Origin of the sequence: Azospirillum sp. Sh1 (genome assembly GCF_008365135.1) — a bacterium.
GTDB lineage: Bacteria > Pseudomonadota > Alphaproteobacteria > Azospirillales > Azospirillaceae > Azospirillum > Azospirillum oryzae.
Genome location: NZ_VTTK01000004.1, coordinates 222,664 through 264,022, shown reverse-complemented (window position 1 = coordinate 264,022; position 41,359 = coordinate 222,664). Strand labels below are relative to the sequence as shown.

General features: G+C 68.3%; 40 protein-coding genes. 24 read left to right on the top strand and 16 right to left on the bottom strand.

The genetic code is table 11. The features are described 5' to 3' along the window. Positions 1 to 230: 230 nt before the first annotated feature. Complete coding sequence (locus FZ029_RS07195; protein ID WP_211104107.1) at positions 231 to 1,115, bottom strand: MurR/RpiR family transcriptional regulator; 885 nt, start codon at positions 1,113 to 1,115, stop codon at positions 231 to 233. 121 nt (positions 1,116 to 1,236) lie between these two features. On the opposite strand from FZ029_RS07195, the gene FZ029_RS07190 reads away from it, so the two are divergent. The 5 genes from FZ029_RS07190 to FZ029_RS07170 are packed head-to-tail and all read left to right on the top strand — an operon-like array spanning position 1,237 to position 5,398. Next, on the top strand, positions 1,237 to 2,016 hold the full coding sequence (locus FZ029_RS07190) for a transporter substrate-binding domain-containing protein (RefSeq protein ID WP_149268610.1): 780 nt from the start codon (positions 1,237 to 1,239) through the stop codon (positions 2,014 to 2,016). Positions 2,017 to 2,046: 30 nt separating this feature from the next. After that, the gene (locus tag FZ029_RS07185) at positions 2,047 to 2,733 is read left to right on the top strand and encodes an ABC transporter permease (RefSeq protein ID WP_149268609.1); all 687 of its coding nucleotides are present in this window, start codon (positions 2,047 to 2,049) and stop codon (positions 2,731 to 2,733) included. A 31-nt stretch (positions 2,734 to 2,764) separates the two neighbouring features. Next, positions 2,765 to 3,472, top strand: coding sequence for an ABC transporter permease (locus tag FZ029_RS07180; RefSeq protein WP_149268608.1), 708 nt, complete (start codon positions 2,765 to 2,767; stop codon positions 3,470 to 3,472). Between the two features lies 1 nt (position 3,473). Then, the gene (locus FZ029_RS07175; RefSeq protein WP_149268607.1) at positions 3,474 to 4,589 is read left to right on the top strand and encodes a succinylglutamate desuccinylase/aspartoacylase family protein; all 1,116 of its coding nucleotides are present in this window, start codon (positions 3,474 to 3,476) and stop codon (positions 4,587 to 4,589) included. Positions 4,590 to 4,621: 32 nt separating this feature from the next. Further along, the gene (locus FZ029_RS07170) at positions 4,622 to 5,398 is read left to right on the top strand and encodes an ATP-binding cassette domain-containing protein (protein WP_149268606.1); all 777 of its coding nucleotides are present in this window, start codon (positions 4,622 to 4,624) and stop codon (positions 5,396 to 5,398) included. A 36-nt stretch (positions 5,399 to 5,434) separates the two neighbouring features. Here FZ029_RS07170 and FZ029_RS07165 read toward each other — a convergent pair whose 3' ends face one another. From FZ029_RS07165 to FZ029_RS07120, 10 genes are all read right to left on the bottom strand, one after another. Continuing rightward, positions 5,435 to 7,123 (bottom strand): AMP-binding protein, encoded by a 1,689-nt coding sequence (locus FZ029_RS07165; protein ID WP_247892186.1) that lies wholly within the window; start codon positions 7,121 to 7,123, stop codon positions 5,435 to 5,437. Positions 7,124 to 7,246: 123 nt separating this feature from the next. Continuing rightward, positions 7,247 to 7,843 (bottom strand): gamma carbonic anhydrase family protein, encoded by a 597-nt coding sequence (locus tag FZ029_RS07160; protein ID WP_149268604.1) that lies wholly within the window; start codon positions 7,841 to 7,843, stop codon positions 7,247 to 7,249. Positions 7,844 to 7,884: 41 nt separating this feature from the next. Beyond that, a complete protein-coding gene (locus FZ029_RS07155; RefSeq protein WP_149268603.1) occupies positions 7,885 to 9,111 on the bottom strand; it encodes a CaiB/BaiF CoA-transferase family protein in 1,227 nt (408 codons plus the stop codon). Continuing rightward, entirely contained in the window at positions 9,104 to 10,063 is a 960-nt protein-coding gene (locus tag FZ029_RS07150; protein ID WP_149268602.1) for a hydroxymethylglutaryl-CoA lyase, read from the bottom strand. The genes FZ029_RS07155 and FZ029_RS07150 overlap by 8 nt, the downstream gene beginning before the upstream one ends. A 100-nt stretch (positions 10,064 to 10,163) precedes the next feature. Beyond that, positions 10,164 to 11,447 carry a TRAP transporter large permease subunit gene (locus FZ029_RS07145; protein WP_149268601.1) on the bottom strand — a complete coding sequence of 428 codons (1,284 nt, stop codon included), beginning with the start codon at positions 11,445 to 11,447 and terminating at the stop codon, positions 10,164 to 10,166. Beyond that, positions 11,447 to 12,022, bottom strand: a complete 576-nt coding sequence (locus FZ029_RS07140; protein ID WP_149268600.1) for a TRAP transporter small permease — start codon at positions 12,020 to 12,022, stop codon at positions 11,447 to 11,449. The genes FZ029_RS07145 and FZ029_RS07140 overlap by 1 nt, the downstream gene beginning before the upstream one ends. A gap of 14 nt (positions 12,023 to 12,036) precedes the next feature. After that, positions 12,037 to 13,062: a TRAP transporter substrate-binding protein DctP gene (gene dctP / locus FZ029_RS07135; protein ID WP_149268599.1), complete on the bottom strand. Its 1,026-nt coding sequence runs from the start codon at positions 13,060 to 13,062 to the stop codon at positions 12,037 to 12,039. 147 nt (positions 13,063 to 13,209) lie between these two features. Then, on the bottom strand, positions 13,210 to 14,163 hold the full coding sequence (locus tag FZ029_RS07130; RefSeq protein WP_149268598.1) for a LysR substrate-binding domain-containing protein: 954 nt from the start codon (positions 14,161 to 14,163) through the stop codon (positions 13,210 to 13,212). Positions 14,164 to 14,240: 77 nt separating this feature from the next. Further along, positions 14,241 to 14,453, bottom strand: a complete 213-nt coding sequence (locus FZ029_RS07125; protein WP_149268597.1) for a hypothetical protein — start codon at positions 14,451 to 14,453, stop codon at positions 14,241 to 14,243. A gap of 137 nt (positions 14,454 to 14,590) precedes the next feature. Then, the gene (locus tag FZ029_RS07120) at positions 14,591 to 15,439 is read right to left on the bottom strand and encodes a LysR family transcriptional regulator (RefSeq protein ID WP_282184128.1); all 849 of its coding nucleotides are present in this window, start codon (positions 15,437 to 15,439) and stop codon (positions 14,591 to 14,593) included. Positions 15,440 to 15,767: 328 nt separating this feature from the next. Between FZ029_RS07120 and FZ029_RS07115 the strand changes: the two genes are divergently transcribed. After that, on the top strand, positions 15,768 to 16,145 hold the full coding sequence (locus FZ029_RS07115; protein ID WP_149268640.1) for a cytochrome c family protein: 378 nt from the start codon (positions 15,768 to 15,770) through the stop codon (positions 16,143 to 16,145). A gap of 105 nt (positions 16,146 to 16,250) precedes the next feature. Here FZ029_RS07115 and FZ029_RS07110 read toward each other — a convergent pair whose 3' ends face one another. Beyond that, complete coding sequence (locus tag FZ029_RS07110; RefSeq protein WP_188051838.1) at positions 16,251 to 17,036, bottom strand: alpha/beta hydrolase; 786 nt, start codon at positions 17,034 to 17,036, stop codon at positions 16,251 to 16,253. A 102-nt stretch (positions 17,037 to 17,138) separates the two neighbouring features. Here FZ029_RS07110 and FZ029_RS07105 point away from each other — a divergent pair, with 102 nt between their 5' ends. Continuing rightward, positions 17,139 to 18,038: a LysR family transcriptional regulator gene (locus tag FZ029_RS07105; protein WP_149268594.1), complete on the top strand. Its 900-nt coding sequence runs from the start codon at positions 17,139 to 17,141 to the stop codon at positions 18,036 to 18,038. Positions 18,039 to 18,065: 27 nt separating this feature from the next. On the opposite strand, the gene FZ029_RS07100 is transcribed toward FZ029_RS07105, so the two are convergent. Beyond that, a complete protein-coding gene (locus FZ029_RS07100; protein WP_149268593.1) occupies positions 18,066 to 19,010 on the bottom strand; it encodes a LysR family transcriptional regulator in 945 nt (314 codons plus the stop codon). Positions 19,011 to 19,190: 180 nt separating this feature from the next. On the opposite strand from FZ029_RS07100, the gene FZ029_RS07095 reads away from it, so the two are divergent. From FZ029_RS07095 to FZ029_RS07065, 7 genes are all read left to right on the top strand, one after another. Continuing rightward, entirely contained in the window at positions 19,191 to 20,726 is a 1,536-nt protein-coding gene (locus tag FZ029_RS07095) for an ABC transporter substrate-binding protein (RefSeq protein WP_247892181.1), read from the top strand. A 76-nt stretch (positions 20,727 to 20,802) separates the two neighbouring features. Then, positions 20,803 to 21,720, top strand: coding sequence for an ABC transporter permease (locus FZ029_RS07090; protein WP_149268592.1), 918 nt, complete (start codon positions 20,803 to 20,805; stop codon positions 21,718 to 21,720). Then, a complete protein-coding gene (locus tag FZ029_RS07085) occupies positions 21,717 to 22,643 on the top strand; it encodes an ABC transporter permease (RefSeq protein ID WP_149268591.1) in 927 nt (308 codons plus the stop codon). Before FZ029_RS07090 ends, FZ029_RS07085 begins: the two co-directional genes overlap by 4 nt. A 5-nt stretch (positions 22,644 to 22,648) precedes the next feature. After that, entirely contained in the window at positions 22,649 to 23,626 is a 978-nt protein-coding gene (locus FZ029_RS07080; RefSeq protein ID WP_149268590.1) for an ABC transporter ATP-binding protein, read from the top strand. 10 nt (positions 23,627 to 23,636) lie between these two features. Further along, positions 23,637 to 24,593 carry an oligopeptide/dipeptide ABC transporter ATP-binding protein gene (locus FZ029_RS07075; RefSeq protein ID WP_247892180.1) on the top strand — a complete coding sequence of 319 codons (957 nt, stop codon included), beginning with the start codon at positions 23,637 to 23,639 and terminating at the stop codon, positions 24,591 to 24,593. 29 nt (positions 24,594 to 24,622) lie between these two features. Next, positions 24,623 to 26,056 (top strand): M20 family metallopeptidase, encoded by a 1,434-nt coding sequence (locus FZ029_RS07070; RefSeq protein ID WP_149268589.1) that lies wholly within the window; start codon positions 24,623 to 24,625, stop codon positions 26,054 to 26,056. Continuing rightward, complete coding sequence (locus FZ029_RS07065) at positions 26,053 to 27,204, top strand: M20 family metallopeptidase (protein WP_149268588.1); 1,152 nt, start codon at positions 26,053 to 26,055, stop codon at positions 27,202 to 27,204. Before FZ029_RS07070 ends, FZ029_RS07065 begins: the two co-directional genes overlap by 4 nt. Positions 27,205 to 27,331: 127 nt before the next feature. Here the strand turns inward: FZ029_RS07065 and FZ029_RS07060 are convergent, their stop codons facing one another. Further along, positions 27,332 to 28,351 (bottom strand): 1-aminocyclopropane-1-carboxylate deaminase, encoded by a 1,020-nt coding sequence (locus FZ029_RS07060; RefSeq protein WP_149268587.1) that lies wholly within the window; start codon positions 28,349 to 28,351, stop codon positions 27,332 to 27,334. A 139-nt stretch (positions 28,352 to 28,490) separates the two neighbouring features. Here FZ029_RS07060 and FZ029_RS07055 point away from each other — a divergent pair, with 139 nt between their 5' ends. The 10 genes from FZ029_RS07055 to FZ029_RS07010 all read left to right on the top strand — a co-directional run bounded on the left by FZ029_RS07055 (position 28,491) and on the right by FZ029_RS07010 (position 39,785). Continuing rightward, positions 28,491 to 28,970, top strand: a complete 480-nt coding sequence (locus FZ029_RS07055; RefSeq protein WP_149268586.1) for an Lrp/AsnC family transcriptional regulator — start codon at positions 28,491 to 28,493, stop codon at positions 28,968 to 28,970. 100 nt (positions 28,971 to 29,070) lie between these two features. Next, positions 29,071 to 29,409, top strand: coding sequence for a hypothetical protein (locus tag FZ029_RS07050; RefSeq protein WP_149268585.1), 339 nt, complete (start codon positions 29,071 to 29,073; stop codon positions 29,407 to 29,409). Positions 29,410 to 29,597: 188 nt separating this feature from the next. Further along, positions 29,598 to 30,032, top strand: coding sequence for a DUF4399 domain-containing protein (locus FZ029_RS07045; protein WP_149268584.1), 435 nt, complete (start codon positions 29,598 to 29,600; stop codon positions 30,030 to 30,032). Positions 30,033 to 30,070: 38 nt separating this feature from the next. Further along, the gene (locus FZ029_RS07040; RefSeq protein ID WP_247892179.1) at positions 30,071 to 30,664 is read left to right on the top strand and encodes a DUF4399 domain-containing protein; all 594 of its coding nucleotides are present in this window, start codon (positions 30,071 to 30,073) and stop codon (positions 30,662 to 30,664) included. A gap of 83 nt (positions 30,665 to 30,747) precedes the next feature. Beyond that, entirely contained in the window at positions 30,748 to 32,316 is a 1,569-nt protein-coding gene (locus tag FZ029_RS07035; protein WP_149268583.1) for a DUF4384 domain-containing protein, read from the top strand. 115 nt (positions 32,317 to 32,431) lie between these two features. After that, positions 32,432 to 33,226, top strand: coding sequence for an OmpA family protein (locus tag FZ029_RS07030; RefSeq protein WP_149268582.1), 795 nt, complete (start codon positions 32,432 to 32,434; stop codon positions 33,224 to 33,226). A gap of 27 nt (positions 33,227 to 33,253) precedes the next feature. After that, a complete protein-coding gene (locus tag FZ029_RS07025; RefSeq protein WP_149268581.1) occupies positions 33,254 to 33,598 on the top strand; it encodes a hypothetical protein in 345 nt (114 codons plus the stop codon). A 54-nt stretch (positions 33,599 to 33,652) separates the two neighbouring features. Next, positions 33,653 to 34,786 carry a DUF4384 domain-containing protein gene (locus FZ029_RS07020; protein ID WP_149268580.1) on the top strand — a complete coding sequence of 378 codons (1,134 nt, stop codon included), beginning with the start codon at positions 33,653 to 33,655 and terminating at the stop codon, positions 34,784 to 34,786. 7 nt (positions 34,787 to 34,793) lie between these two features. Continuing rightward, positions 34,794 to 36,689, top strand: coding sequence for an adenylate/guanylate cyclase domain-containing protein (locus tag FZ029_RS07015; RefSeq protein WP_149268579.1), 1,896 nt, complete (start codon positions 34,794 to 34,796; stop codon positions 36,687 to 36,689). Between the two features lie 279 nt (positions 36,690 to 36,968). Further along, complete coding sequence (locus FZ029_RS07010) at positions 36,969 to 39,785, top strand: SUMF1/EgtB/PvdO family nonheme iron enzyme (protein ID WP_149268578.1); 2,817 nt, start codon at positions 36,969 to 36,971, stop codon at positions 39,783 to 39,785. 6 nt (positions 39,786 to 39,791) lie between these two features. Here FZ029_RS07010 and FZ029_RS07005 read toward each other — a convergent pair whose 3' ends face one another. Beyond that, the gene (locus FZ029_RS07005) at positions 39,792 to 40,508 is read right to left on the bottom strand and encodes a hypothetical protein (protein WP_149268577.1); all 717 of its coding nucleotides are present in this window, start codon (positions 40,506 to 40,508) and stop codon (positions 39,792 to 39,794) included. Positions 40,509 to 40,624: 116 nt separating this feature from the next. Continuing rightward, positions 40,625 to 41,335, bottom strand: a complete 711-nt coding sequence (locus tag FZ029_RS07000; protein ID WP_188051837.1) for a Crp/Fnr family transcriptional regulator — start codon at positions 41,333 to 41,335, stop codon at positions 40,625 to 40,627. Positions 41,336 to 41,359: the final 24 nt, after the last annotated feature.

Here is a 41,359-nt window from a genome sequence, read left to right as displayed (position 1 = left end):
GGGGGGGGGCGGCCCCCCCCCCCACCCCCCGGCGCGGGCGGGGCGGCTGGGCGGGGGCGGCGCCCCCCCCCCCCCCGCCGGGGGGGGGGGGGGGGGGGGGGGGGGGGGGCGCGCGGCGAGGATCTTCAAGAATCGCGGATTCTTCGCTCTCCACTAATCCACCCTGTGCATCCCCCTCACCCCGACCCTCTCCCCGGGGGGGAGAGGGGGAATTCATGGATGCACCTCGCTTACGCCTCGTACAGATACCTGCTGATCACCTCGGTCAGGCTTTGGGCGTGCTGGACGTTGTCGCGGTTGGACACCATCATCGCGGCGATCAGCGCCTCGGCCACCAGAAGCGGGCCGCACAGGCTGCTGGACAGCACCGGGTGGGTGCATTGGGCGATCAGCTGGGTGTGGGCGCGCTGCGCCAGCGGTGACGCGGGAGAGTCGGTGATCGCCACCACATGGGCGCCGCGGTCGCGCACGAAGTCGGTCAGGTGGATCGCGTCCTTGGCATAGCGTGGGATGGAGATGACGATCAGCACATCCTCCGGCCCGATGTTCATCAGCCGCCCGGCCGCAACCTCCGTCCCGCCGAACTCCACCACGTTGATCAGGGTGGGGCAGTAGGGCTGAAGCCCCAGGGTCAGCACGCCCGCGACATGGGCGCTGAGGCCGAAGCCCATGACATAGGCCGTGCGCGCCTTGCACAGCCGCTGCACCACTTCGGGGATGCCGGGACCGTCGATCTGCTCCGCAGTGCGGCGCAGGTTGGCCAAAGTCGCCTCCAGCCCGCCGGTCAGCGCCGCGTCTTCCGGATGGCGGTGTTCCAGCGTGTGGCGCAGCTTTTCCACCGGGCGCAGCATGGTGCGCAGCGTTTCCGCCATCGCGCTGCGCAGGTCCGGATAGCCTGAAAACCCCATGGTACGGGCGAAGCGACTGAGCGTGGCGTTCGACACGCCGATGTCGCTCGCCAGATCTTCGATGCTCCAGGCGGTGATGCGCACGGGGTTGCGCAGCAGATGCTCCGCGATCAGGCGGTTGGAGGCCGATCCCTCCTCCAGTGCCGCCATCAGGCGCTTTCCCAGGGCGGATTCGGCGAAGGCGACCTCGGTGGCGGCGGGTGCCATGGCGGACTTTTCCTGCGCTGATTTTTTCTGCAAAGATTTTTTCATGGATTGACCATATGAAAATTTCGGTGCACCGTACAGTCCGTATTCACGCTCGTCACCGTCGGGAGGCTAGAGCCGCATGATCCGCACCCTCGTCGTTGCCGCCGCCATCGCGGCCGCCGCCTTCACCGGCGCCAGTGTGACCGCCGCCCAGGCGCAAACCCAGAAGATTCGCGTGGGCGTGGAGGGCAACTATCCGCCCTTCTCGATGATCTCGCCGGACGGCAAGCTTGGCGGGTTCGACATCGACATCGCCAATGCGCTCTGTAAGGAAATGAAGGCGGAGTGCACGATGGTTCAGCAGGAATGGGACGGCATGATCCCGGCGCTGAACGCCAAGAAGTTCGACATGATCGTCGCCTCCATGACCATCACGGAGGAGCGCAAGAAGGCCGTCGACTTCTCCCAGCCCTATTACGACGTACCGTCGCGCTTCGTCGCCAAGGCCGGCGCCTTCAAGGACGCCTCGCCGGAATCGTTGAAGGGCAAGACGATCATCGTCCTGCGCAACTCCCCGCGTGCCGCCTACGTGCAGGAGAACTACAAGGACAGCACCACGCTGCTGACCGCCAAGGAAACCGACGTCTATCTGGAGCTGGCGGCCGGCCGCGGCGACATCGCGCTGGGGTCCTCCGTCGTGTCGGGCGAGGGATTTCTGAAGAAGCCGGAGGGCAAGGGCTACGCCCAGGTCGGCGAATCGCTGCGCATCGGCCAGGGCAGCGGCGTCGGCATCGCCGTTCGCAAGGGCGACGACGCGCTGCGCACGAAGATCGACACGGCGCTGAAGGCGATCAAGGCCGACGGCACCTACAAGACGCTGGCCGCCAAATACTTCGACTTCGACGTTTCCGGTGACTGATCGCGGCCGGCGGAAGGGAGGCATGCCGCCATGCTGTACGGCTATCTTCCGGCTATCCTCGACGGGTTGACTGCGACGCTGGGCGTCGCCTTCACCTCCCTGATGGTCGCCTGTCTGTTCGGCATGGCCGGCGCGGTCGCCAAGCTGTCGGACTCCCGCGTTGCCCGAGGGGTGGCGGGGGTCTACACGACGCTGATCCGCGGCCTGCCCGAACTGGTCCTGATGCTGATGATCTTCTACGGCGGCCAGATCCTGGTGAACCGGGTCGCCGATTATTTCGGGCACGAGTACATCGACGTCGACCCGTTCCTGGCCGGCACCACGACGATGGGCTTCATCTTCGGCGCCTACCTGACGGAGACCTTCCGCGGCGCCATCCTGGCGATCCCCAAGGGACAGATCGAGGCCGGGCACGCCTATGGGCTGAGCAGGGCGCAGGTCATCGGCCGGATCACCCTGCCGCAGATGATCCGCCACGCCCTGCCGGGGTTCGGGAACAGCTGGCTGGTGATGGTGAAGGCGAGTGCGCTGGTTTCCATCATCGGGCTGGACGACATGGTTCACCGCGCCAACCTGGCCTCGGCCGCCACGCGGCAGCCCTTCACCTTCTACGCCACCATCGCGCTGATCTATCTGGCGATCACCACCCTGTCGATCGCGGCGCTGAAAGGGCTGGAGAAGCGCTATTCGCTCGGCGTTCGTCACGCTGAATTCTGAGGCCCGAGGTTTGAGAGGAGAGTTCCGAGCCATGGACTTCGACCTCATCGCCGCCAGCCTGCCGGAGTTCTGGGCCGGGCTGAAGGTAACCCTGGCGCTGCTCGCCATCTCGCTGGTGTCGGGCTTCGTCTTTTCCGTGCCGCTGGCCATCGCGCGGGTGTCCAGCCGCTGGTGGCTGTCGAAGCCGGTGTGGCTGTTCACCTATGTGGTCCGCGGCACGCCGCTGCTGGTGCAGCTGTTCATGATCTATTTCGGGCTGCCGCAGTTCGAGTTCATCCGGGAGAGTGCCGCCTGGGTCTTCTTGAAGTCGCCGTGGTTCTGTGCCTGGCTCGCCTTCATGCTGAACACCACGGCCTATACCACGGAAATCTTCGCCGGCGCGCTACGCGCCACCCCGGTCGGCGATCTGGAGGCGGCGCGCAGCCTGGGGCTGGGCAGTTTCGACATCTACCGCCGCATCCTGCTGCCGGGGGCGCTGCGCCGCGCCCTGCCGCAATATGGCAACGAGGTGGTGATGATGATGCACGCCACCTCCATCGCCAGCACCGTTACGCTGGTGGAATTGACCCGCGTCGCCCGCGACGTCTACGCCAATCACCTGATGCCGGTCGAAGCCTTCGGCACGGTGGCGGTGTTCTATTTCGTCCTTACCTTCACCATCGTCGGCCTCTTCAAGCTTCTGGAACGCCGCTACCTGCGGCACCTGAGCCCGCGGACGGCGACCCAGCAGACGGCCTGACATGCACAGCGAAACCATCGACCTGCCGACCTCGACGCCCGGCACCCGGCGGACCCTGACGGTCCAGCGTTTCGGCACGCGCGGCGCCCGGCCGCTCGCCTATGTCCAGGCGTCGCTGCATGCCGACGAGGTGCCGGCGATGCTGGTCGCCGACAAGCTGCGCCGCATCCTAACCGGGCTGGAGGACGAAGGGCGGCTGGCCGGCGAGGTGATCCTGGTCCCGGTCGCCAACCCCATCGGCCTGTCGCAATCGGTGATGGGCGACCATATCGGCCGCTTCGATCTTGCCGACGGCCGCAACTTCAACCGCGACTATCCCAGCCTGACCGAGGCGGCGGCGGAGCGGTTGGACGGCCGGCTGACCGGCGATGCGGACGCCAACGCCGCGATGCTGCGCACAGCATTGGCCGAGGCGCTGGCCGCCTGCACGCCGACGACGGTGGCGGAGCAGATGAAGCACGCACTGCTGGGGCTGGCGCTGCGGGCCGACTATGTGCTGGACCTGCACTGCGATTCCGAGGCGGTGATGCATCTCTACACGCTGACGCCATCGGCCGAGGTCTTCGCGCCGCTACAGCGGCTGCTGGGTGCCGAGGCGGTGTTCCTGGCCGAGGAGTCCGGCGGCCATCCGTTCGACGAGGCGGTCAGCCGCCCCTGGAACGAGCTGGCGCGACGCTGGCCGGACAAGCCGCTGCCGATGGGCTGCCATTCGGTGACGGTGGAACTGCGCGGCCAGAGCGACGTGGAGCATGGCACGGCCCACGCCGACGCCCGCGCCATCGCCGGCTTCCTCGCACATATCGGGGTGGTGCGCGGCGAGAAGCCGGAGCTTCCGGAACCGCTCTGCCGGCCGACGCCGCTGGAATCGTCGGAGCCGCTGACCGCCCCGGTGGGCGGCGTGCTGGTCTTCCACCGCAAGCCGGGTGACCGGCTGGAGGAAGGCGAGGTCGTCGCCGACGTGGTGGACCCGGTCGACGGCACCGTCACGCCGGTGCGCACCGGCTCCAGCGGCTTGCTCTATGCCCGCATCGCCACCCGCTTCGTCCAGCCCGGCAAGCGCATCGGCAAGGTGGCCGGCACCACCCTGCGCCGCACCGGCCCGCTGCTGAGCCCCTGATCGCCGAGTCCGCAACGGAAGGACCGCAACCGATGACGTCGAAACTGCGCGCCCAGAACATCCGCAAGCGCTACGGCACCGTCGAGGTGCTGAGCGACGTGTCGCTCGACGCCGCCGCCGGGGACGTGATCGCCATGATCGGTTCCTCCGGTTCGGGCAAGAGTACCTTCCTGCGCTGCCTGAACCTGCTGGAAAAGCCGTCCGCCGGCCAGATCGAACTGGCGGGGGAGGAGTTGAAGCTGGTGGCGGACAAGCGGGGCGAACTGGTCGCCGCCGATCCGAAGCAGCTTCAGCGCATGCGGGCGCGGCTGTCGATGGTGTTCCAGCAGTTCAACCTGTGGGCCCATATGACCGCCCTGCAGAACGTCATCGAGGCGCCGATGCGTGTCCACGGCCTGAAGCGGGCGGAAGCGGTGGAGCGGGCGGAGCATTACCTGAACCGCGTCGGCGTCCTGCACCGCAAGGACGCCTTCCCGGCCCACATGTCCGGCGGCGAGCAGCAGCGCGTCGCCATCGCCCGCGCCCTTGCCATGGAGCCGGAGGTGATGCTGTTCGACGAGCCGACCTCGGCGCTCGACCCCGAACTGGTGGGCGAGGTGCTGCGGGTGATGCGTTCGCTGGCGGAGGAGGGGCGGACGATGATCGTGGTGACCCACGAGATGGCCTTCGCCCGCGACGTCGGCAGCCGCATCCTCTTCCTCCACAAGGGCCACATCGAGGAGCAGGGCCATCCGCGCGAGGTCCTCGCCAACCCGCAGAGCGACCGTCTGCGGGCCTTCCTGTCGAACAGCCTACATTCGGCGGCGTGACGGAAGGCGAAGGACCGGGGCGGGTGGGGGCCCCCGCTACGCCGTGCGGTCCTGGCTCAGGTTCAGCTCCTCGATCATGGTCTGGCGCATGACGAATTTCTGGATCTTGCCGGTCACCGTCATCGGGAAGTCTTCGACGAAGCGGATGTATTTCGGGATCTTGTAGTGGGCGATGGCGCCCTGGCAGAAGGCGGTCACCTGCTGTTCGGTCAGCGCCGCCCCCGGCTTCGGCCGGATCCAGGCGCAGAGCTGTTCGCCATACTGCTGGTCGGGCACGCCGAACACCTGCACGTCGGCGATGTCGGGGTGGGTGTAGAGGAATTCCTCCACCTCGCGCGGGTAGATGTTCTCGCCGCCGCGGATCACCATGTCCTTCAGCCGGCCGACGATGTTGCAATAGCCCTCGGCGTCGATGGTGGCGAGGTCGCCGGTGTGCATCCAGCCGGCCTCGTCGATGGCGCGCGCCGTCTGCTCCGCGTCGCCCCAATAGCCGCGCATCACCGAATAGCCGCGGGTCAGCAGCTCGCCCGGCGTGCCCGGCGGGACGATGCGGCCCTCGGCATCGACGATCTTCACCTCCAGATGCGGCTGGATGCGCCCGACGGTGGAGACGCGCCGTTCCAGCGGATCGTCGGTGGAGCTTTGGAAGCTGACCGGGCTGGTCTCGGTCATGCCGTAGGCGATGGTGATTTCGCGCTGGTTCATCTCTGAGACCACGCGCTTCATCACCTCGATCGGGCAGGGCGAGCCGGCCATGATGCCGGTGCGCAGGCTCGACAGGTCGTAATTGGCGAAATCGGGGTGATCGAGCAGGGCGATGAACATGGTCGGCACGCCGTGCAGTCCGGTGCAGCGTTCCTCCTGCACAGCCGACAGCACGGCGACGGGATCGAAGCCATCGCCCGGAATCACCATGCAGGCGCGGTGGGTGACGCAGGCGAGGTTGCCCAGAACCATGCCGAAGCAATGATAGAAGGGCACCGGGATGCAGAGCCGGTCCTCTTCCGTCAGGCGCATCGCCTCGCCGACGAAGAAGCCGTTGTTCAGGATGTTGTGGTGGGTCAGGGTGGCGCCCTTCGGGCTGCCGGTGGTGCCGCTGGTGAACTGGATGTTCACGGGATCGTCGAATTGCAGGATGCCGGCCAGCCGCCCCAGCTCCGCCACGTCGGCCGGCCGGGCCAGCGACGGCAGGTCGTCGAAGTTCAGCATGCCCGGCGTCTTTTCCGCGCCCAAGCGGATCAGATGGCGCAGGGTCGGCAGGCGTTGCAGAGACAGGGGCTTGTCGGAGAGAGCGCCATATAGTTCCGGCGCCAGCTTGGCCACCATGCCGAGATAGTCGCTGGACTTGAAGGACGGCGACAGGATCAGCGCGGCGCAGCCGACCTTGTTGATCGCGTACTCCAGCTCGTGCAGGCGGTAGGCCGGGTTGATGTTGACCAGGATCAGGCCGGCCTTGGCGGTGGCGAACTGGGTCACCACCCATTCGGCGTTGTTCTGCGACCAGATGCCGATGCGCTCGCCCGGCCTCAACCCCAGCCCGACCAGCCCCGCCGCCACCTGATCGACCCGGCGCTTGAACTCCGCATAGGTCCAGCGGACGTTCTGGTGGCGGACGACCAGGGCCGGGCGGTCGGGGGACAGCGATGCCATGCGGTCGAGATGGGCGCCGATGGTCTCGCCCAGCAGCGGGGTGCGGCTCGCGCCGTGAACATAGCTCTGGGTCAGCGGCTGGGTGTCGGTATGCAAGGCTGCGTTCCTCCGGAAATTGTTTTTGGGCGCAACCGTTGGGGTGGCCGCGCATTCCGGTACTGAACCCATACTGACCCGTATTGTCGATACCCTTCTTGGTTAAATTTCCGCGCCGAGATCGAGTTGACCGCGGCTCGATGCCGCGCGTGCGAGGCCGGCATAGTGGCGGACGTCGAAGGCGATGAACTCCACCTCGGCGTCGGTGACGTCCCGCAGATGCTTGGCCGGGCTGCCGGCCCAGAGCTGGCGGGCGGGGATGCGCTTGCGCGGGGTCAGCACCGCGCCGGCGGCCAGCATGGCGCCGCTTTCCACCACCGCCCCATCCAGCACGATGGAGCCGATGCCGATCAGGCAGCCGTCCTCCAGCGTGCAGCCATGCATCCGCACGCCATGGCCGATCACCACGTCGGCGCCGATGATGGTGGGATAGTCGTTCAGCATGACATGGATGATGGTGCCGTCCTGGATGTTGGTGCGCGGCCCCACCGTGATGCTGTGGTCGTCGCCGCGCAGGACGCAGCCGTACCAGACGCTGGCCTCCGCCCCGATGGTGACGTCGCCGACCACCACCGCGCCGGGGGCGATGAAGGCGTCGGCGGCGATGCGCGGCCACACGCCGCGCACGGGCTGGATGATGGCGCCGGGGTGGCGGGCGAGCAGGGACTCCCCCGTTTCGAAATTGCTCTCGGTGGTCATTCTTGTTGTCCTTTTTGGGTCCCGCCGGATCTTCGTGCCGGTCAGGAGGCGAGCCGTTCCGTCTCCTTCTCGGTCTTCGGAACGGCGACCACCCCGGCGGCGAGCAGCCGGTCGATGTCGTCGCGAGTGTAGCCCAGTTCGGCCAGCAGCGTCGCGCTCTGCGCACCCACCGGAGGCAGCGCCATGCGCGGTTCCAGCCGCCGGCCGTCCAGCGTCAGCGGCAGCAGGGGCACGCGGGTCTCGCCGCCGGTTTCGGTGGTGATGGAGGCGAGGCCGCCGCTCTGGTTCAGGTGGGGGTCGTCGAACAGCTCCTCCGGCCGGTTGATCGGGGCGTAGGGCAGGCCGTTGCGCTCGAACAAGTCCGCGATCTCGGCCTTGCTGTAGGCGGCCAGCCGGCGGCGGATCTCCGGCAGCATCCAGTCGCGGGCCTGGCAGCGCTTGGTATTGCCGTCCAGCCTGGGGTCGGCCAGCAGATCGTCGAAGCCGAAGGCGGTGCAGAAGGTCCGCCACTGCACGTCGCTGACCGCGCCAAGGAAGATCTGCTCGCCGTCCTTCACCTCGAAGGTGTCGTAGATGCTGAAGGCGGCGATGCGCTCCGGGAAGGGGGGCGGCGCCTCGCCGGTGACGGCGAACTGCTGCATGTGCTGGGCCGACAGCAGGACGCAGGTCTCATAGAGGCCGGACTGGATATCCTGGCCGCGGCCGGTCGCCTCGCGGGTGCGGAGCGCCGCCATGATGCCGATGACGCCGAACATGCCGCCCATGATGTCGTTGACCGAACTGCCGGCGCGCAACGGCCGGCCGGTCGGGCCGGTCATGTAGGCGAGGCCCGCCATCATCTGCACCACCTCGTCCAGCGCCGTGCGCTTTTCATAGGGGCCGGGCAGGAAGCCCTTCAGCGACAGGTTGATGATGCGCGGGTTGCGGGCGGACAGGCTGGCGTAGTCGAGGCCGTAGCGCGACATCAGGCCGGGGCGGAAATTCTCCAGCACCACGTCGGCGGTGTCGACCAACTTGTGGACGGCGGCCAGCCCGTCGGGGCTGTTCAAGTCGACGGCCAGCGATTTCTTGTTGCGGTTGAATGTGCGGAAGAAGCCGGCGGCGGCCCCCGGCAGGGCGCGCGTCTTGTCGCCCGTCACCGGTTCCACCTTGATGACGTCGGCGCCGAGGTCGCCCAGGATCATGCCGCAGGTCGGTCCCATCACCATGTGGGAGAATTCGACGACGCGGATGCCGGAAAGCGGCAGGACAGGATTGCTGTCAGGCATGGACGGGACTCCGGTTGAAGCGGCTTTGGTCGAAATGCTTGGGCAGGCCGGCGGCGGCGATCTTGCCGTGCAGCGTCTGGCCGGGAAGAAGGGTGGCGAGCAGGCGCTGCGCGTCGATCAGGGCGTCCAGGTCGATGCCGGTGTCGAAGCCCATCGCCTCCAGCATGAAGACCAGATCCTCGGTCGCGACGTTGCCGCTGGCGCCGGGGGCGTGCGGACAGCCGCCCAGCCCGCCGAGCGAGGCGTCGAACTCGCGGATGCCGATGTCCAGAACGGCGAGGCAGTTGGCGAGGCCGAGACCGCGGGTGTCGTGGAAATGGGCGCTCCGCAGCCGGTCGCCGGCGATGTCCTTCACCCGCTTGTAGAGGCGGCGGACCTGCGCCGGGTCGGCATAACCGACGGTGTCGGCCAGCGCCACGCGGTCGGCCCCGGCCGCCAGGCAGGCTTCGGCGAGGCGGACGACCTCATCCTCCGGCACCGCGCCCTGGATGGTGCAGCCGAAGGCGGTGGAGATGCCGGCGTCGATGCGGGTCTTGTGGCCGCCTTCCCGAATGCTCTCGTCGCGGGCGCGGCAGACGCGGGCCAGTTCCTCCACCGACTCCTCGCGGGTCTTGCGGATGTTGGCGCGGCTGTGCGCCTCGCTGGCCGACAGCGGCAGGACGATCACGTCGGAGCCAGCGGCGAGCGCCGCCGTGGCGCCCCTCAGGTTGGGTGCCAGCGTGTGGACGATGATGCCGGGCAGCTTGCGGGCGCCGGCCACCACCTCGGCCGCGTCGGCCATCTGGGGCAGCAGCTTCGGCGGGACGAAGGAGGCGGCCTCGAAGCGGCGGACGCCGGCGCGGTGCTCGGCCTCCAGCCAGCGCAGCTTGTCGGCGGTGGGCATCACGCGGTCGAGGATCTGGAGCCCGTCGCGCAGGCCGACCTCGACGATGGTCACGGTGGCTTTCGTCATGGCAAGAATCCTCCGTTCGGATGCGCCGGGACGGGGCGCATCCGGTGGAAACGGGATGGGAGACGTTTCGAGGGTCTAGGTCAGACGCCGAAGCCGGCGATCACGTTCCGAAGCCGGCGGCTTGCGGCAGCCAGAGCGAAAGGGACGGGAGCAGCCAGATGATGAAGAGGCCGGCCATCATCAGCAGGACATAGGGCAGGGCGCCGCGCGTCACCTCGGACAGGGACGAACTGGTGATGCCCTTGATGACGAACAGGTTCATGCCGACCGGCGGGGTGATCAGCGCCAGTTCCAGGTTCACCATCAGCATCACGCCGTACCAGATCGGGTTGATGCCCAGCGCGGTCATCACCGGCAGGATGATCGGGGTGGTGATAAGGATGATGGCGATGGTTTCCAGGAACATGCCGAGGATGAAGATCGCCAGCATCACCGCCAGGATGAAGCCGCTCTGCGACAGGCCCAGCGTCGCCACCGTCTCCATGATCTGGGCCGGCAGGCGGATGATGGTGATGGCGTGGCCGAACATGCCGGCGGCGGCGATGATCATGAACAGCATGACGCTGGTCCGCATGGTCTGCACGCCGCAGTCCAGCAGGTCGGCGACCGAGACGTTGCGGTAGACCAGCAGGGCCACCGCCAGGGCATAGACCGCGCCGACGGCCGCCGCCTCGCCGGGAGTGAAGACGCCGAGATAGATGCCGCCCAGGATCAGCGGCGGCATCATCACCGCCCAGATCGACTTGCGGAAGGCGGCGATGACGGTGCCGAACCCGGGCCAGGGCTGCGACTGCACGCTGTCCTGTCCCCTTGCCCGCAGCCAGCTGTAGCCGGCGAACAGAACCGCCATCAGCAGACCGGGGATGATGCCGGCGAGGAACAGGGCGCCGATCGAGGCATCGGTGACGATGGCGTAGAGGATCATCGGCCCCGACGGCGGGATCAGGATGCCGAGCGTGCCGCCGGCGGCGATCAGCCCGTAGGTGTCGCGCTGGCGGTAGCCGTAGCGCTTCATCTGCGGGATGGAGATCGAGCCGATGGTCAGCGCCGTCGCCACCGACGAGCCGGAAATGGTCGAGAAGATGGTGCAGGACAGGATGGTGGCGAAGCTGAGCCCGCCCTTGATGTGGCCGACCAGCGTGTTCGACATCTCATAGAGATCGTCGACCACCTTCGCCTTGATCATGATGTGCGCCATGAAGGCGAACATCGGGATGGTGGCGAGCAGCGGGTTGTTCAGGCTGGAGAACACCGCATCGGCCATGCTGTCGACGCTGCCCTCGAACAGGGCCAGCACGCCGAGCGAGGTGAGGGAGAGTGCCGCGAAGATCGGCATGCCGCTGAACAGCAGGAGCAGCAGCAGGCCCAGGATCAGGAACGTCATCAGTGGCCTCCACTCTGTTCTTCCGCCCCGTCACCCGCCATCGCGGCGAGCAGCTTGGCGAAGGCGACGATCCCCAGCAGGGCGGCGCCGACGGGAAGCGTGGCCTGCGGAATCCACAGCGGCAATTCCAGCTGGCCGGAGGAGAAGGCGTCGAAGTCATAGGAAAAGGCGGCGGTGTGCCAGCCGGTGCGGACCAGCAGCACGGCGAAGACCAGCACCGCCAGATTGGCCCAGGCATCCAGCCAGCGCCGGCCGCGCGGACCGACCAGACCCATGATCAGGTCGATGCGGATATGGTGGCCGGTGCGCAGCGCCTCGGCCGCGCCGGCCATCACCATGGCGACGACCATGAAGCCGCAGGCCTCGTCGACTCCTTCCAGCGGCTGGCCCAGGACATAGCGGGCGAAGACCCCTGCGGTGGTCAGGGCCAGCACGACGACGATCAGCAGGACGCTCAGCGCGCCGCCGATGCGCGACAGGACCGATGCGGTGCCGGTCAGCAGGCGGAGCGCGGTGTGGGACGCGCCCTTTTCGCGTGCGGGCGTGACGGTGTCGGGGGTGGACATGCTGCTCATGACCGGTCCCCTCTTCACTGGAGCTTGTTGACGAGTTCCAGCAGCTTGCGGCCGTCCGCGCCGGTCTCGTCGGCGAAGCCCTCGGCGAAGGCGGGCGCCATGGCGGCCTTGAAGGCGGCATTCTCCTCCGGGGTCGCGACGTGGACCTTGACGCCCTTCGATTCCAGTTCCGCCGGGGCGTTGGCCGCGGCCTCCTGCGAGGCTTCGATCGCCCAGATGGCGGCATCCTCGCCGGCCTTCTTCAGCGCGGCCTTGTTCTTGTCGGACAGCTTGTTGTACCAGCCGGGATTGACGTAGCCGTGCAGATAGGCGGCCAGCACCGGCACCACCGTCATGTGGTCCTGCACCTCGTAATATTTGCGCGACCAGGCGGCGGCGACGTCGGTGATGGCGGAGTCGATGACGCCGGTCGCCAGCGCCTGATAGACCTCGCTGCCGGGGATCGCCACCGGGGTGGCGCCCATCGCCTTCAGACCGCGGTCGAAGGCCGGGCCGAGGCCGCGCATCTTCAGGCCCTGGAAATCCTCCGGCTTGAGCAGCGGCTTGCCCTTGGAGGTGAAGACGCTGGTGTTGGTCTGGAACATCCAGACGATGTTCTTCACGCCCTTCTTCAGCAGGCGTTCCTCAAGGAAGGCAGCCGCTTCGGAGGTCGGCCACTTCTTCCACGCCTCGATCGAGGACATGGTGTAGGGGCCGACCGTGACGTTCATCAGCGGCAGGGTCTTCCCCCACTGGAAATTCAGCGAGAAGGCGCATTCGATGTCGCCCTTGGCGACGGCCAGGATGTTCTCGTTGGCCTTGATCAGGCTGTCGGAGCCGAACACCTGGACGTCGAGATCGCCGTCCGACAGCGTCTTCACCTCCGCCGCCCAGCGCTCGACGACCTTCGCGATGTGGTGGGCCGGCGGCAACTGGTGGCTGCAGCGCATCCGCGTCGCTGCCTCGGCACCCGCCGGCAGCGCCAGCAGAGCCGTGGCGGACGCGGTGGCGAGCAGGGCCAGCATGGTCTTGAAACGGGCGGACGTCTTGGTGGGCGTCATGTCCTGCACCTCCCTCTGGTGGTTCGTTGCGGCGGTCCAAAGGGTTGGAACGCCGGGGCCAGTCAACTGCTGGCCTTCGGATTGTTCGTCTGCGAAACAGAACAGCACGGGGAGGGAAGGTCGTAAAATACAAAGAAAAGAAGCGAGCTATCTGGTTTCGAGATGGCTTTCCCGCAGACGGCCCGGCCAGCGGCCGGTTGCATGCGCCTCGCGCACCACGTCGATCATCAGGCGCCGCGCCTCGACCACGGCGCGGGAGGCGGTCTTCATGCGCGAGGACACCAGATAGAGCGTGCGGCCCATCGACGGGTTCACCACCGGCCGCGCCACCAGTTCGCCGCGGGCGATCTCGTCACCGGCCAGCGCGGCCGACTGCACCGTCACGCCCAGTCCCGCGCTGACCGCCCGTTTCAGCGGCACGGCGGATTCGATTTCCAGATAGACCTTGGCGGCGATGGCGTTGCGCACCTGGGGGTCGCTGGCCAGCGCCTGCAACACGGCGGTGCGGCCGGGCATGATCAGCGGCAGGCGCAGCACGTCGTTCAGATCGATGGGACCGCCGTCGCCGATCATGGCGCGGGTGCCGAGGCAGACCAACTCCTCGTCCAGCAGCGGCACACCCTCCAGCCGGTCGTCGTTGGGCGGCACCAGGGTGAGGGCGAGGTCGGCCTGACCGGACAGCATCCATTGGTGCATGATCTCGCTGTGCGCCTCGATCACGCGCAGCTTGACCTCGGTCAGGGTGGAGGCGACGCGGCGGATGAAGGGCAGGCCGATGGCTTCCATCGCCGTATAGTTGAAACCGACCATCACCGGCCCGACCACCGCCCGCGACAGCGACAGCACGTCCAGTTCCGCCTGTTCCAGCGCGTGCAGCACGCCGCGCGCATGGGCGAACAGCCGGTCGCCCGCCTCGGTCCGGCTGACGCCGCGCGGCTGACGCAGCAGGAGCTGGACACCCAAATCCCCCTCCAGCGTCGCCACATGCTGGCTGAGCGCCGATTGCGCGACGTTCAGGAACTCGCTGGCCTTGGAGAAGCTGCCGAGTTCGCAGACGGCGACGAAATAGCGGAGACGGCGGAAGTCCAGCTTGATCGACATGCGGCTTTGTCCCACAGGCCCCGGTGCCGGACAAAGCGGAATATCGACCGTGGTGGGGCCGGCGAAGGACGATCAGGTCACATGCGCATCATGCGGAAGATGGCGATGAACATCACCACCACGCCCACTTCGGCCAGCGTCGCCAGCCAGGCCGGATGGAAGACGATCCCCAGTGGCATGATGAGCAGGAGGATGAGCGCCGGGAACACGATGTAGGGGGAGTCGAGCCGGCGGGAATGCTCCACCTGCGCCTCGGTGTCTTCATCTGCCGGCAGCGCAGGTTGTGCCATTTGCATGGTCATAGGATCGGAACCCTTGTTGATGGTTGGGTGCGCGGGCCGGCAAGAGCCCGGCGGCGCCGATCCTAGGCAGCGGCATACATCGGAAAAAGCGAAATTAACCGATGGTTCATATCGAGTTTTTCAATTCAACCGCGGGCCTCCGCGGGAGCGGCCAGAATGGTCTTCAGCCCGGTGAGCGCCGGGTCGATGATGGCCTCGTCGGCGTCGGTCGGGTAGGCGGCATAGATGGGAAGGCTCAGCGGGCGGGCTTCCGGCAGGATTTCGCCCTTGCCGGCGTCGATCAGCGGCTGGACGAGCTGGCGGGGAAAATGGCCGGTGCCGCCGCACTGCTTGACATAATCGAGCCCCAGCGTGCCGACGCCGATCGATACCGGCGCCGACTGTACGTCCTCTGGCCGGTGCAGGCGCACATTGCGGCGGAAATCGTCGCCCCAGTCGATGTGGACGTACGGCTCCTCCGAGTAGTCGTCGACCGCCGGCATCCGGAAGAGGACCAGTTCCTCCTCGATCAGAAGCCGGATCGACAGGCCGGGCAGGGCGCGCGGGGAATAGAGGACGGCGACGTCCAGCGTCCCGTCCTGAAGCCCCTGCAGCAGCCCGCTGGGCAGGCCGACATCGCAGCGGAGCGCAATCTCGTTGGCGTTTCGCCGCATCCAGGGGATCCAGCGGTAGAGCAGGCGGTTCCACAAGCCGGCCTCGCTGCCGATGCGCAGGAGCGCCTTGTGGCCGGCGGGCAGGGTGGCCTCCTGGCGCGCCTGCTCCCACAGGCGGAGGATGGCGACGGCATGGCGCTGGAAGCGCAGCCCGGCGGTGGTCAGCGTGGCACCGGTCTTGTTGCGCACGAACAGTCGGCAGCCAAGCTGCTGTTCCAACTGCTGGATCCGCGTGCTGACCGTCGATTGGGTGACATGAAGCCGGTCGGCCGCCGCCATGAAGCTGCCTGCCGCCGTGACCTCCAGAAATGTCCGCGCCATTTCCGTATCCATGACACCTCGCCTGATTGCCGGCCTTCGCATCCGGTTGCCCACCGGTTCCTTGGGACCAGACCTAAAGCATCGGCGGCTTGATCGCGACCGGGCGGTGTGAGACGATTCGTCGCATCCGCTGGGTGCGGCCGCGACCGGCGGATCCCCTAATGGGAGGAAATGGTATCGGGGAAATCGATAATAACCATCGGTTAAATTCGCTTTCTGGCTCTTCCGACCGCCAGTAGCCTCCGCTTCGCCAGCCGGAAGCAATCCGGCCGACCTCTCCGGACATCCGGAGGAAACGTTGAGAAATGGGAGTTCCGCTGTGTCCGTCATGCGCAATATTATGTTGGCGTCCGTCCTTCTCATCTCCGGTGGAACCGTTGCCGCCCAGGCCGCGGACGGCGATGCCGCGGCGGGCAAGACGGTGTTCAACGTTTGCAAGGCCTGCCACACGATCGAGGCCGGCGGCCCCAACCGCGTCGGCCCCAACCTGCACGGCATCGTCGGCCGCAAGGCGGGCACCCACGACGGCTTCAGCTATTCGGCGCCGATGAAGGATTCCGGCATCACCTGGGACGAGGCAAAGCTGAACGAATATCTGAAGGACCCCAAGGCGGCCGTCCCCGGCAACAAGATGGCCTTCGCCGGCGTGAAGGACGACGCCAAGCGTGCGGACCTGATCGCTTATCTGGCGAGCGAATCCAAGTAAGGTCGGATTGACCTGATCGACGGAAGGCACCGGATGCGGCCCATGGCGGGATCGCGTCCGGTGCCTTTTGCGTTTGTCGGATGATCGGTCGGATGATCGGGTGGATCAACCGGCGGCGACCGCCGTCAGCAGGTCGGAACAGATGTCGGCGACGTCGGCGGGGGCCTCCAGCGGCGACAGGTGGCCGACGCCGGGGAGGATGCGGAATTCTGCCGCGGGCAGGACTTCGCCGTAGATCTCCCGCAGACCGTCCGCGCGCTCGACATTGTCGCAATCGCCCACCGCGATCAGCGTCGGGATGCCGATGCCCGAGATTCCATCGAGGCGGGCGAGCATGCCGGCCGTCGTCCATTCCCGTTTGGCGCCCGCCGCCCCCCGCAGCGTATCCTCGACCACCTGCCGCCTGTCTTCCTCCGGGAGTTCACGGTGGCAGAGGATTTTCAGCGCTTCGTTTACGCCCTCCGCACTCTGATAGGAGGCGAGCATCGCCTCGCGCATTCCGGCCGGCACGGGCATTCCGGTCGGCGGGGAAGGGGCGATCAGGACCAGCCCCACAAGTGCGCTGGCGCCCTTCGCGGCCACGATCTGGGCAACCTTGCCGCCCATGGAATGGCCCACCAGAATGCAGCGGGTCAGCCCCAGCGACGCGATGACCTCCGACACGTCGCCGGCCATCGCGTCGAGATCATAGCGCCCGTCGAGGGCGACAGACCCGCCCCAGCCGCGCAGATCCAGGCTGACACAGCGTGCCCGGTCCTTCAGTTGCGCGACGACATGGCGCCAGGTGCGGGCGGAACCACCCCAATAATGCAGGAACACCAGTGCCGTGTCCCCCTGCCCTTCATCCAGGGCGTGGATGACCGCCCCGGTCGTTTCGATGTTTTTGGACATTGCCAAACTCCATGACATGCGTGTTGCGCCGAATTGGATTTAGCGGCCGAACGGAGCCGTGATAATCAGGCGCGGAATGGATTCATTCCGAACCGGGAGTGGATGATGGCGCTGGATACCCTGACTGGCATGACCGTGTTCCGCCACGCCATCGAAGAGGGAAGTTTGGCGGCGGCGGCGCGCCGGAACGGCATGTCGGCGGAAATGGCCGGACGCCATCTGAGGGCGCTGGAGGCGCGTCTGGGAGTCCGGCTGGTCAACCGATCCACCCGCAAACTGAGTTTGACGGAGGCGGGACAGGCCTACTTTCTTCGCTGCGTGGCGATCCTCGATGAAATCGCCCTGGCCGAAGCCGATGCCGGGACCCGGCAGGCGGAACCGCGCGGTCTATTGCGGGTGGCGGCGCCGCTTGCCTTTTCCAATGCGGTGCTGGGGCCGGCGGTGGCCGATTACATGCGCCGCTTTCCGGGCGTCACCCTGGCGCTGGATCTCAGTGAACGGGAGACCGATCTGCTCGGCGAAGGGTTCGACGTCGCCTTGCGTCTCGGCACGCTGCCGGACACCGCGCTGATCGCCAAGCGCCTGGGTGGCTTTCCGCTGATCCTGGTCGGTGCGCCGGGCTATTTCGGGTCCCGCAACTTGCCAGAGCATCCGGGATGTTTGCGGGAGCACAGGATTCTCGCCTATATGCAGACCGCGACGCCGGAGCGGTTTGCGCTGTCGGACGCCGCAGGACATCGGGTGCAGGTTGCGTTCGAAGCGCAGCTTCGGGCAACGGACGCCGGCTTCCTCGTCACGCTCGCGCTGTTGGGACAGGGGTTGGTGCTGGCGCCGTCCTTCCTCGTCATGGAGCACCTCGCCGAAGGCCGATTGGTTCACGTTCTTCCGGACTGGTCGGCACGGACGCTGCCGCTGCACGCGATCATTCCCCATCGCACTCTGATGCCGGCGACGGTCCGGAGCTTCATCGACGTCGTCGCCGAGTGGGTCGGAGCATGGTGACGACATCGACGGAAATTCCTGCTCCCGCTAAGACAGCTCCTCCTGCCCGGCGGACGACAGCGGCGGTTCGGCGCCGCGGTCCATGCGCTTGATGATGCCGGTCAGGTGGGTCGCGAAGGCATACACCGCCTCCGGCAGATGGCGGCCGAGCATGGTCTGGATCTGGTAATAGCGCTGGTCGAGGGTGGGGGAATCGATCGGGACCGACGCCACCGGATGGCCCACCGTGCTGGCATGGACGGTGAAGGGACTGGCGATGGTGATGCCGCCGCCTTCCGCGGCGAAGGCCCACAGCCCGGCGATGTAGTTTGAAACCAGCACCGGCTCGATCACCACCCCGGCCAGACCGCAGGCGATGTCGAACAGCTGCCGCACCGTCGTGTCCTTCTCCGGCAGCGCGATCGATTCACGGGCCAGCTGGGCCAGCGACAGGACGGGCCGGCCGGCCAGCGGGTGGTCCTTCGCCATCACCGCCAGGACCGGCGCGCGGCCTTCCCCCATCGCCCTGACCCCCGGTTCGGGAGCAAAGGAGAAGGTGGCGCCGATATCGACCTCCCCCTCCCGCACCATGCGGGTGACGGCGGCCGGCGCGACGATGCGCAGTTCGATGCGGATGCCGGGATGACGGTCGCGGAAGCTGCGGATGGCCGCCGGGATCAGGCTCATGCCGAACCCTTCGGTCGCGGCGACGCGCACCCGGCCGCTGGCCAGCCCGCGCAACCGCTTCAACTCGGTCACGATGGCTTCTTCCTCAAGGAAGACGCGCTGGGCATGGCGGGCGAGCAGGTCGCCGGCATAGCTCGGCACCATGCCGCGCGGCCGGCGTTCGAACAATTCGACGCCGAGGTCGGCTTCGAGATGGGCGATCTGCCGGCTGATGGCGGAGGAAGCGACATGCAGCCGGGCCGAGGCGTCGGCGATCGAGCCGGTGCGGGCGACCTCAAGGAAATAACGGAGCGCGGTGGCGTTCATGGCGATTCCCCTGGCCGGCGCCGGTTTGCTAAACTGACGGAAAATCAGGGCCGTCAATTATACCGTTGCCGGTTCAGCAACGGGAACTTCCAACTATTATAATTGCGGCATGCCAGTCTGCACAATACCGTGTCATGACTAACTTTCGTGCAAATGGACCCTCTTGGACGGAGTTCGGACATGGCGCCCTTTGCGTACGGTAAGTCGATGATGTTCGCCGCCGCGGCGGTCGCGGCCCTGGCCCTGCCTTCAGCAGCTTTCGCCAACAAGGCGAACGACACGCTGGTCTATGCTTCCGACAGCGAGCCGGAGAACATCAGCCCCTATCACAACAATCTGCGCGAAGGCGTCATCATCGCCCATCTCGTGTGGGACACGCTGGTCTACCGGAATCCCAAGACCGGCGAGTATGAGCCGGAACTGGCGACCTCGTGGAAATGGGTCGATCCGGTCACGCTGGAACTGAAGCTGCGCAAGGGCGTGACCTTCCAGGACGGCTCGCCCTTCACCGCCGACGACGTGGTCTTCACCTTCAATTACGTGCTGACGCCGGAAGCGAAGGTGGTGACCAAGCAGAACGTCGAATGGATGGCCGGCGCCGACAAAATCGACGATTACACGGTGCGCGTCCGTCTGAAGGGCCCGTTCCCGGCGGCGCTGGAATATCTGTCCGGCCCGACGCCGATCTATCCCGCCGCCTATTTCAAGAAGGTCGGGCTGGACGGCTTCTCCAAGGCGCCCATCGGCACCGGTCCCTACCGCGTCACCGCGGTGGAGAACGGCAAGGGCGTGATGATGGAGAAGTACAAGGACTATTTCAAAGACAGCCCGCTCGGCCAACCCACCATCGGCAAGATTCAGTTCCGCGTCATCCCCGACGGCGAAACCCGCATGGCCGAGCTGATGACCGGCGGCGTCGACTGGATCTGGCGTGTGCCGAAGGATCAGGCGGAGCAGTTGAAGGCGGTGCCGAACCTCACCGTGCTGGCGGCCGAGACGATGCGCGTCGGCTTCCTGCAGTTCGACGCCGCCGGCCGCACCGCCGCCGACACGCCGATGAAGAAGGAGAAGGTGCGCCAGGCCGTCGCCTATGCCATCGACCGTCAGGCGATGGTCAAGAATTTGGCCGGCGAGGGCGCGCGGGTGATGCATTCCGCCTGCTTCATCGACCAGACCGGCTGCACCGACGACGGCGTGCCGCGCTACGAATACAATCCGGAGAAGGCGAAGAAGCTGCTGGCCGAGGCCGGCTATCCGGACGGGTTCGACACCGACCTCTACGCCTATCGCGAGCGCGACTATGCCGAGGCGGTCATCGGCTATCTGCGGGCGGTCGGCATCCGCGCCAACCTGCGGTTCCTGAAATACGCCGCGATGCGCGAGGCCGCCCGTGCCGGCAAGGTTCCGCTGGAGTACCAGACCTGGGGTTCCTTCTCGGTCAACGACGCCTCCGCCTTCACCGGCGTGTGGTTCAAGGAGAACGAGGACGACATGAGCCGCGACCCCAAGGTCAAGGCTCTGCTTGATAAGGCCGACACGACGACCGACACCGCGGCGCGAAAGGACCTCTACAAGGAAGCGCTGTCGATGATCGCGCAGAAGTCCTATCTGCTGCCGCTGTTCTCCTATCCCAGCAATTACGCCTTCACCTCCGACCTCGCCTTCACCGCACAGCCGGACGAGCTTCCGCGCTTCTACGCCGCTCACTGGAAATGAGGCCGCGGCTGCGGGCCGGCATGGTTGAAGGCCGGCCCGCAGCGCCTCTCCGCACGCTCCTTTTCAGGAGACCGCCATGCTCGCCTTCCTGCTTCGCCGGCTCGCCGTGGCGCTGTCGGTGGTGCTGACCGTATCGGTCATCGCCTTCCTGCTTCTGCATCTGTCCGGCGACCTCGCCACCGATCTCGCCGGTCCCGAAGCGTCGCCCGAACAGGTGGCGCAGGTGCGGGCCGAATATGGCCTGGACCAGCCACTCGCCGTCCAGTACGGCCACTGGCTGGCCGGGGCCGTCCGGTTCGATTTCGGCCAGTCCTTCTATTTCCGGGAGTCGGTGGCGTCGCTGGTCGGCGGCCGCATCCCGATCACCCTGAAACTCGGCGCCATCGCGCTCGGCCTCGCCCTGCTGTTCGCCATTCCGCTGGGAGCGCTGGCCGCCGTGAAGCGCGGCAGCTGGTTCGACCGCGCGAGTCTGGCCTTCTGCGCGCTGGGGCAGGCGGTGCCGACCTTCTGGCTCGGCCTGACGCTCATCATCATCTTCTCGGTCAATCTGCGCTGGCTGCCGGTGTCCGGCAACGCGACCTGGAGCCATTACGTGCTGCCGTCGGTGGCGCTCGGCTGGTACGCCATTCCGGCGGTGATGCGGCTGACCCGCAACGGCATGCTGGACGTGATGGCGTCCGACTATATCCGGACGGCACGCGCCAAGGGGCTGCGTCCAAAGACGGTGATCTTCAAGCATGCGCTGCGCAACGCCGTGGTGCCGGTGGTGGCGCTGGCGGCGGTGCAGTTCGGCTTCATGCTCGGCGGCTCCATCGTGGTCGAGGCGGTCTTCTCGATGCAGGGGCTGGGGCAACTCGCCTGGGAAGCGATCGGACGCAAGGATTTCCCGGTCGTCCAGGCCATCGTGATGCTGCTGGCCACGATCTACATCCTGCTGACCTTCCTCGCCGATATCCTCAACGCCTGGCTGGACCCAAGGATCCGCGTCGCATGAGCACCACGAGCGCTTCAGGTGCCGCCGCCACGACTGCTGCTGGATTCGATGCCGTGCCGGTCCGCCGGTCGCCGTTGGCCCGCTTCACCAAACGGGCGGCGCGCCACCCCGGTTTCATGGCCGGCGCCTTCATTCTCGCCGTCATCCTCGTCATGTCGATCGGCGCGCCGCTGTTCACCACCCACGACCCCTATGCCCAGGACATCTCCAAGCGGCTGATCCCGCCGATCTGGCACGCCAAGGGGACCTGGGAGCATTGGCTGGGCACCGACAAGCTGGGGCGCGATTACTTCGCCCGGCTGCTCTACGGCGGGCGCATCTCGCTGATGATCGGTGCGGCGACGGTGCTGCTGTCGGGGGCCATCGGCACGGCGCTGGGCGTCGCCGCCGGCTTCTTCGGCGGGCGGGTCGATCTGGTCATCGGCTATATCATCAACGTGCGGCTGGCGCTGCCGGTGGTGCTGGTGGCGCTGGCGGTGGCGGCACTGGTCGGCACCTCGCTGAACACGGTCATCGTCGTGCTGGGGCTGCTGCTGTGGGACCGCTTCGCCGTGGTGGCGCGGTCGACGACGCAGCAGATCGCCCATGCCGATTTCGTCGCGGCGGCCCGCGCCATCGGCTGTTCGACGCGGCTGATCGTCTTTTCGGAAGTGCTGCCCAACATCATCAACCCGCTGATCGTGGTCGCAACGCTGGAAATGGCCCATGCCATCCTGCTGGAGGCGGCGCTGTCCTTCCTGGGTCTTGGCGTGCAGCCGCCGCTGCCGTCCTGGGGCCTGATGATCTCGGAGGGCAAGCAGTACATGTTCTTCAGCCCCTGGGTCATCACCATCCCCGGCGTGGCGCTGGTGGCGCTGGTCCTGGGCATCAACCTTCTGGGCGACGGCCTGCGCGACGTCACCGCCCCCGACAACCGGAGCTGACGGCCATGCCCCTGCTCGACGTCGACAATTTGACCATCCAGATCCCCACCGAGGCCGGACTGCTGAACGCCGTCAACGGGGTATCCTTCACGCTGGAGCGCGGCGAAACGCTGGCGATCGTCGGCGAGAGCGGGTCGGGCAAGTCGCTGACCTCGCTCGCCCTGATGGATCTGCTGCCGTCCAGGGCGGTGCGCAAGGCGCGGTCCATGCGCTTCGACGGCATCGACCTGATGGCGGTCGGCCAGCGCAAGATGGAGGATCTGCGCGGCGACCGCATGGCGATGATCTTCCAGGAGCCGATGACCTCGCTGAACCCGGCCTACACCGTCGGCGACCAGCTGAGCGAGGCTCTGCGGAGACATCGTCCGGTCAGCCGGGCGGTGGCGCGGGAGCGGGCGGTGCATCTGCTGGAGCGGGTCGGCATCACCGCCGCCGCATCCCGGCTCGGGCAATATCCGCACCAGCTGTCGGGCGGCCTGCGCCAGCGGGTGATGATCGCCATGGGGCTGATGTGCGAACCGGATCTGATCATCGCCGACGAGCCGACCACCGCGCTGGACGTGACGATCCAGGCGCAGATCCTGATGCTGCTGCGCGACATCCAGCGCGAGTTCGGCATGGGACTGATCCTGGTCACCCACGATCTGGGCGTGGTCGCCCGCGTCGCCACCAAGGTGGCGGTGATGTATGCCGGCCGGCTGGTGGAGACCGGCCCGGTCGAGGCGGTGTTCGGCGCCCCCAGCCACCCCTACACCCAGGGCCTGCTGCGCGCCATCCCGGTCCCCGGCCGCACCCGGCCGGGCGAGCCGCTGGGCACAATTCCGGGGCAGGTGCCGAACCTGATCGGCCAGCTGACCGGCTGCGCCTTCCGCAACCGCTGCGACCACGCCACCGACGCCTGCGCCGCCGCAATTCCGGAGCGGGATCTCGGCCCCGGCCACCGCATGGCCTGCGTGCTCGACCCCGTCGCCACCGCTGTTTGACCGGAGACCGATGATGACCGTTCCGGTGCTCGAACTCGAAAACGTCACCAAGATCTATCCCGTGGCCCAGGGGATGTTCAAACCCAAAGCGATGCTGACCGCCGTCGGCGGGGTGTCGCTGTCCGTCGCCCGCGGCGAGGTGCATGCGCTGGTCGGCGAAAGCGGATCGGGCAAATCGACGCTGGCGAAGATGCTGCTGGGGCTGACCAAGCCGACCTCCGGCGAGATCCGCATCGACGGCGTGCCCATCGCCAAGACCGACCGGCGGGAGGTGGCGCGGCGCATCCAGCCGGTGTTCCAGGACCCCTATTCCTCGCTGAACCCGCGCAAGTCGGTGGCCGACCTGATCGCCCTGCCGCTGGTCGCCCACCGCATCGGCACGTCGGAAAGCCGGCAGAAGGCGGTGGCGGAGATGCTGGACGCGGTCGGGCTGCCGCGCCGGATGATCGACGCCTATCCCGGCCAGATGTCGGGCGGCCAGCGTCAGCGCGTCGCCATCGCCCGCGCGCTGGTCATGCGGCCCGACGTGCTGATCTGCGACGAGCCGACCTCGGCGCTCGACGTGTCGGTGCAGGCGCAGATCCTGAACCTGCTGATGGATCTGAAGCGCGAGTTCAAGCTGACCTACTTCTTCATCAGCCACAACCTCGCGGTGGTCGAACATCTGGCCGACCGGGTGGCGGTGATGTATCTCGGCCGCATCGTCGAGGAACGCGGGCGCGAGGCGCTGTTCACGCACGCCAGCCATCCCTATTCCCGCGCGCTGCTCGACTGTGTGCTGACGCCCGATCCGACGTTGGGCATGCCCGACACGGTGATTTCCGGCTCCTTCCCCAATCCCATCGCGCCGCCGCCCGGCTGCGCCTTCCACCCGCGCTGTCCGCGCGCCACCGACCGCTGCCACTCCGTAGCTCCCGGTCCCGTGCCGGTCGCCGACGGTGTCGCCGCCTGCCATTACGCCAATTGACGACCCATCCCCCACACCCGAGTTCCGCCATGACCCATCAGCCATCGCGTGACGGCGCCATTGCGCGCGCCGCCCATCATTTCGCGTCCGGCGCCTTCCTGGCCGACCTGACGCGGCGTGTCGCCATCAAGTCGGAAAGCCAGTCCTCCGACCGTGGGGCGGAACTGCACGCCTATCTGGACGGGGAGATGATCCCGTCGCTGGCGAAGCTCGGCTTCACCGGCACCATCGTGGAGAACCCGGTGGCCGGGCGCGGGCCGTTCCTGATCGCCGAGCGCCAGGAGGCCGACCATCTGCCGACCGTGCTGATCTATGGCCATGGCGACGTGGTGCCGGGCCATGAGGGGCGCTGGCGCGACGGCATCGACCCGTGGACAGTGACGGTCAAGGGCGACCGCTGGTACGGCCGCGGCACCGCCGACAACAAGGGCCAGCATTCCGTCAACATCGCGGCGCTGGCCCAGGTGATGGACGAGCGCGGCGGCAGCCTGGGCTTCAACGCCAAGTTCGTGATCGAGATGGGCGAGGAGGCGGGATCGCCTGGCCTGCGCGCCCTGGCGGAAAGCCATGGCGAGGCTCTCTCCGCCGACGTGCTGATCGCGTCGGACGGGCCGCGGGTGATCGCCGAACGGCCGACGGTGTTCCTCGGCTCGCGCGGGGCCATCAATTTCGAACTGACGGTCGATCTGCGCAAGGGCGCCCACCATTCCGGCAACTGGGGCGGGCTGCTCGCCAATCCGGGCACCATCCTCGCCAACGCCATCGCCTCGCTGATCGACGGGCAGGGGCGGATCAGGCTGGATGCGCTGAAGCCGGCCGGCATCCCGCCGGCGGTCAAGGCCGCCATCGCCGACCTGTCCGTCGGCGGCGGGCCGAACGATCCGGAGATCGACCGCGAGTGGGGCGAGGCGGGGCTGACGCCCGAGGAGCGGGTGTTCGGCTGGAACGCGTTGGAGGTGCTGGCCTTCGAAACCGGCAACCCGCGCGCACCCGTCAACGCCGTGCCCGGCATCGCCAAGGCGACGCTGCAGCTGCGCTTCGTCGTCGGCACCGATCCGGCGACGGTGATCGACGCCGTGCGCGCCCATCTCGCCGCCAACGGCTTCGAACGGGTGCAGGTGACGCCCAGCCGGATGGAGGCCTTCACCGCCACCCGTCTGGATCCCAACGACCCCTGGGTGGGCTGGGCGCTGGACTCGCTGGCGCGGACCACGGGCAAGAAGCCGGCGCTGTTGCCCAACCTGGGCGGCTCCATCCCCAACGATGTTTTCTCCGAGATTCTGGGGCTGCCGACCATCTGGGTGCCGCATTCCTACCCGGCCTGCTCCCAGCATGCGCCCGACGAACATCTGCTGGCGCCGGTCGTCGAGGAGGCCCTGCGGGTGATGGCCGGGCTGTTCTGGGACCTGGGCGAGACCGGCCCCGCCATCCGGGACTCTCGCAAGGAGGCCCGCCGCGCATGACCCCGCTCGCCCAACGCGCCAGCGACTGGCTGGCAACCCGCCGCGCGGAGATGGAGGACATGCTCCAGCGCATCGTCGACATCGATTCCGGCAGCCGTGACGGCGCCGGCATCGATGCGGTCGGCGACATCATGGCCGCGATGCTGGAGGCCGACGGCATCGCCGTCACCCGCTTCCCGAACGAGACCTACGGCGCCGTGCTGAAGGCCGATATTCCCGGACGGGATGGCGGGGCGCCGGTGCTGGTTATGGGGCACCGCGACACCGTCTATCCCAAGGGAACGGTCGACGCCCGGCCCTTCACCCGCGACGGCGACACCGCGCGCGGGCCGGGGGTGGCCGACATGAAGGGCGGGCTGGTCGTCGACGTCTTCGTGCTGCGGGCACTGAAGGCGGCGGGCGGCACCGGCTTTCCGCTGATCGGCCTGTTCACCGCCGACGAGGAGATCGGCTCGCCCTCCGGCCGCGAGATCATCGAAGAGGTGGCGCGGGGCGCGCGTGCCGCCTTCAATGCCGAGCCGGGGCGGGTGTCGGGCAATGTCGTCACCGCGCGCAAGGGCGGGCTGACGCTGGACATCACGGTGACCGGGCGGGCGGCGCATTCCGGCGTCAACCATGCCGACGGAGCCAGCGCCATCGGCGCGCTGGCGGCCAAGATCACCGCGCTGCATGCGCTGACCGACTATGACAGCGGCATCACCACCAATGTCGGCGTCATCCGCGGCGGCCGGACCCACAACACCGTCGCCGACCATGCGGAGGCGGCGCTGGACATCCGTTTCCGCTCGGTCGAGCAACTCGACGGCATCCTGGCGCGTGTGGAGGCGATTCTGGCGGCGGAGGACGTGCCGGGAACCAGCGCGACCTACCAGCGGGGACACCTGTTCATGCCGCTGGAGGAACGGCATTCGGCCGATCTGTTCGCCCGCTACAAGGCCGCGGCGGCCGAGGTCGGCTTCGAGGTGGATGGCGAGTTCACCGGCGGCTGCGCCGATTCCGGCTTCACCGGGGCGCTGGGCGTGCCGTCGCTGTGCGGGCTGGGGCCGGTCGGCGGGGCGGCGCACACGGAGCGGGAATGGTGCCGGCTCGAAACGCTGGTTCCGCGCGCCCAGGCGCTGGCGGTCACCATTGCGGGGTTGGAGGGGTAGGCCGGTTCATACGGGGCGGGATGAGGGGGATGCACAGGGGCGGATTCTCAAGAATCCTCGCGATGCCACCCCCTCACCCTAACCCTCTCCCCGGGGGGGAGAGGGGATCTTCCGTTGGGAGAGAGACTCAACCGTTGCGATACGTATAGCTGTAGCCGTTCAGCGCCGGGGCGCCGCCGAGATGGGCGTAGAGGACCTTCGAGCCTTCGGGGAAATAACCCCGCTTCACGAGGTCGATCATGCCCTGCATCGACTTGCCCTCATAGACCGGGTCGGTGATCATCGCCTCGGTGCGGGCGGCAAGGCGGATCGCCTCGTTGGTCTCGGCGCTCGGCACGCCATAGGCCGGATAGGCGTAGTCTTCGAGGATGACGATCTCGTCGTCGCGGACCTTGCGGCCGAGTTCGACCAGTTCGGCGGTGTTGTCGACGATCTGGCGGACCTGGGCGCGGGTCTGCTCCGGGGTGCCGGAGGCGTCGATGCCGATCACGCGGTCGGCGCGGTCGTCGGCGGCGAAGCCGACGATCATGCCGCCCTGGGTCGAGCCGGTCACCACGCAGACCACGATGTAGTCGAACTTGAAGCCGAGGTCGGCCTCCTGCTTGCGGACCTCTTCGGCGAAGTTGACGTAGCCGAGGCCGCCGTACTTGTGGACCGAGGCGCCGGCCGGAATGCCGTAGGGCTTGCCGCCGGCATCCTTCACCGACTGGATGGCGTCTTCCCAACTGCGGCGGATGCCGATGTCGAAGCCGTCGGGAACGATGCGGCTGTCGGCGCCCATCAGGCGGGTCAGCAGGATGTTGCCGACGCGGTCATAGACGGCGTCCTCGTGCGGGACCCAGCTTTCCTGGACGACGACGCACTTCATGCCGAGCTTCGCCGCGGTCGCCGCCACCATGCGGGTGTGGTTCGACTGCACGCCGCCGATCGACACCAGCGTGTCGGCACCGGCCGCGATGGCGTCGGGAATGATGTATTCCAGCTTGCGCAGCTTGTTGCCGCCCATGGCGAGGCCGGAGTTGCAGTCGTCGCGCTTGGCGTAGATCTCGACCTTGCCGCCGAGCGCCTCGGTCAGGCGTGGCAGATGTTCGATGGGCGTCGGGCCGAAGGTGAGCGGATAACGTTCGAAGCGATCGAGGCGCAGCATGGCGGGGCTCCACTGTCTAGGTGAAGGGACGGTATCATCGCTGAAATGAAAGGTGCTCTCGAACTTCCCTGGCAAATTGCCGTATGACGCTCCTAGAGTGCGGTTAGATGCAGTAATTCATGCAAAAGCCGGTGCTAAAATGAGAGAAACATCCACCGCCGATGAGCTGAGCCCCACGGATCGCAAGATTCTCCAGCATCTTCAAAGGGATGGCCGGATGACGAACGCCGATCTGGCGGTGGCGGTCAATCTCAGCCCGGCCACCTGCCATCGCCACACCCAGCGCCTGTTCGCCGAGGGCTACATCCGCTCCGTCCGGGCCGAGATCGAGCCGGCGAAGGTCGACCGCGGCACGCTGGTGATGGTCGGCGTCGAACTGGACCGCTCGACCCCGGAGAGCTTCGCCGCGTTCGAACGGGCGATCCGCAAGCTGCCCTTCGTCCTCGACTGCCATCTCGTCGCCGGGGATTTCGATTTCTTCCTGAAGATCCGGGTCAGCGACATCGCGGATTTCAACCGCCTGCACGGGCAGGAGTTGATCGCGCTGCCCGGCGTGCGGCAGACGCGCACCTTCTTCGTCATGAAGGAAGTGATCGACAACGCGATGCTGGATTTCTGAATCCGTCGGCACCTGTGGCGCAGGCCACAGCGGATTGCAGGTGGCTGCGGCAGGATGGGCGTCTCCCCGGCTCCGGCCCTTTTCGTGGAGGAAACGCCCGATGCGCCGCCTTGCCGCCGTCATGCTTTGCCTGTCCGTCCACGCGGCGATTCCCGCCGCCACCCGGCCGGCCTCCGCGTTCGAGGTGCAGTCCGGCGGCATCCCGCTGTCGGCCGCCGCCGTTTCCATGCTGGCGAACCGGGCCGGCGCCGCGCCGCCGACCGCAAGCGGTGCCGGCGGCGCCTTTCCGCCCTGGATGGGAGGTGGCCGGAGCGAGGCCGTCGGCACCGGGCTGCCGGGAATGAAGGGCGCCTTCCTGCCGCCGCCGGGCCGGGCGAGCGGTTCGGCTGTGCCAGACCGGGCAGCGATGAACGAGCAGCTGTTCGGGATCCGGCGCTGAGCGGCGATGGCCGCAATGATGGGGAAGGCGGCCGTATTTCTCCGCCAATTCGGAAGAAGTCGCCGCAGAACCGGTTCGTTTCGAACGGGATGGGATTACCCAATAATTCGGGGGGACCCTGCTTCCCGGCGGAAGACTAAGATCGACGTCATCGGACAAAGGGCAATGAAGAACACAGGGGGGACATCATGTTGCGGACTGCCATGATCGCAGTCGGCGCCCTGCTGCTTCTGCCGCTGTTTCTGGCTGGGCAGGGAATGGCCGACCGGGCGAAAGCGCCCGATGACGCGCGTGCCTACATCCTGTGGCCTCCCAACGGGGCGGTCATCAATGGCGGGAAATTCTGGGTGCGCATGGGGCTCCAGAACATGGGGGTGGCGCCGGCCGGCGTCAGCCATGCCGACACCGGACATCATCACCTGCTGGTCGACACCGACCTGCAGAACCCCGACGAGCCGATCCCCAACGACAGGCAGCACCTGCATTTCGGCGCCGGCCAGACCGAAGCACGGCTGGAGCTGCCGCCGGGAGTCCACACGCTGCAGATGGTGGTGGGCGACGCCGAGCATGTTCCGCACAACCCGCCGGTGATGTCGGACAAGGTGACCATCACCGTCCGCTGACCGGTCCCATCCGGTTGATGTCCGCCAGGGAGGGCACCATGAAGACAGGATTCCCGATGTTTGCGACCGGCTCCACGCCGCGCGCGGCCAAATGGGCGGCCCGATGGGCGGTGTTGTGGGCGGTGCTGGCGGTCACACCGCTGGTCTATACGGCGACCCCCGCGTCTGCCGAGGAGGCATCCGGCGCACAGAGCGCCGATCATAAGGCCGATCATAAGGCCGACCAGAACTCAGCCGCCTCCCCGCAGCGGACGCCCGGCCGCAAGGATGCCTGGCTCTACATCGGCTGGCCCAACAACGGCGAGGTGGTGGGAACGCGGTTCAAGGTGTGGTTCGGGCTGCGCAACTTCGGTGTGGCGCCCGCCGGCGTGCGCAAGGACGGCACCGGGCACCATCACCTGCTGGTCGACACCGACCTGAAGAATTTCGATGAACCGATTCCCAACGACAAGCAGCACCTGCATTTCGGCAAGGGCCAGACCGAAACGGTGCTGGAACTGCCGCCGGGACGGCACACGCTGCAGCTGGTCCTGGCCGATGCCGACCATGTGCCGCACGACCCGCCGATCATGTCGAAGAAGATCACCATCACGGTCCGGGCCGATCGAGGTCAGCAGCTGTCGGCCAAGTGACGGTCCGTACCCTTGGACCTGCAAACCGAGGTCTGCAAACCGAGGGCGGGGCCGGACGCACTAACCCAGAGGAGACAGCGCCGATGAGCATGGTCCGGGTCCTTGGTTCCGTCGCGGTTTCCGTCGGGCTGACGCTGGCGCTGGGCGGCTGCTTCACCTCCGGCGAGATGGCGCGCGTGGTGCAGCAGCCGAAGACCCCGGCTGTCCGCACCATCAGCAGCTTCAGCGAGGCGCTACGCTGCATGGACAGGCTGCTGTGGACCCACGGCAAGCGAGATATCTACATCACCGCCAACGGCCTGCCCGACGCCACCGGCCGGGTGGCCGGCGGTACGAAGGAGATGCTGATCACCGCCGTCTCCCGCATGTCGGAGACCTCCAGTGCCTTCCGCTTCGTCGATTTCGAACCGGCGCTGGACGACGTCAACGCGCTGTACTGGATGATCGGCGTGCAGCCGAACTTCCGCGCGCCGTCCTATTACATCCGCGGCGCCATCACCCAGCTGGACGACAATGTGGTCAGCGAGGCGGCGGGGGCGGGGCTGTCGCTGCCCAAGCTGGACATCGGCGTGTCGGCCGATCAGGTGGTGTCGATGGTCTCGGTCGACCTGAATGTCGGGGAGCTGGTGACCCGCCAGATCATCCCCGGCATGTCGGCGTCCAACACGCTGGCCGTGGTGTCGTCGGGGCGCGGCGCGGATGCCGGCGGGGTGATCGGCAAGGCAGGCCTGTCCTTCAACATCTCGCTGAACCGGTCGGAAGGGCTGCACCAGGGCGTGCGCACGCTGGTCGAACTCAGCACCATCGAGGTGCTGGGCAAGCTGACCCGCGTGCCCTATTGGCAATGCCTGGGCATCGACCAGACCAACCCTGCCTTCATGGCGGAGGCGCGCGGCTGGTTCGACGGAATGGCGCCGGCGGAGCGGGTCACCTTCACCCAGCGCGCGCTGTCGGCACAGGGCTATTACGACGGGCCGGTCAACGGGCAGCTCGACCAGCGGACCGCCGAAGCCGTCGGGCGTTTCCAGGCCGACCATGACCTGATCGCCACCGGCCGCATCGACTTCGACCTCTACCAGCGCCTGCTCGCCAAGCCGCCGGGCGAGGGCGGCCAGGGCGGAGCACTGCCGGCCCGGCTGCAGAGCGTCAGCAATGCCGGCGGCGAAGGCTTGCCGCGCGCCCAGCCGTCGCCGGCCCGGCTCGACCTGCTGCTGTCGTCGGATCGCGGGCCGGCACCGCGCTACCGCGCCGGGGAGGCGCTTGTCGTGCGGATGCAGCCGACGGCGGACGGTTTCGTCTACTGCTATTACCGCGATGCCGCCGGCACGGTCTCCCGCATCTTCCCCAATCGTTTCCAGCCCGACGCCTTCGTCGAGGCCGGCCGGCAGGTGGAGGTTCCACCCGGCGTGCAGAAGCCCTTCAACCTGCGCATGGACCGGCCGGGGGCGGAGGAGACGGTGGCCTGCGTGCTGTCCCACGACGAGATCGGCGTGCGCATCCCGGAGGCGTTCAAGAGCGAGGATCTGCAGCCCATTCCCGGCGCCGCCCTGGACGACGTCATCAATGCGTTCGCCACGGCGAAGGGAAGCGACGCCCGCGCCAAGCGGCTGACGGTGAAGGTGCTGCCCGGCACGCTGGCGCAGGGGGAATGAGGCCCAGAGCTTCTCGGAAACTGGGGCCGACTGTTGGCCGGCTCACAGCGCGGGGGAGGGGGTGGCGCTAGAACCAGGGGCAACGCCGTTCCTTCTCCTGCCCATGGAGCCTCAAATGACCAACCATCCCGTGACGAAATCCAACTTGTCCCGCGTCCTGGCCGCCACCCTGCCGATGCTGGCCGTCTGGGCCGGTTCGGCGTCCGCCCAGACGGTGGAGGGCTCCGGCCAATCGAAGGTGATGATGTTCGACCGGCCGCCCAGCGTGGAGGAACTGCGCGAGGTGGTGACGCCGGAACCGAAGATCCGTACCCGCAGCATCGAGATCATCGGCGGCGCGGCGGGTGCCGCCGCCAAGCGCCCGCGTCCCATCGACGAGATCAATTACGGCACGTCGCCCATGCCGGCGCCGCAGCCGGCCCCGCAGGCGGAGATGCAGCCGGTTGCCCAACCTGCTCCGCAGCCGGCGCCCAGCCGTCCTGCGCACAAGCATCGCCGGCAGGAGGCGCGGATGGAAGCCGCCGCCGCGCCGCAGGCCGCCGCCGAACCGCCGGCCACTGCGGAACAGGAAGCGGCGCCGCAGGCTTTCGGCTTCCGCATCAACTTCGCCCTCAATTCGGCCGAGATCCCGGCGGAGTCCGCCTCCTACATCGACTCCGTCGGGGCGCTGATGAAGGAGGATCCGAACCTGGGGCTGACGGTGGAGGGCCATACCGACGCCAGCGGCAGCCTTGCCTACAACATGCTGCTGTCGCAGCGCCGCGCGGTGTCGGTGGGCGAGTATCTCGTCCGCGTCCACCAGATCGATCCCAAGCGCATCACCGTGGACGGCAAGGGGCCGACCGAACCGCTCGCCGCCAACCCCTATGACGGCCGCAACCGGCGCGTCGAATTCAAGCCGACCCACTGAGCGGCGGCCGGAACGGAGGGGAATGCCATGAAACACGCCTTGCTCCTCGCCGTCTGTCTCGGTTTGGCGGTCTTCCATGGGGCCGACGCCACGGTGGTCCGCAAGAAGGATGGCGAAAGCTCCGGCGCGGCGAGCGGCGGCGTCGATGTCGCCCCCGCCGGCAAAAAGGTCCGCGTCCAATGCTGGCAGGACGGCCACAAGATCATCGACGAAGCGGACCTCGCCGTCGTGTCGCTCAGCATCGCCAGCCAGTTGAACGGGCTGCGCTTCCGCCGCAACGGCGCGACGGACGGGGCGGTGTCGGTGGTGACGCAGTCGCGCACCGCCTGCCTGCTCTCCCCCGATGACGGAAGAGAGCGCGGCCGCGACTGATCCGCCTCCCGACCAAGCCTTCCAACCAGGCCTCGCAACCAGAAGGTGACAACCATGCTCAAGCGATCCTTTTCCCATGCGTTCGGCGCCGCCGCCATGCTGGCGCTGGGCTGCGGCCATGCCGGCGCGGTGCGGGCGGAGGCCGTGGTCGTGTCGTCCAGCGCGCCCGGCTTCATTCAGGGCCAGCTCGTCGCCGACGGGCAGGCCCTGCGGCTCCCCGACGGGGCGAATGCCACGCTGCTGTTCGCCAACGGCCGGCTGCTGCGGCTGCGCGGCCCCTATGACGGGGTGCCCGGCGACATCGCCGACAGTGCGGCTTCGGCCCGTGCCGGCCCCGGCGACGACCGCTTCATGCAGAGCGACCTGGGTGCGGCACGCGCCCTTGGGAACCCGCTGGACGCGGCGCTGGAGCGGGCTCTGGCGATCGACCCGTCGGCGTCCGGCGTCCAATGCGTCAAGGCGGGAAGCCCGCCCGCACTGCGCCGCCCGGCCGAGCCGGGGCTGGACCGCCTGACCTTGCAGGACATGGCGGGTGGGGAGCGTGCGACGGTCAATTGGGCGAACGATGGTCCGGCACCCTGGCCGCGGTCCCTGCCGTTGACGGACGGGACCGACATCGGCGCGCTGCGGCCGGACGGAACCCTGGTCGGCACGGTGCGTGTCCGCATGGTCGGGGCGGCGGGAGGGGCGGCGCTGGCGGTGGGCATGGCTTCGGCCGGCTGCGCCGGGCAGATCGCCGCGGCGATGGCGGCGCTGCGCGACGCGTTGGTGCCGCTGGACCTCTTCCTCTCGGCGGATCATGGCGGCGGACCCGCCTATCGGCCGGGCGAGGACATCCGCCTGCTGGTCCAGACCGACCGCGACGCCCATCTATACTGCTATCTGCGCAACGCGCGCGCGCAGCTGATTCCAATCTTTCCCGCCGGCGCCGCGATGAGCGCCCGGGTGGCGGGCAATGTGCCGCTCAGCCTGTCGGGCGACCGCATGCCGTTGCGCGCCGGGGAGGGGCCCGCCGATCTGGAGGTGCGCTGCATCGCCGCCAGCCGCAATCTGGACGACGAGATGCCCGGCCGCGCCGCCGCATTCCGCCCGCTGTCCGAGGAGGCCGCCGTTCAGCTCGACCGCGCGGTGTCGAGCCTGCGCGAGACCGAAGTGGCTTCCGCCCAGCTGTTCCTGAAGGTCCGGTGAGGGGCGCATGGACGGTGCGCCGGCGACACCGCAGGGGAGACCGCATCCCTCCCCCATCGCCGGGCCGGCGGCGCAAGATCGACCGGCACCCGGCCGGCGCCGCTGGCCGGGAGGCTGGCTCGCCCTTGCCATCGTGCTGGGCAGCACTCTGCTGGCGCTCGCCGCCGCGCGGCTGGTGCCGCCGTTGCGCACCGCCGACGAGAGTTTGGGCGACCGGCTGATCGCCACCGCCGCCCCGGCCCAGCCGCAGCATCCGGCCATCGCGCTGGTGCTGTTCGGGGAGGACAGCTTCGCCGGGCTCGCCTGCCGGTCGCCGGTGGATCGCGGCATGCTGGCCGACATCATCGGCGTGCTGGAGGCGGCCCGGGTCCGCGCCATCGGCATCGACGTGCTGTTCGACCAGCCGACCTTGCCGGCCTTGGACGAGCGGCTGCGCCGCGCCATGCTGGGCGCGTCGGTCCCGGTGGTGGCGATCACCGCACTGGAGCAGACGCCGCTGACCGAGCGGCAGCGCCGCTTCCTCGGCGAGTTCACCGACGGGCTGCCGCGCGGCCATGCCAATCTGGCGAAGGACCGGCTCGACGCCGCCGTGCGCTGGCACGTTCCCTTCGGCGGCGACGGCACGCCCAGCCTGCCGGTGCAGCTCGCCCGCCTGGGCGGTGCGACCGGGGTTCCGGCGGAACCGTTCCGCATCGACTGGCACGGCCGGCCCGATGGCGCCACCACCCCGTTTCCGATCTATCCCGCCGAGACGGTCGCCGTTCTGCCGAAGGGCTGGCTGACCGGGCGGACGGTGCTGGTGGGCACGGCGCTGGCCGGCATCGACCAGCACCGCACGCCGCTGTCTTCCGCCGGGGCCTCGACGCCGGGCGTGGAAATCGAGGCGCATGTGCTGGCGCAACTGCTGGACGGGCGGAGCAGCCCGCGGCTTCCCTTTGCGGGGGAGGCGGCGCTGGCGCTGCTGATGGCGGCGGCGGGGGTGGCGGTGGCGATGGCCGGGCTGCCGTTGGGGCTGCTGGCTGGGGCGGGGTTGCTGGTTCCGGCGGGGGCCTGGGCCGGTTCGGCGGCGCTGTTCGCCGCGGGCGGGCCGCTGGTGCCGCTGGTGGCGCCGTCGCTGGCCTGGGCCGCCGGCATCGCCGCCATGACCGTGCAGATGTCGCTGCGCGAACGGGCCGACCGCCGCGTCATGATGCAGCTGTTCGCCAACCATGTCTCCCAGCCGGTGGCGGAGGAGATCTGGCGGGAGCGCGCGACCTTCATGGCCGGCAACCGCCCGCGCCCGCAGCAGCTGACCGCCACCGTGCTGTTCTCCGACATCGAAGGCTTCACCACCATCTGCGAGGCGCTGGAGCCGGAGCCGCTGATCCGCTGGCTGGAGGGATATCTGGATGCCATGGTGCGCATCGTCACCGCCAACGAGGGGGTGGTGCTGCGCTTCGTCGGCGACGCGATCCTGGCGGTCTTCGGCGCGCCGGTCGCCCGCAGCACGCAGGACGAGATCGATGCCGACGCCTGCCGTGCCGTCCGCTGCGCCCTGCAGATGGGACGGGAACTGGTGGCGTTGAACCGGCGGTGGCAGGCGGAAGGGCTGCCGCCGGTGGGGATCCGCGTCGGCCTGTATACCGGCCCGCTGGTGGCCGGCAGTCTGGGCGGGTTGCGGCACAGCGAATATTCGCTGCTGGGCGACACCGCCAACACCGCCGCCCGGCTGGAAGCCTATGGCAAGATGGTGGACGCCCGGTCCTCCCGCCATGCCCGCATCATCGTCGGCGAACCGACCTGGCAGGCGGTGCGCGACCGCTGCAAGGCGGTGCCGGTTGGGGAGGTGGCGCTGAAGGGCAAGACCCGTGCGGTGCGCATCTGGCTGCTGATCGACGATGAGAATGCCGACATCCGCGGGTGAAGGGATTCAGCATTCGGTTGCCGTATATGAAGTAATCACTTCGGCATGCCACCTCCTCTTTTGCCGGGTTCAGGCGGAATGGGCGGATTGGCAATTGCCTCGTCGCTGGGTATGCTTCTTCCAACCATGGCGGGCTGCCGGCAATTTCCGCAAATACAGTCGAAGCTGCCCGCTATGCGTCGCAAGCCTTGCCGGCGACCCCCATGGCCGGACGCAATCGATCGACGTGGTCAATCGACGTGGCTGAAGGGGGCTCATTGCTCGGGGACGGAGGCGGGGATGATGGGACCGGTCGGACCCTGCCGGACGCTTTTCGCGGTGCTGCTGCTCCTGCTGGCGGTCGCGGTGCCGGGCGGCTTTGCGCATGCGGCCCGCTCGGCGGGCGGCGGGCAAGGGCCGGGAGCCGGCGCCGCGGCGGAAAGCCGGCTGGCGCTGGTGATCGGGGTCAGCAAATACCGCAACGCGCCGGAACTGCTGAACCCGCGCAATGATGCCCGTGCCATTGGCGAGGCGCTGCGGGCGCTGAACTTCACGGTGGACGAGGAGTACGACCTGGACGCCCGCGGCTTCGCCGTCGCCCTGCGCCGGTTCGGCATCAAGGCCTCGCAGGCCGACGTGGCGGTGATCTTCTATGCCGGGCACGGCATCCAGGTGAACGGCGTCAATTATCTGCTGCCCGCCGACGCCCAACTGGAGCGCGAACGCGATCTGGTCTATGAGGCGATCCCATTGAACCTGCCGATGGGGGAGCTGGCCGGCGCGCGCAAGCTGGGCATCCTCATCCTCGACGCCTGCCGCAACAATCCCTTCGTCGACCGCCTGACCCGCAGCGGTTCCAATCGCAATCAGGCGCATCCCGGCTTCGGCAGCGTCGACGACACGCCGAGCGACACGCTGGTGGCGATGGCGACCCGCGCCGACCAGTTGGCGGAGGACGGCACCGGCGACCACAGCCCCTTCAGCGCGGCGCTGCTCCAGCATCTCCAGACGCCGGGGCTGGAACTGAGCCTGTTCTTCCGCAATGTGCGCGATACGGTGAAGCAGGCGACCAACGGCCGGCAGGAGCCCTTCGTCTACGGCTCGCTCGGCGCCACGCCCTTCTACTTCAACCCGCGCCCGCCCAACCGGCCGCCGGTGCTGGGGGAGCTTCGGGTATTGACCGTGCTCGACCATTCTGGCCCGGAGCCGCTGGGGGCCGGCAAGCCGACCGATCCCGACGACGACCAGATGTACGCCCGCATCACCGGCCTGCCGCGCGGCGGCACCGTCCGCGTCGGCGAACGCAGCGTGCTGATCGGCGACTATCTGACGGTGGAGCAACTGGCGGCCACCAGCTTCAAGCCCGACGGCAGCTTCCGTGGGGAAGCCGGCGCCTTCGAGTTCCTGGTGGCCGACGGCCGCGGCGGCATGGTCACCGGCACCATCCCGGTCACCATAAAGCCGAGCAACCAGCCGCCGGCCGTGGTGGCGGAGCGCAAGCTGCGCGTCGCCGGCAACCCGATGGGGATCGATGCCCCGGCCGATCCGGACGGCGACCCGCTGACCGTCACCGTCACCGCCGTGCCGGAGCGCGGCAGTGTCCATGACGGCGCGGCGGTGGTGAAACCGGGCGACCGGCTGACCGTCCAGGCGCTGACCGCGCTGACCTTCGACCCGGAGGCCGCGGCCCCCGGACCGGCGGGAACCCTGCGCTACAGCGTCGACGACGGGCGCGGCGGCACCGCCACGGCGAGTGTCGGCGTGGAGATCGCGCCGCCGGGAACCACGCCGGTGGCGGAGCTGGAGGACAGCCTGTGGAAGCGCGTCCAGTCCAGCAGGGAGCCGGGCGACTATCAGGCCTTCCTGCAGCTGTTCGGCGGCAGCGGCTATGCCCCCCTTGCCCGCCGCCAGCTGGAAACGCTGACACTCGCCGGCAAGCGGGCGGAAGAGCCCCCAAAGGCGGAGACCAGGCAGGAGGCGGCCAAACAGGAGCCGGCCAAGCAGGACGCGACGTTGGGCCCCGGCCTGGAGCCGGCGGAACCCGGACGCTACACAGCCACGGTGGACAGCGTGCTGCGGGCGGCGCCGGCCAACAGTGGCGCGCGGGTCGGCCGGGTGGCGCGCGGATCGGCGGTGCAGGTGCTGGGCCGTGTGCCGGAGGGCGGGTGGTACCGCATCGCGCTGGAGGACGGCACCCAGGGCTTTATTGCCGCCAACCTGTTGAAGCATGAACCGCTGCCGGCACAGGCGGCGGCACCCCCAGTGGCACCCCCGGTGGCACCCGTGGTGGAGGCAGCCATCAAACCGCCACCGCCCGAGCCCTCCAAGGCCGAGCCGCAGGTGGCGGCGACCGCACCGCCCGCACCGGCGCAGGGCAACGGGACGGCGCGCAACCATGGCAACGGCAACAGCTTCCAGGATTGCCCGACCTGCCCGGTGCTGGTGCGGGTGCCGGCCGGCAGCTTCATGATGGGGAACGATCGGGGCGACCCGTCGGAGCGGCCGGTCCACCGCGTCACCATTGGCAAGCCCTTCGCGCTCGGCATGTATGAGGTGACGGTCGGCGAATGGCGCGCCTGCATCCAGGAGGGCGGCTGCACCGACATGCCGCGCATGGTCAACCCCACCGACGGCACGCCCGTCCACAATCTGCATTGGCAGGATGCCCAGGCCTATGTGGCATGGCTCAGCCGCAAGACCGGACAGCGTTACCGCTTGCCGAGCGAGGCGGAATGGGAATTCGCCGCGCGCGCCGGCACAACGACGCCCTACTGGTGGGGAGGGGAGGGCGGGACCCATGCCGACTGCGACGGCTGCGGCGGCCCGCACGAACATCTGACCCCGATCGCGGCCGGCAGCTACAAGGCGAACCCCTTCGGCCTGCACGACATGAACGGCAGCGTGGCGGAATGGGTCGAGGACTGCTGGAACAGGAACTATCAAGGCGCGCCGGACGATGGCAGCGCCTGGACCCGCGGCGACTGCCGCAAGCGGGTGCTGCGCGGAGGCTCCTGGCGCGACAAGCCGGAGGCGATCAATGGCACGGTGCGCAACAGCTACGACATCGACGTGCGCTACCTCACCAATGGCTTCCGGGTGGCGCGCGAGGTGAACTGACGGCGTTCAGCGCTGGACGGTGACGGTGTTCTGGGTTGCGCGGTTGTGCGTGCCGACGGCGGTGTTGGTCACGGTGTTCACGTTGTTGAACTGCACACCGCCATTGGCCAGTGCCGTGGGCAGATGCGGCAGCGGCCCGGCCGTGCTCATCAGCAGATCCAGCGTCGACGGGCCGGCGGGCTTGGCGGACGGAGCGGGGGCCGGGGCCGGGGCCGGGGTCGGTTCGGGTGCCGGCGGGGCCGGGGTGGCGGTCTCCACCGGGCCGGCGCTGCCGTCGCCGAGCTGCTGCTGGCTGACGTTGCCGTCGCCGAAGGCGAAGTTCAGCGCGCTGTTGAAGTTGTTCACGATGAAGGGCGCATCGATGATGGTGAAGCCGGGATCGGGCTGCACCGGCGGCTGGCGGCTGGCGGCCAGCGGCTGGCCCTTGTTGAAGCCGGCGAGATAGCCGGCGTCGCCGCGGATGCGGGTGATCGCCTGCTGGTTCACGGAAGACCGGCGGACCGACGGGTTGGTCACCATCGCGCCGGGGGGCGCGCCGCGGGGTGTCGGGTTCACCGACACCGGCAGGCGCGGCGCCTGGGAGAAGGCCTGCGCCATCGCGGCGCCGGGGATGGGGCCGGGTGGAAAGGCGATGCCGCCGGTGACCTGGGCTGCGGCCGTCCCGGCGGTCAGCAGCAGGGCGGCGACCGTGGGTAGAAGGGCGGTTCGCGGCGACATCGTCATGGGGGGCTCCCTCCGGAACGGCGGCCGGGTCTGGGGGCCGCGTATGGGAGCAGGGTACGGCGGACGTCCGGGCGGGCGCTGTGGCGCGGCTCACAGGATGGTGTCGATCGGGCGCCTCAACCGCAGGATTCGGCGATTTCGTCCAGCGCGCCGGTGTCGCGGATGACGATGCAGCCGGCATCCATTTCGATCACCCCGGCGCGCTGCCATTCGTTCAGCAGCTTGTTGACGCTCTCCCGCGACACGCCGACGAGGCAGCCGAGCTGCTGCTGCGACAGCTTGATGTCCAGCCGCAGCCCCTGCGGCCCCGGCTTGCCGAAGGCCTCGCCCAGCCGTTTCAGGGCGCGGGCGAAGCGGGAGGACGCTTCCAGGAACAGCGTGTCCTCCAGATGCTCGCTGGTCGTGCGCAGCCGCTTGCACAGCACGCCGATGATGCGGAAGGCCAGATCGGGCCGGGCCGTCAGCACCGGCATCAGCTGCGACCGGTCGAGGACCAGCAGGTCGGTCTCCTCCAGCGCCACCGCGTCGGCTGTGCGCGGCTCGCCGTCCAGGAGCGCGATCTCGCCGAACAGGCCACCCTTGTTGATGATGCTCAGCACCAGCTCCTTGCCGTCCATCGAGTGGCAGCAGATCTTCACCCGGCCGCGGATGACCGCCATCATGCTGTCGCCCGGGTCGCCCTTCTGGAAGATCATGGCGCCGCGCGGGTGGTGGGACAGCCGGGCGGTATTGGCCAGACGCTGCCGTTCCTCCCGCTCCAGATGCTTGAGCAGGAAATGCCCGGCGAGGACGAGATCCTTGTCGAAGTTGATCCGTATCGCGGTCATGGCCGCCACCCCCCTGGCTGACAT

What these genes read in the sequence shown, in the direction of transcription:
- FZ029_RS07195 (WP_211104107.1), bottom strand. Translation starts at nt 1,115, where the DNA reads ATGGCACCCGCCGCCACCGAGGTCGCCTTCGCCGAATCCGCCCTGGGA.
- FZ029_RS07190 (WP_149268610.1), top strand. Translation starts at nt 1,237, where the DNA reads ATGATCCGCACCCTCGTCGTTGCCGCCGCCATCGCGGCCGCCGCCTTC.
- FZ029_RS07185 (WP_149268609.1), top strand. Translation starts at nt 2,047, where the DNA reads ATGCTGTACGGCTATCTTCCGGCTATCCTCGACGGGTTGACTGCGACG.
- FZ029_RS07180 (WP_149268608.1), top strand. Translation starts at nt 2,765, where the DNA reads ATGGACTTCGACCTCATCGCCGCCAGCCTGCCGGAGTTCTGGGCCGGG.
- FZ029_RS07175 (WP_149268607.1), top strand. Translation starts at nt 3,474, where the DNA reads ATGCACAGCGAAACCATCGACCTGCCGACCTCGACGCCCGGCACCCGG.
- FZ029_RS07170 (WP_149268606.1), top strand. Translation starts at nt 4,622, where the DNA reads ATGACGTCGAAACTGCGCGCCCAGAACATCCGCAAGCGCTACGGCACC.
- FZ029_RS07160 (WP_149268604.1), bottom strand. Translation starts at nt 7,843, where the DNA reads ATGACCACCGAGAGCAATTTCGAAACGGGGGAGTCCCTGCTCGCCCGC.
- FZ029_RS07155 (WP_149268603.1), bottom strand. Translation starts at nt 9,111, where the DNA reads ATGCCTGACAGCAATCCTGTCCTGCCGCTTTCCGGCATCCGCGTCGTC.
- FZ029_RS07150 (WP_149268602.1), bottom strand. Translation starts at nt 10,063, where the DNA reads ATGACGAAAGCCACCGTGACCATCGTCGAGGTCGGCCTGCGCGACGGG.
- FZ029_RS07145 (WP_149268601.1), bottom strand. Translation starts at nt 11,447, where the DNA reads ATGACGTTCCTGATCCTGGGCCTGCTGCTGCTCCTGCTGTTCAGCGGC.
- FZ029_RS07140 (WP_149268600.1), bottom strand. Translation starts at nt 12,022, where the DNA reads ATGAGCAGCATGTCCACCCCCGACACCGTCACGCCCGCACGCGAAAAG.
- dctP (WP_149268599.1), bottom strand. Translation starts at nt 13,062, where the DNA reads ATGACGCCCACCAAGACGTCCGCCCGTTTCAAGACCATGCTGGCCCTG.
- FZ029_RS07130 (WP_149268598.1), bottom strand. Translation starts at nt 14,163, where the DNA reads ATGTCGATCAAGCTGGACTTCCGCCGTCTCCGCTATTTCGTCGCCGTC.
- FZ029_RS07125 (WP_149268597.1), bottom strand. Translation starts at nt 14,453, where the DNA reads ATGGCACAACCTGCGCTGCCGGCAGATGAAGACACCGAGGCGCAGGTG.
- FZ029_RS07120 (WP_282184128.1), bottom strand. Translation starts at nt 15,439, where the DNA reads ATGGCGCGGACATTTCTGGAGGTCACGGCGGCAGGCAGCTTCATGGCG.
- FZ029_RS07115 (WP_149268640.1), top strand. Translation starts at nt 15,768, where the DNA reads ATGCGCAATATTATGTTGGCGTCCGTCCTTCTCATCTCCGGTGGAACC.
- FZ029_RS07110 (WP_188051838.1), bottom strand. Translation starts at nt 17,036, where the DNA reads ATGTCCAAAAACATCGAAACGACCGGGGCGGTCATCCACGCCCTGGAT.
- FZ029_RS07105 (WP_149268594.1), top strand. Translation starts at nt 17,139, where the DNA reads ATGATGGCGCTGGATACCCTGACTGGCATGACCGTGTTCCGCCACGCC.
- FZ029_RS07100 (WP_149268593.1), bottom strand. Translation starts at nt 19,010, where the DNA reads ATGAACGCCACCGCGCTCCGTTATTTCCTTGAGGTCGCCCGCACCGGC.
- FZ029_RS07095 (WP_247892181.1), top strand. Translation starts at nt 19,191, where the DNA reads ATGGCGCCCTTTGCGTACGGTAAGTCGATGATGTTCGCCGCCGCGGCG.
- FZ029_RS07090 (WP_149268592.1), top strand. Translation starts at nt 20,803, where the DNA reads ATGCTCGCCTTCCTGCTTCGCCGGCTCGCCGTGGCGCTGTCGGTGGTG.
- FZ029_RS07085 (WP_149268591.1), top strand. Translation starts at nt 21,717, where the DNA reads ATGAGCACCACGAGCGCTTCAGGTGCCGCCGCCACGACTGCTGCTGGA.
- FZ029_RS07080 (WP_149268590.1), top strand. Translation starts at nt 22,649, where the DNA reads ATGCCCCTGCTCGACGTCGACAATTTGACCATCCAGATCCCCACCGAG.
- FZ029_RS07075 (WP_247892180.1), top strand. Translation starts at nt 23,637, where the DNA reads ATGATGACCGTTCCGGTGCTCGAACTCGAAAACGTCACCAAGATCTAT.
- FZ029_RS07070 (WP_149268589.1), top strand. Translation starts at nt 24,623, where the DNA reads ATGACCCATCAGCCATCGCGTGACGGCGCCATTGCGCGCGCCGCCCAT.
- FZ029_RS07065 (WP_149268588.1), top strand. Translation starts at nt 26,053, where the DNA reads ATGACCCCGCTCGCCCAACGCGCCAGCGACTGGCTGGCAACCCGCCGC.
- FZ029_RS07060 (WP_149268587.1), bottom strand. Translation starts at nt 28,351, where the DNA reads ATGCTGCGCCTCGATCGCTTCGAACGTTATCCGCTCACCTTCGGCCCG.
- FZ029_RS07055 (WP_149268586.1), top strand. Translation starts at nt 28,491, where the DNA reads ATGAGAGAAACATCCACCGCCGATGAGCTGAGCCCCACGGATCGCAAG.
- FZ029_RS07050 (WP_149268585.1), top strand. Translation starts at nt 29,071, where the DNA reads ATGCGCCGCCTTGCCGCCGTCATGCTTTGCCTGTCCGTCCACGCGGCG.
- FZ029_RS07045 (WP_149268584.1), top strand. Translation starts at nt 29,598, where the DNA reads ATGTTGCGGACTGCCATGATCGCAGTCGGCGCCCTGCTGCTTCTGCCG.
- FZ029_RS07040 (WP_247892179.1), top strand. Translation starts at nt 30,071, where the DNA reads ATGAAGACAGGATTCCCGATGTTTGCGACCGGCTCCACGCCGCGCGCG.
- FZ029_RS07035 (WP_149268583.1), top strand. Translation starts at nt 30,748, where the DNA reads ATGAGCATGGTCCGGGTCCTTGGTTCCGTCGCGGTTTCCGTCGGGCTG.
- FZ029_RS07030 (WP_149268582.1), top strand. Translation starts at nt 32,432, where the DNA reads ATGACCAACCATCCCGTGACGAAATCCAACTTGTCCCGCGTCCTGGCC.
- FZ029_RS07025 (WP_149268581.1), top strand. Translation starts at nt 33,254, where the DNA reads ATGAAACACGCCTTGCTCCTCGCCGTCTGTCTCGGTTTGGCGGTCTTC.
- FZ029_RS07020 (WP_149268580.1), top strand. Translation starts at nt 33,653, where the DNA reads ATGCTCAAGCGATCCTTTTCCCATGCGTTCGGCGCCGCCGCCATGCTG.
- FZ029_RS07015 (WP_149268579.1), top strand. Translation starts at nt 34,794, where the DNA reads ATGGACGGTGCGCCGGCGACACCGCAGGGGAGACCGCATCCCTCCCCC.
- FZ029_RS07010 (WP_149268578.1), top strand. Translation starts at nt 36,969, where the DNA reads ATGATGGGACCGGTCGGACCCTGCCGGACGCTTTTCGCGGTGCTGCTG.
- FZ029_RS07005 (WP_149268577.1), bottom strand. Translation starts at nt 40,508, where the DNA reads ATGACGATGTCGCCGCGAACCGCCCTTCTACCCACGGTCGCCGCCCTG.
- FZ029_RS07000 (WP_188051837.1), bottom strand. Translation starts at nt 41,335, where the DNA reads ATGACCGCGATACGGATCAACTTCGACAAGGATCTCGTCCTCGCCGGG.